The following is a 57,671-nucleotide window of genomic DNA, read 5'->3' on the forward strand; positions in this document are numbered from 1 at the left end:
CACCGATCCTGCCGGTCCGCGACGTGCGGGCGGCGCTCGACCATTACCGAAGCCTCGGCTTCGCGGTGACCGCCTACGATGAGGCCGCCGCGGACCCGGTCTATGGATTTTTGGATTGGAATGGGGTGGGCCTGCATCTGACGCGGGTTCCGGACCTCGATCCCGAACGCTCGGTCGTCGCCTGCTATCTCTATGTCAGCGACGCCGACGCGCTGCATGCGGCTTGGCTGGCGGCGCAGGTCGGCGGTCGGCTGACGGCGGTGTCCGACACGCCCTATGGCCTGCGCGAGTTTGCCCACATCGACCCGGACGGCAACCTGTTGCGCGTCGGGGCGGAGGCACGGAGGGATGGCGATGGCTGAGGATATGGTCCTTCTGTTCTCCTACGGCACCCTGCAGCAGGAGAACGTGCAGATGGCGTCCTTCGGCCGGCTGCTGGCCGGGCGGCCGGACGCCATGCCGGGATACCGCCGCGACATGCTGGAGATCACCGATCCGGAGGTGATCCGCACCAGCGGCAAGCGCTTCCACCCCGTGGTGAGCGAAAGCGGCGATCCGGCCGACGAGGTCGCCGGAACCCTGTTCGAGATTACCCCGGAAGAACTGGCTGCCGCCGATTCGTACGAGGTCGCGGATTACAGGCGAGTCATGGTCCGGCTGAAGTCCGGGGCGGAGGCGTGGGTCTATGTGAAGGCGTGAGGACGGCGGCCGTCACCGCTTGGCCGGCCGCTATCGCATCACCTTTTCGAAGCGGAACATCTCGCCGCCGCCGGGCAGGCCGGACGGGCCGGGCCAATGCGGGTCCGGGTGACGGGCGCCGAAGAACTCGACGATCTTGAAGCCGCACTTGTTCACGTAGAAGTGGATGTTCCGTTTCTCGAAATAGGGTGTGTGGGTTTCCCAGACCAGCGTTCCGGGATAGCGCCGCTCGATCGCCATCCAGGCTTTGAAGCCCAATCCCCGGCCATGCTGCGCCGGCGACAGGAAGAGGAGGTCCAGCGAGTTGCGCTGGGTCGCCTCGTCGATCACCACGACGGCGCCGCCGACCCTTTGGCCATCGCACAGGATGTGCAGAAGCTCGGTGCCCGGCGCGTTCATCGACTCGTCGAGTTCGCTGCCGCGTGGGATCGAATCCTCGGGAAGGCACCCGAGTTCCTCGATGACGGCGACCGCAAAGGACGCCTCCATATCGCTCTTGAAGGCCGGCAGATCGCCGGGCCCGACGGTGGCGAGGGAAACCTCGCCGTCCTGACTGGTCCTGGTCATAACGCTGTCGCGGCGGTCGGGTTTCCCCTTACGCCTCCGTCTCCATCTTCTGGTCTACCGCGGCGGCCTTGATCGCCTTCTGCAGCTTTTCGAAGGCCCGGACCTCGATCTGGCGGACGCGCTCGCGGCTGATGCCGTATTTCTGCGACAGGTCCTCCAGCGTCGTCGGCGCCTCGCGCAGGCGGCGTTCGGTCAGGATGTCGCGTTCGCGGTCGTTCAGCGCGGTCATGGCGTTCGCCAGCAGCTTGCGGCGCTTGCCCAGCTCCTCGCGGTCGGCCAGCGTGATTTCCTGGCTGGCGGTCTCGTCGACCAGGAAATCCTGCCATTCGCCCTCGCTCTCCGCCCGCAGGGGCGCGTTCAGCGAATGGTCGGGGCTGGCGAGGCGCCGGTTCATGTTGACGACGTCCTGTTCGGGAACGTCCAGCTTGGTGGCGATGGCCTGGACCTGCTCGGGCGACAGGTCGCCTTCCTCGATCGCCTGCATCTGGCCCTTCAGCCGGCGCAGGTTGAAGAACAGCTTCTTCTGGGCGGCCGTCGTGCCCATCTTCACCAGCGACCAGCTGTGCAGGATGTATTCCTGGATCGCTGCGCGAATCCACCACATGGCGTAGGTCGCCAGCCGGAAGCCGCGGTCGGGATCGAAGCGCTTCACCGCCTGCATCATGCCGACATTGCCTTCGGAGATCAGCTCCGACAAGGGCAGGCCGTAGCCGCGGTAACCCATGGCGATCTTGGCCACCAGACGCAGGTGGCTGGTGACCAGCTGATGGGCGGCGCCGGAATCCTCATGCTGCTGCCAGCTCTTGGCGAGCATGTATTCCCGCTCCGGCTCCAGCATCGGGAACTTGCGGATCTCCTGGAGATAGCGGGACAGATTGCTCTCGGACCCGATGGCCGGAAGATTGGATGCCGTCGCCATGACCAAACCCCTCTCCTGACGGCCGGTATACCCATGAGAAGGAATTCATGGGCATGCGGCCATTCTTCAGCGCGGGTTCCAAAGGCCCCTCGCAATGAGCGGGCGGCGGAACCTCGCCATTGACCGGGAGTCTATCCAAGAAAGATTTCCCGGTGTACCGTTTTAAAGCGACTCCAAGGTGACAATTAGTTCATGAATATCCGCCGGAATTGGGGAGCGGAAAGCCACGATTTCGCCACTGACCGGATGACGGAAGGTCAGCGCCGCGGCGTGCAGCGCCTGTCGCGGAAAGCCAACAAGGCTGCCCCGAACCGGTTCCGGCAGAAGCGAGGCGAATTTGCCCCCCGGCCGCCCCGACCGGCCGCGGCCATAGAGCGGGTCGCCGACCAGCGGATGGCCGATGTGGGTCAGGTGGACGCGGATCTGGTGGGTGCGCCCGGTCTCCAGCACGCATTCGACCAGCGAGGCGGCCATGCCGAAGCTCTTCACCACGCGGTACTTGGTGCCGGCCGGTTTGCCGCCGCCGGTGACCACCGCCATCTTCTTGCGGTCGGCGCTGCTGCGGCCGATGTTGCCCTCGATCCGGCCCTGCGTCGGGTTGGGCACGCCCCAGACCAGCGCCAGATAGGTGCGGCTGAGCGTGCGGTCGGAGAACTGGTCCGACAGGCCGTGATGGGCGCGGTCGTTCTTGGCGACCACCATCAGGCCGCTGGTGTCCTTGTCCAGCCGGTGGACGATGCCCGGCCGCCGCACCCCGCCGATGCCGGACAGGCTGTCGCCGCAATGGGCCAGCAGGGCGTTGACCAGCGTGCCGTCCGGATTGCCGGCGGCGGGGTGCACCACCATGCCGGCCGGCTTGTCGATCACCAGAACGTCGGCATCCTCGTACACCACGTCGAGCGGGATGTCCTGCGCCACCGGTTCGGCGGCCTCCGCCCCCGGCACATCGACCTCGAAGCGCTGGCCGGGTTTGACCCTCAGTGACGCGTCCGTTATCGTCCGGCCGTCGCCGCGCACGCAGCCCTGGTCAAGCAGGGCCTGGACGCGCGACCGCGACAGGTCCGGCAGGCCCGCCGCCAACGCCTTGTCCAGCCGCTGGCCCGCCGCCTCGTCGGGGATCGTGTAGGCGAGGGAGCGGGCAGTGGCATAGGCAGGCGAGCCGGCGTCGTCGTCCGCATCGAGGAAATCGTCGGACAGGTCTTCGGAGTTGTCGTCCGGTGTGTTGGCGGCCATCGGCTTTTTCGTATCGCGTCCTGTTTCAATCGTCCGGGAGTGGACCCCAAACCGTGCAGATCCTCAAGGCACTCGTCGTCATCATGGGCGTTCTGATCATCGCCGGCTTCACTTATCTTGGGGTGGAGCTGTACAAGCGGATGTCGGACCCCAATCGCGCCTCCCTGACCGGGCCCTCCACCACGACCACGGTGATCGACCGGCCGGCCGAGGTGACGCTGGACGTCCCGGCCGGCGCCCGCATCGGCGAGATGCTGGTGGCGGGCAACCGCGTGCTGTTCAAGGTGACCCTGCCGCAGGGTCCGGACCGCCTCTATCTGATCGACCCGCGCACCGGCGCCGTCACCGCGACGGTCACCGCCGGCAAAGCGGCCCCTTAACAGACAGGTCTTGCGATCATGCATGATTTCCGCAGCGACAACGTCGCCGGTGCCGCGCCGCAGGTGATGACGGCGCTGGCGGCGGCGTCGGCCGGCACCGCCTCCCCCTACGGCAACGATCCCTGGACCGCGCGGGTGACCGAGCGGCTGTGCGCGATCTTCGAGACGGAGGTCGCGGTCTTCCCGGTCGCCACCGGCACGGCGGCCAATTCGCTGGCGCTGTCGGCGCTGGTGCCGCCCTATGGCGCGGTGCTGTGCCATGAGGACGCGCACATCGGCACCGACGAATGCGGCGCGCCGGAATTCTTCACCGGCGGCGCCAAGCTGGTGCCGCTGGCCGGGGACCATGGCAAGCTGACGCCGGACATGGTGTCGCGCCACATCGCCAAGGCCGGCGTCGGCGTCGTCCACCGGGTGCAGCCCGCAGCCCTCAGCCTGACCCAGGCGACGGAGGCCGGCACCGTCTATACCCCGGCGGAGGTCGAGGCGCTGGTCGAGACCGCCCATTCCAACGGCATGGCCGTGCATATGGACGGCGCCCGCTTCGCCAACGCCATCGCCCGGCTGGGCTGCGCCCCGGCCGACGTGACGTGGCGCGCCGGGGTCGACGTGCTGACGCTGGGCGGCACCAAGGGCGGCTGCCTCGCCGCCGAGGCGGTGGTGTTCTTCAACCCGGCGATGGCCGAGGATTTCGGCTTCGGCCGCAAGCGCGGCGGCCATCTGGTGTCGAAGATGCGCTTCCTGTCGGCGCAGCTGGACGCCTGGCTGGAGGATGGGCTGTGGCTGCGGCTGGCCGCCCACGCCAACGCCATGGCCGACCGTCTGGCCGCCGGTCTGACCGCGCTGCCCGGCGTCGAGCTGGCCCACCCGGTGGAGGCGAACGAGCTGTTCGTCCGCCTGCCGGATGCCTATGCCGAGGCGCTGGAGGGGGCCGGTTACGGCTTCTACCGCTGGGACGACGGCACGGCGCGCTTCGTGACGGCCTTCGACACGCCGGCGGCGGCGGTGGACGGTTTGCTGGATATTTTGCGCAGACTGCAAGAAAAGGCTTGATCGGCGGGGCAGGCTTGGTTAGAAACCCGCCCACGCCGATGACGTCCCCTTCGTCTAGAGGCCTAGGACACCGCCCTCTCACGGCGGTAACAGGGGTTCGACTCCCCTAGGGGACGCCAACCTTCCAAGGTTGGGTCGCGCGGCCGGTGGCAGCCTCCACCGCCGCGAGTTGCACATCGGGACCAGACGTCCCCTTCGTCTAGAGGCCTAGGACACCGCCCTCTCACGGCGGTAACAGGGGTTCGACTCCCCTAGGGGACGCCATCCACGCGCTGGATGCGTTATTGAGCGCGAATTGAGGTTACAACGTCCCCGTCGTCTAGAGGCCTAGGACACCGCCCTTTCACGGCGGCGACACGGGTTCGACTCCCGTCGGGGACGCCACTTTCTTAAAATCTCAGCAAAGTCTTGAACATTCCTGCGCGCGAAGGCGCGAGAAAGCCTTCGCCCAAACATCATTTTTGATGTACCCCTTTCGGCAAGCCCCGCTTCTGAACCGGTCTGCCGAAACAGGATTCCCATGGATCGCAGCGAATTCGAGCGTCTTCGGGACATGCGCGGAAAGCGGATCGTCGGGGATATTCGCCTGGAGCAACGCAGCGAGATTTCCGTTTCCTGGGAGGCGCGGGACATCCTGATCACCAATGCCGAGGGTGTGGACGCGCGTTTGAACGTGCAGTTGGTCGCCGAAACGGGGGCCAAAACGTTGAATGTGAAGATTCCAGGGATCGGGCCGATCTGCAGGCTGGAGGTCGATAGCCGCCCCCACAAACCGGCAGGCAGAAGCCACAAGCACTCCCTGCATTATCCGGATTGTCCAAGACAGAACCTGAAGCATGAGGTTGTGGATCGCAGCGACCTTGATGGTCGGTCTCTCAAAGAGGTGTTTGACGCCTTTTGCCGAATGGCCCACATAGTTCATGATGGCTCGTTGATCCTGCCACCCGACTTGGCTGGAATGTGAGGAGGGTCGGGAACATGCTGGAGTTGATCGAAGTAAAAGACCATTTCCAGAACTGCCCGCTTGTCGAAGAAATCGACTTGCTTCCAAAGGGGCATGTTCGGATTTCGACAGCCTTCCGCTATCCGGACGGGTCGTCGGTGGATGTTTTCGTCGCGAATCGGCAGGACATGCTGTCCAAAGAAATGCCGATGACGCTGACTGACTTCGGCAACACTTTCCTATGGCTCGATCAGGTGGATATTCGGCCCCTGCGTTCAGCTCGGCGCAGGCGCTTGACGTTTGATATTCTGGAAACCTACGGCATAGAGCATTCGAAGGGAGTGCTTTCCTGCAACGTCACACCGCAGGAGTTGGCGATGGGCGTGATCCGGTTGGGTCAAGCCTGCATTCGCGTGGCTGATCTGATCTTTACCCATAGAGTTGCGGTTCAGGGAAGCTTCCAGGAGGAAGTGGAGAGCATAATTGAAGATATTTCTTTGGATTATGAGCAGAATGCAAAAATAACCGGTCGTGGAAACACGCTTGTCCCTGTTGATTTTCTTGTTCGCTCTTCGGGTGTGGAGACGGCGATCTTTACCCTTCCGGCGGAAAGCAGCCATGCGAGCGTCGCCAAGGCGCGTGCCGAGAATGTGTTTGCCCGCTGTTATGATCTGAGGGATTGGCAGGGGCAACGCGTGGCGGCGCTCGATGACCGGCGACTGCTTTACCGTGACGAAGATATCGGGCGCATTCGCGAAGTCGCCACGATCGTTCCGATTTCCCAACCGGAAGCGATGCGTGATCTGCTGCTGGCCGCTTGAACGATCAACAAGGCGGGTTGCGCCACCGAGGCGCGTTTAGGGAAAATCTACTCCCCCAACACCCCCGTCTGATACAGCGTCACCCGGATCCCCCCGTTCGACACCGACACGCCGCCCTCCTCGAACGGCAGCTCCGTCGCCTTCGCCAGCGCCGCCTCGTTGGTGATGATGCCCACGCGCCAGCCTGCAAACCGCGCTTTCAGCGTCTGGCCCATGGCGTGGTAGAGCGGGATCAGGGACTTGCCCTCGCCGATGCGGGCGCCGTAGGGCGGGTTGACGATGACGAGGCCGGGGGGACCCTCGGGCGGGGTCAGGTCGCTGATGGCGTGGTGGGTGAACTCGGTCCAGGCGGTAACGCCGGCACGCTCGGCGTTGGCGCGGCTCATGGCTATGGCGCCGGCGTCGCGGTCGCTGCCGTGGAAGCGAATGGCGGGCGCGGTGGACGTGCCGCCGGCGCGCAGGCTCTGCCATAGGGCGGGGTCGAAATTGGCGAGCTGTTCGAAGGCGAAATGGCGGGAACGGCCGGGCTTCAGGCCGGCGGCGATCTCGGCGGCCTCGATGACGAAGGTGCCGGAGCCGCACATCGGGTCCACCACGGGCTCGCGGCCGTCATAACCGCACTGGCGCAGGAACAGCGCGGCCAGCGTCTCGCGCATCGGCGCCTTGTTGACCGCCTCCTTGTGGCCGCGCTTGTGCAGCGACTCGCCGGAGCTGTCGACGCTGATGGTGCAGAGGTCGTCGTCGATGCGCGCCTTGATCTGGATGGCGATCTGGACGGCGCCGGTGTCCTCCGCCTCCGCCTCCATATCCTTGGCGGGCTTCTTGCCGGTCGGCTTGGGGGCGGCCTTGACGATGGGGGCGCCGAGTTCCTCGGCGATGGCGCGCTCGATGCGCTGGGCGGCGGCGCCGGCATGGTAGATGCGCGAGGCCTTGCAGGACGCCTCGACCCGCACCGGAACGTCGGCGCGCAGGATCTCGGCCCAGGGAACGCGGCGGGCGCGTTTGTCCAACTGCGCCAGATGCAGGGCGCGGAAGCTGGCGATGCGCGCCAGCACGCGGGTGGCGCCGCGCAGCTCCAGATTGGCGCGCCAGACCTCCGGCCAGCCGCCGGTGACCGTCACCCCGCCCTTCACGGCGGTGGGGTTGGCGAAGCCGCGGTCGCGCGCCTCGGCGCACAGCACGGATTCCAGGCCGGGCGCGGCCACCAGGAAAATCTCGAAGGGCTGCGCGGCGGCGGTCTTGTCTTGGTCGGTGTTCATCCCGCCTACATAGCCCGAAGGCTGGCCGTCTACGACAGGATTCTCGCAAATCCTTCGGGGCGCGGCCGACCCGGCAATTGACGGCGGGCCGCCGCCCCCTATGATCGGATTGGAACACGAACAATCAAGCCGGCTTTCGATTCCGAACACGGAATGGGCCAGTGAGCAGGGAGACCGAGCGTCATGACCGCAACCGACACCACCGCCACCATCGGCAACTGGCCCGCCGATCTGCTGGCGCAGGAGTTCCGGGACAAGCGGGTGCTGGTCACCGGCAGCAGCCGCGGCATCGGCGCCGCGGTGGCGGCGGCCTTCGCCCAGCTCGGCGCCCGCGTCGCCATCCATGGCCGCGACCGGGCGGCGGTGGAGACTGTTGCGGCCTCAATGGGCTCGGGCATGGGCAACGGCGTGGTCGGGCTGGCCGGTGATTTCGCCGACAAGGGGCAGGCCCGCGCGGTGGTGGAGCAGGCGGTGGATCGGCTTGGCGGGCTGGACGTGCTGATCAACAATGCCGGCACCATGCTGGGCCGGGTGGCGCTGGCCGACATCGACGACGACTTCCTGCAACAGCAGTTCGACCTGAACGCCGCCTCGGCGGTCGTCGCCAGCCGCGCCGCCCTGCCGGCGCTGATCGAGTCGAAGGGGGCCATCGTCAACACCGGCTCCATTTCCGGCCGCACCGGCGGCAGCGCCGGCTCGTCGCTCTACAGCGCCGCCAAGGCGTTCCAGGCCAGCCTCGCCCGCTCGCTGGCGACGGAGCTGGCGCCGCACGGCATCCGCGTCAACGCGGTGTCGCCCGGCACCATCGACACCGATTTCCACCAGCGCTACTCAAGCCCGGACAAGCTGGCGCAGACCGCGGCGCGCATCCCGCTGAAACGGCTGGGCACGGCGGAGGATTGCGTCGGCGCCTACCTGTTCCTCGCCTCCAACCGGCTGGCCGGCTACATCACCGGCCAGACGATCGAGGTGAATGGCGGTCAGTTCTATAACTAAAGGATAGTTTTTCGCAATTGCGAAGGTCAAGCTTTGGCAAAATGCAAAGCGATCTCAGTGGTCTTGGCAAATTGCGAAGGGGTAAAGGGCGCGGTCTATTGGAAAGAGGGCGATTTCGCAGGGCAGAAAAACACCGCGGACGTTAATCGTCCTTTGGCATTGTTCTTGTAGGGTACCTCGTTGACAACCGATCACACGAAAGATCGGAACCTTGCCAGTAGCGGGTCAGAGACGAGGTCCCCAGCCATGAACGCCACCCACTCAAGCCAGCAGACCGCCGCCCAGCCGACCAAAGCCGGTCCCTTCGCCAATCTGCGCACGGCGACCAAGATCTATACCGGTTTCGGCGTGACGCTCGCGCTGCTGGTCGGGCTGGGGGCGGTGTCCTGGACGGGCTTGAGATCCAGCGATGACGCGCTCCGCCGCTATGCCGGGCAATCGCACGTCGCCATGGCGGTGGCGGAGGCCGACACCCACATGGCCGACGCCCTGGGGGCGGCGGAGGAGTTCGTGTCCAGCGGCTCCACCGCGGTGGTCGATCGCTTCCGTGCCGACGTCGACAAGTTCGCGAAGAAGCTGGACGCCGCCACCGCCCGCATGACCAGCGCCACCGACCGACAGGCGGCGCAGGAGATCGCCACCCTGCAGAAGACGCTGACCGGCGGCTTCGACCAGCTGGTCGCCGCGCGGACGGAGCGTGACTCGATCGTCACGTCGGTGGTGAACAAGCTGGGCGCCGACATCCGCCGCACGCTGAGCGAGACGGTCAAGGCGGAGAAGGATCTGGGCGATCTCGACCGCACGGTGAAGGCCGCCGACGTCAGCGAGCAGTATCTGCTGGTCCGCGTGCTGGTCGCCCGCTTCGTGGCGGAGACGCAGGCCGAGGATCTGGCGCGCATCCGCAAGGATCTGGCCGATGTGATCAAGAAGGCCACGGCGCTGCGCGACGGCATGGCCGACGGGCCGGTGAAGGCCAAGCTGGCCGACGCGGTCGCCAAGCTTCCGGCCTATGGCGCCGGCATCGACCGCATCGCCACGCTGAGCGACCAGTTGAAATCGCTGAACAGCGAGACTCTGGGCAAGGCCGGCAAGGAGATCGGCGACAAGATCGGCCTGATCCGCACCCATTCCGCCGACTTCCTGTCGCAGCTGGAGACCACCGCCGCCGCCGAGGTGGCCGCGGCCGAGGGGCGCGGAACGGCGGTGACGGCGGCGGCCGTGCTGATTGGCCTGCTGCTGGCCTGGGCGATTTCGCGGGCGATCACCAAGCCGCTCGGCAACATCACGCGGGCGATGGGCCGTCTGGCCGAAGGTGACCTGGGCGTCGCCGTCACCGACGACGCGCGCCGGGACGAGATCGGCGCGCTGGCCCGCGCGCTCCAGGTCTTCAAGACCAACGCCTATGAGATGGAGCGGATGCGCAAGGTGCAGGAGGAGAGCGAGCGGCAGGCCGCCGCCCAGCGCCGCCAGACCATGATGCAGATGGCCGATACCTTCGAGAGCACGGTGAAGGGCATCGTCGACACCGTCGCCCACGCCGCCACCGGCATGCGCGACGCCGCGACCGAACTGACCGCCACCGCGCAGGAGGCGAGCGAGCGCTCGCTGCTGGTCGCGTCGGCCTCCGAACAGGCTTCGGCCAACGTGCAGACCGTCGCCACCGCGACGGAGGAGCTCTCGGCCTCCATCTCCGAGATCGGCCAGCAGGTGGAAAACTCCACCCGCATCGCCACCCAGGCGGTGGCCGACGCCGACGGCGCCGACCGCACCATGCGCGATCTGGTCTCCGCCGCCGAGCAGATCGGCGCGGTGGTGGAACTGATCAGCGGCATCGCCGCGCAGACCAACCTGCTGGCGCTGAACGCCACCATCGAGGCGGCGCGGGCCGGAGAGGCCGGCAAGGGCTTTGCCGTGGTCGCCAGCGAGGTGAAGGCGCTGGCCAGCCAGACCGCCAAGGCCACCGACGAGATCCAGTCCAAGGTGCAGGAGATTCAGCAGACCACCGGCGGCGCCCAGAAGGCGATCGGCAGCATCGGCAAGACCATCGGCCACATGAGCGAGATCACCACCGCCATCGCCGCCGCCATCGAGGAACAGGCCGCCGCCACCCGCGAGATCGCCTCCAGCGTCACCCAGGCGGCGCAGGGCACCGAGGAGGTGTCGAGCAACATCGCCGGCGTCAGCACCGCCGTCCACGAGACCGGCGACGCCGCCGGCCGCGTCCACGGCACCTCGCAGGAACTGGCGGTCGAGGCCGAACGCCTGCGCCGGGAGGTGGGGACCTTCATCGCGACGGTGCGGGCGGCGTAGGGGACTCATAACAGCCCTCTCCCGGGGCGGGAGAGGGAGGATAGGGCGCCGCGTTCAGCTACTGCTCCTCATGGTCTCCCGCACCCACGCCACCAGGGCCGGGAGCGGCATCGCGCCGGCGGTGCGGGCGATCTCCCGGCCGTGGTGGACCAGGACCAGGGACGGGATGCTGCGGATGCCGAAGCGGGCGGCGAGGTCGGGAGAGGCCTCGGTGTCGATCTTGGCGAGGCGGACCTGGGGCTCCAGCTGGGCCGCGGCCTGGGCGAAGACGGGGGCCATCATGCGGCAGGGGCCGCACCACTCGGCCCAGAAGTCGATCAGCAGCGGCAGGTCGCTCTTCTCGGCATGGGCGGCGAAACGGCGGGCGTCGAGCGCCACCGGCTTTCCGTCGAACAGGGCGTGGCCGCAACGGCCGCACTTGCCGCCGCCCAGACGGGCCGGAGGCACGCGGTTCAGCGTGTCGCAATGCGGGCAGGCGATGTGCAGGCTGTCGGCGGCCGTGGAAGAACCGGGGCCTGTGGAAGACTGACCTGAAGCTTGGGCGGTGGGCGGCATGGCGGGGCTCCTTCCCCTGGCAGCTTGTCCACCGTCGATGTATGGGGGCGGAGCCGCCCGCTCAAGATGGGCGGGCCTACTCCTGACGGCCCATCAGGCCTTCCAGCTTTGCGAAATCCACATATTGCGCCGGCCGGTCCTTCAACAGGTCCGGGGTCGCCTGGGCATTCTCCCGCGCGCATTCGGCGACGTAGCGGGCCAAGAGGTCGCGCATGACCTCGGCCAGAGGCGTCTGCCTTTGGCGGGCGTAATTCTTGGCGACATCTTTGATTCGGCGATCAACGCGCAAAGAGATCGTCGCCTTCTTTGGATGAAACGGATCTCCGATCATGACGATCCCCCACCAATCTTGCTGATCCACGTTATTTGGATATGCCGGATCGGTGGTGGATACAAGGATCCATGGGAAGGCGGGCGATAAAACTTGGGGATGATAACTTGTGAATTTGTGTGGATAAAATTTCCGCTGGTTTTCTTCTCCACAGAATCTGTGGATAGATGTGTGCGCAATCTCCGAACAGAATCATCCGCACCCTTCCCGCCGGCCCATCCCGCCTGTGGATGAGTGGGTTTGCCTATTTTTTGGGCGCCTTGGGCTCTCTCTCCGGTCCCGGCCCGCCGACCAGCCGCAGCCGGCCGGCCGGTGACAGGCCGGGCAGGATGGACAGCACGGTTTCCTCGGTCAGTTCGCCGATCTGGCGGCGCTTGGCGCGGGCGGCGGAGGTCGCGGCGCGCAGGGAGTCGAAATCCACAGGCTCGGCCTGGAGCAGGGCGCGCACCCGCTGCCCGGCCTCGCGATACTCCTGCGACAGCGCGTCGTAGCGCGGGCGCAGCGGCTCGAAGGCGGCACGCAGGACGGCGGCGTCGGCGTCGGACAGGTCGGCGGCCACATGCTCGACGAAGCGGTCGGGCATCGGCCGGTAGGGCGGGGGCGGTGGGTTGCGGATCGTCGCCACCAGCATGGCGCCGAGGAACAGGTTCAGCGCCAGCGATGCCAGCGCCAGCGTGCGCAGGCTGATCCGCTGGCGGAGCCGGGACAGGACGGATGGCTGGGGGGCGGCGAAACCGCTCATCGGGAGTCTCCGTCGAACAGGGTGACGACCTCGTCGCTCAGCAGGGCCAGTTCCTGGCTGCGTGGCGCGGTGGGGACGGGGGCGGCGAGCTGGCTGGCAAGCTGGCCGGTCAGCCAGCCGAGCATGAGAAGGGCGACGCAGAAGCCAGCCACCGTCCGCGGCGGCATCCGGCCGAGCAGCAGCACCGCGATGCTGTCCTGCGGCATGCCGCGCGCCGCCTTGCCGACGGCGGCCAGCAGGCGCTCGACGCGGGCGTCCGCCACCGGCGGGGCGGGGATGGCGAGCAGGCGGTCGAAGGACTGCGCGTCCTCCAATGCGGCGCGGAGAGCGGGCGAGCGGGCGAGCGCGGCGTCGGCCGCGGCGCGCAGCTCCGGCGGCCAGCGCTCCGGCGAGGCGCCGTAATCGTCCAGATGGCGGAGGAAGTCTTCGTCGGTCATGGTGTCCTCCCTCCTCATCGGGCGTCGGCGGCGGTGAGCGCGGCCTTCAGCGCGGCGCGGGCGCGGGCCAGCAGCGAGGCGAAGGCGCTTTCGCTCATGGTCAGGATTTCGGCGGCCTGACGCAGGCTGAGCCCCTCCTGGTGGAACAGCACGACGGCGGCGCGCTGGCGGTCGGGCAATGCTGCCAGCGCCCGGTTGACCCGCTCGGCGGTCTGGCGCTCGGCGATTTGGGCCAGCGCGTCGGGAGACTCGTCGGGCGGATCGCCGGCCTCCTCCAGCGGCGACCAGCCGGGGCGGCGGCCACGGTCGATGGCGAGGTTCATGACGATGCGGTAGAGCCAAGTGGTGAAGGCGGCCCGCGCCCCGTCCCAGCGGCCGGCATGCTGCCAGACCCGCAGGAACGCCTCCTGGGCGATTTCGTCGGCGTCGGACGGGTTGCCGGTCATCCGCTGGGCCAGCGCCACGGCGCGGCGCATGTGGCGGGCGGCCAGCCGGTCGAAGGCGGCGTCGTCGCCGCCGGCCACGCGCTCCATCAACCCGTCGTCCGTGTCGCTGGCCTCGATCACCGGGGCTCCGCTCATGCCGTGGGCGGGAACTATGCCCAAGAGGGGGAAGGGGCGCCAGGGGGATGGGGATTTCTCCCACCCCGGCGGGATCCCCTTCTCCCCCCTGGGGAGAAGGTCGGGATGAGGGGGTTCGGCGCAGCCGAAGAGATCCATGAAGCGGTTCCCCCTCACCCTGACCCTCTCCCCGGGGGGGAGAGGGGATCTCGCGGGGGTGATGGTAATCCTGAGGACTGTAGAAAGCGCACCCATCCGCCGCCCCCCTATTCCGCCGGGGCGGCGATGGCGGCGCGCCTGCTGTGCCGCAGGGCCAGCCGCTCCAACGTCAGATAGACCACCGGCGTGGTGTAGAGCGTCAGCATCTGGCTGACCAGAAGCCCGCCGATGATGGCGATGCCGAGCGGGCGGCGGATCTCGCCGCCGGTGCCGTAATCGAAGGCGAGCGGAACGGCGCCCAGCAGCGCCGCCATCGTCGTCATCATGATCGGGCGGAAGCGGACCAGTCCGGCCTCGCGGATCGCCTCCAGGGGCGACAGGCCGCGTTCCCGCTCCGCCTCCAGGGCGAAGTCGATCAACATGATGGCGTTCTTCTTGACGATGCCGATCAGCAGGATGATGCCGATCAAGGCCACGATCGACAGGTCGTAGCCGGTCAGGATCAGTGCGATCAGCGCCCCCAGACCCGCCGACGGCAGGGTCGACAGGATGGTCAGCGGGTGGATCAGGCTTTCGTACAGAACGCCCAGCACGATGTAGATGGTGATGAGCGCCGCCAGGATCAGCAAGGGCTGGCTGGACGAGGATTGCTGGAAGGCGCGGGCGTCGCCCTGGAAACCGGCGCGGATGCTGGCGGGCATGCCGATGTCCTCGGCGGCGCGCTGGATCACCTCGGTCGCCTGGGACAGCGAGACGCCGGGGGCGAGGTCGAAGGTCAGGTTGGCGACCGGGAAGCCGCTCTGGTGCTGGATGCTGGACGCCTGGTTGCCGATGACGACGCGCGACACCGCCGACAGCGGCACCATGCCGTCGCGGCCGGTCACATAAATGCGCTTCAGGTCGTCGGGGCCGAGCGCCTCGGACGGATCGACTTCCAGCACCACCTTGTGCTGGTTCTGCGCCAGATACATGGTCGAGACCTGCCGCTGGCCGAAGGCGTCGTAGAGCGTCGCCTCCAGGCTGCTGAGCGACACGCCGAGGCGGGCGGCGGCGTCGCGGTCCACGATGACGTTGGCCTGGATGCCGCCGTTCTGGCGGTCGTTGGCGACGTCGACCAACTCCGGCAGGGTGCGCATCTTCTCCACCAGCCTGGGCGCCCATTCGTTCAGCGCGCCGATGTCGGAATCCTGCAGGCTGTAGCGGTACTGGCTGCGGCCCTGGAAACCGCCGACGCGGATGTCCTGCACCGGCATCAGGTAGAGCTGCACCCCCGGCACCTTGCCGGCGCGCTGGCGCAGCCGCTGGGTGACGGTGGCGAGATCCTCGCGCTCCGCCTTCGGTTTCAGGGCGATGTAGATCTGGCCGGAATAGCTGCCGCCGGGACCGCCGCCGCCGATGGTGCCGCCGACGCTGGCCACCGCCGGGTCGCCGGAAACGGCGTCCTGCAAGGCGCGCTGGCGCGTCACCATCGCCTTGAAGGAGATGTCGGGCGGCGGGTCGCTGAAGCCCATCAGCAGGCCGGTGTCCTGCTGCGGCACGAAGCCCTTCGGCACCTGCCCGTAGAGCCAGACGCTGACGCCGATGATGGCGACCGTCGCCGCCAGCATGGTGCGGCGGTGGGCCAGCACCCAGTCCAGCCCGCCGGCATAGAGGCCGAACAGGCGGTCGCCGATCCAGCCGAGCGCACGGGCGAGGCGTCCCGGTGGCTTGCGCTCCGCCTCCGGGGTCAGCAGGTGGGCGCACATCATCGGGGTCAGGGTCAGCGACACCACCGCCGAGACGGCGATGGCGACCGACAGCACCACGGCGAACTCGCGGAACAGCCGGCCCTGGATGCCGCCCATGAACAGGATCGGGATGAAGACGGCGACCAGCGACAGGCTGATGGAAACCACGGTGAAGGCGACCTGCCGGGCGCCCTTCACCGCCGCTTCGAACGGCTTGGCGCCCTTTTCGATGTGGCGGACGATGTTCTCGATGACGACGATGGCGTCGTCCACCACGAAACCGACCGAGATGGTCAGCGCCATCAGCGAGAAATTGTCCAGGCTGTAGCCGACGATCCACATGACGCCGAAGGTGCCGGCCAGCGACAGCGGCACCGAGGCCGCCGGGATGACGGTCGCCCACAGCCGGCGCAGGAACAGCGCCATCACCATCACCACCAGCGCCACGGTGACCGCCAGCGTCTTCTGCACGTCGTCGATGGAGGCGCGGATGGTCGGCGTGCGGTCGGTGCGCACCGACAGGCTCACCGCCGGCGGCATCCAGCCGCGCAGGGTCGGCAGCTCCGCCCGGATGCGGTCCACCGTCTCCACCACGTTGGAGCCCGGCTGTTTCTGGATGTTGATGAGGACGGCGCGCTGGCCGTCCTGCCAGGCGGCGGTGCGGCTGTTCTCCGGCGCCTCGATCACCTCGGCGACGTCGCCGAGCCGGATGGTGGCGCCGTTCTTCTCGGTCACGATCAGCCGGCGGTAGGCATCGGCGCCGAACAGCTGGTCGCTGGCGCCGATCGACCAGGATTCATGGGTGCCGTCGAAGCTGCCCTTCGGGCCATTGGCATTCGCCTGGGAGATGACGCTGCGGATCGCTTCCAGGCTGACGCCCATGTTGGCGGCTGCGGCGGCATTGACGCGGACGCGCACAGCCGTCTTCTCGGCGCCATTGATGGAGACCTGGGCCACCCCCTCGATCTGGCTCAGGCGCTGGCCGATGATGCTGTCGGCGAGATTGTAGAGGTCGGCCGGGGCGAGCGTGGTGGAGGTCATGGCCAGCGTCATCACCGGCGCGTCGGCCGGGTTGATGCGCCGCATCTTGGGCGGGCTGGGCAGGTCGGCCGGCAGGTCGCCGCCGGCGGCATTGATGGCGGCCTGCACGTCGCGCGAGGCCGATTCCACGTCGCGGTTCAGCTCGAACTGCACGACGACGGTGGTGCTGCCGAGCTTGCTGTTGGAGGTCATCTCCGACACCCCGGCGATGCGGGCGAGGCGGCGTTCCAAGGGGGTGGCGACGGAGGCCGCCATGGTCTCCGGGCTGGCGCCGGGCAGGGAGGCGGTGACGATGATGGTGGGGAACTCCACCTGCGGCAGCGGCGCCACCGGCAGGAAGCGGTAGGCCACCATGCCGAGGATCATCAGCCCGACCATCAGCAGCGACGTGCCGACCGGCCGCCGGATGAAGGGAGCGGAGAGCGAGGCGCCGGAGGGGAGGAGATTTGCGGGAAGCATGGCCGGCTACTCCGCCGCCGCCCGGCCGGCGGAGCGGTCGTTGCCGGGTTCTGCAACGTCCTTGCGGCGCCATGGCCGCAGCCAGCGGCCCAGCCGGTCGCCGAGACGGTCCATGTAGAGATAGACCACCGGCGTGGTGTAGAGCGTCAGCACCTGACTGACCAGCAGCCCGCCGACGATGGCGATGCCCATCGGTTTGCGCAGTTCCGATCCGGTGCCGTTCTCCAGCGCCAGCGGCAGGGCGCCCAGCAGCGCCGCCATGGTGGTCATCATGATCGGGCGGAAGCGCAGGAGCGACGCCTCGTAGATCGAGCGTTCCGGCGCCATGCCCTGGTGACGTTCGGCCTCCAGCGCGAAGTCGATCATCATGATGGCGTTCTTCTTGACGATGCCGATCAGCAGGACGATGCCGACCAGCGCGATCAGCGACAAATCGTGGCCGGTCGCCATCAGCGCCAGCAGCGCGCCGATGCCGGCGGACGGCAGGGTCGACAGGATGGTGATCGGGTGGATCGTGCTCTCGTACAGCACGCCCAGCACGATATAGACCGCGACCACCGCCGCCAGGATCAGCCAGGGCTGGGTGTCGAGCGAGGACCGGAACTCGGCCGCCGTGCCGGCGAAGCGGGCGGTGGCGGTGTCGGGCATGCCGATGCCGGCGCGCGCCTCCTGGATCGCCGCCACCGCCGCCCCCAGCGAGACGCCGGGAGCGACGTTGAAGGACAGGGTGACGGATGGGAACTGGCCCTGGTGGGTGATGACCAGCGGGGCGGTCCTGCGCTCCACCGACACGATGGCGCCCAAGGGCACGACGGTGCCGCCGCTGGCCTTCACATAGATCTTGGACAGGGACGCCGGGTCCATCTGGAAGGACGGCTCCACCTCCAGGATCACGCGGTACTGGTTGGTCTGGGTGTAGATGGTCGAGACCTGCCGCTGGCCGAAGGCGTCGTAGAGCGTGTCGTCGATGGCCTGGGGCAGCACATGAAGGCGGCTGGCGGCGTCGCGGTCGATGGTGAGATAGACCTGCAGGCCGTCGGGCTGCTGGTCGCTCGCCACGTCGGTCAGTTCGGGCCGGGCGCGGAGCGCGTCCAGCAGGCGCGGAGTCCAGTTCTCAAGCTCGCGCGGGTCGGCGTCCTGCAGGACATACTTATACTGGGTGCGGCTGACGCGGCTGTCGATCTGCACGTCCTGCACCGCCTGCATGAACAGCGAGACGCCCTTCAGGTCGGAAGTCGCGGCGCGCAGGCGGGCGATGATCTCCTCCGCCGAGGAACCGCGCTGGTCGCGCGGCTTCAGCGCGATGGTCAGGTTGCCGGTGTTGGTGGTGGCGTTGACCGTGCCGGTGCCGACGAAGCTCGCCACCCCGGCCACGTCGGGATCGCGGCGCACGATGTCGGCGACCTCGCGCTGGCGCTCCGCCATCGCCTTGACCGAGATGGAGGGCGCGGCGTCGGTCACGCCGATGATGACGCCGGTGTCCTGCTGCGGCAGGAAGCCCTTCGGCACCGCGTCGTAGAGGTAGAGCGTCGCGGCCAGCGTCGCGATGGTGAACAGCAGCGTCGCCGGCTGGTGGCGCAGCACGACGCGCAGCGAGGCGGCGTAGCCGTTCAGCAGGGCGTCGAAGCCGCGTTCGGTCCAGCGGAACAGCCGGTTGGGCTTGCTCTCCGCCTCCGCTTTCAACAGGCGGGCGCACATCATCGGTGTCAGCGTCAGCGAGATCACCGCCGACACCAGCACGGCGATGGACAGCGTGATGGCGAATTCGCGGAACAGCCGGCCGACCACCCCGCCCATGAACAGGAGCGGGATGAACACCGCGATCAGCGACAGGGTCAGCGAGACCACGGTGAAGCCGATCTGGCGGGCGCCCTTCAGCGCGGCCTGCATCGGCTTTTCGCCCTTCTCGATGTGGCGGACGATGTTCTCGATCATCACGATGGCGTCGTCGACGACGAAGCCGGACGCGATGGTCAGCGCCATCAGCGACAGGTTGTCCAGGCTGAAGCCGCACAGCGCCATGATGCCGAAGGTGCCGATCAGCGACAGCGGCAATGCGGCGGCCGGGATCACCGTCGCCCACGCCTTGCGCAGGAACAGGAAGATCACCATCACCACCAGCCCGGCGGTCAGCACCAGCGTCTTCTGCACGTCCACCACCGAGGCGCGGATGGTCTCCGTCCGGTCGGTCAGCACCGCCATGTGGATCTGCGGCGGCAGGCTGGCCTGGAGCGCGGGCAGCAGTTTGCGGATGCGGTCCACCGTGTCGATGATGTTGGCGCCGGGCTGGCGCAGCACGTTCAGCAGGACCGCCGGCTTGCCGTCATGCCACGCCGCCAGCCGGGTGTTCTCCACCGAATCGACCACGGTGCCGATGTCGGACAGCCGCACCGGGCCGCCGTTCTTGTAGGCGACGATGATCGGGCGGTAGGCGGCGGCGTTCCCGATCTGGTCGTTGACGCCGATCGACCAGGATTGGCGCGGGCCGTCGAAGCTGCCCTTGGGCGCATTGACGTTGGCCTGGGTGATGGTGGTCCGCACATCCTCCAGCGTCAGGCCGAGACCGGCGACGGCGGCGGGGTTGACCTGAACGCGGACGGCGGGACGCAGGCCCCCCTCGATGCCGACATAGCCGACGCCGTCGACCTGGGACAGCTTCTGCGCCAGCAGGGTGTCGGCGGCGTCGCTGACGGTTTCCAGCCGCAAGGACTCGGAACTCAGCGCCAGCACCATGATCGGCGTGTCGGCGGGATTGACCTTGTCGTAGACCGGCGGGTTGGGAAGCCCCTTGGGCAGCGTGCCCGACGCGGCGCTGATCGCCGACTGCACGTCCTGCGAGGCGGCGTCGATGTCGCGGGTCAGGTCGAATTGCAGGGTGATGACCGACAGCCCGAAGGAACTGGTCGACACCATGGAGGAGATGCCGGCGATCTGGCCGAGCTGGCGTTCCAGCGGGGCGGTGACCGACGACGCCATCACCTCCGGCGCCGCGCCCGGCAGCTGGGTGGTGACGCGCACCGTCGGGAAATCGACCGTCGGCAGCGAGGAGATCGGCAGCGTGCTGTAGCCCAGCAGGCCCAGCAGCACCACCGCCAGCATCAGCAGGCCGGTGGCGACCGGCCGCAGGATGAAGGGGGCGGAGATGTTCATGAGGGCTGGCGTCCCTCACGCTGCTGCCGGTTATGCCGCCGTTCCTCCTGCGGCGCCGGGGTGGTGGCCGATGCGGGTGTCTGTGGCGCCGCTGTCTGTGGAGTTGACGAGGCGATGGGTTCGACGATGCGCACCTTGGAGCCGGGTTGCAGGCGGTATTGGCCATCGACCACCACCCGCTCGCCGGGAGTAAGGCCCTCGTCGATGATCGCCTTGTTCTCCTCCTGGCGGGCGACCTTGATCGGGCGCTGTTCCACCGTCAGGTCGTCCTTGATGACATAGGCGTAGGTGCCCTGGGGGCCGCGCTGCACCACGGTCGCCGGCACGGTGGTGGCGCCGCGGCGGACGGTGGAGAGCAGGCGGACATTGACGAACTGGCCCGGCCATAGCTTCTGCGGGTCGTTGGGCATCTGCGCCTTCAGGCGGATGGTGCCGGTGCCGGTGTCGATCAGGTTGTCCACCACCGCCAGGGACCCGGTGTCGAGCACGCGCCGGCCCTCGCGGTCCTGCGCCTCGACCGTCACCGGCCCTTGCGCCTGGGCGGCGAGAACCGCCTGCAACTGCTTTTCCGGCAGGGTGAAGATGACGGCGATGGGCTGGATTTGCGTGATGGTGGCGATGCCGTTCTGGTCGCTGGCCCGTACGACGTTGCCCTGGTCGACGTTGCGCAGGCCGATGCGGCCGCTGATCGGCGCGGTGATAGTGGTGTAGTTCAGCTGGACCTGCACCGCCTCGATCGCCGCCTCGTCGGCGCGGATCTGCGCCTCGTACTGGGCGACCAGCGCGCGCTGGGTGTCCACCGTCTGGCGCGAGGCGAATTCCTTCAGGTTCATGTTGCGGTCGAGATCGCGGCGGGCGTTGGCGAGCTGCGCCTCGTCCTGCGCCTTCTTCGCCTGGGCTTGCGCGAGCTGGGCCTGGAGCGGGCGGGAATCGATGGTCGCCAGCAGGTCGCCGGCCTTGACCAGCTGGCCTTCCTGAAGCGAGACGCGCTGAAGCTCGCCATCGACGCGGGCGCGCACGGTGACGGTGTTGAAGGCCTGGACCGTGCCGATGCCGTCGAACCAGATCGGCACGTCCTCCTTCGCCACGGTGCCGGCCTGCACCGCGACCACGCTGTTGCGCGCGCCGCCAGGGCCGGGGCGGGGGCCGCCGGGCTGCGCCGTCGCCGCCGGGGGTGCCAGCTTTTGCTGAACCGCATAGCCGACGCCGCCAACCAGACCGGCGAGAACCACACCGGTGACCACCGGCTTCCAACGAATCGTCATGACCTGTTCCGACGCTTGCCCCGACGCTTGACCGGACGGCGCATTCGCCCGCTCCGGTCTTGCTGTTCCTTCCTGATACGCAGCGGCGGGAGGGATTCGTCGGGGGGCGGCGAAGATTTTTTATGGAGTGGCGTCGCTCATCGGGTCATCGCGGTCGTTTGCCAGGATCTCCGCCGCAAGGGCTTCCTCGTAGCGATCCAGATGCCGGGAGATCGCGGCCTTGAGGGACTCGAGGTCCGTGGGACCGGCATCGACCAGAGCCGTCAGGCCCGGGTCGGTGCGGGGCAGGCGCGCCGGCAGCAGATGGGTCCGGAGTTTCTCGTAGGAGAGGTATGGATTCTCCTGTGTCGCGGCGGCGAGGATTTCGCCGATGGTCCTGCCGCGTTCGAGGAAGGACCACAGATCGAACAGGTCGCGCGACGTTGTCCGGCGCAGGATGAGCTGTGACTTGAGGACGAAAATGCCGTCCGGCGGCATCACCGTGACGCAATTCAGGCGCGCCGGCTCCAACGCGTAGGGCTGCCGCCGCTTCGGCGAATGGTCGGCAAAGAAGGTCAGCTTGACGCCGGTGGCTGACCCACCATGCCGGCAGAGCCAGTCCTGTTGGGTGTCGGCAAGGTCGTCGCCGTCATTCTCGGCATAGATGCGCGCCATCTCGTCGGAAATGTCGGAGATCAGCCAGCCCTGGACATCGAGGCGGTCGAGAATGGTCCGGCAGGCGTCGCGCGGCAGGTTGGTCCCCGTGATGGCGAAATCGAGATCCTCGCTGCGGCGGTGTCCCCACGTCAGCGCCAGAGCCGTGCCGCCGATCAGCGTGAACCGGCCGATTTCCGGAATGGACGCGATCGCCTCAAGCAGCCGCTTGGTTTCGTCCGGCAGACAGTCGACGCGCAGCATCCCGGAACCCCTTTTCGATGTTGTCCAGGCGATGCCGCCACTCCGACGCCAGGACGGGCGGGACGTCCTTCTCCGCTTCGAGGTCGTTCAGGACGCGGCGCACCCGGCCGACGCCGTAGGCTTTGCAAAGCCGGGCGACGTCCCTGAAGGTCGGCCGGGCAAGCGTCATGGCGATCAGGTGGTCGGGGTCGAACCTGCCGCCCGGATTGCTCCAGGCCCGGTTGAAGGCAAGACGCGGCTCCCCTTCCGGCAGGACGCGGTAGAGGCCACGCTGGATGGGTTCGAGCTTCTCCGCGGCGACGAGTTTCCTCAGCGCGCGGCTGACCGTCGATGCGGAGCCGTAGCGCCCGACCAGAGTACCCGACGCGACCGTCGCCACGCCGCTGCGGTGCAGGTCGTGGAGAATCCGCATCGGCAAGGTTCCGTTCATCGGCGCTGCCACGATTTGACATCCAACGAAAATATCCGGTGAAAATCAATATGATGGCTTGAGCAGTCCGAGTCAATGGACCGGCTGCCTGCGCCCGGCCGGTGTGCGCCGTCACGGCGCCGGTGGCGGCCCCCCGGTGATGAGACTGCCAGCGGGATGAGATTGTCGCTGCACATACGCGAATAGGTATTGAACTTGATAATCATTTGCATTATGAGGGCTTCTTACTGCGAATGATTCTTATTCGTGCTGGGGGCAAGCAAGTGCAGAAACGGGTTGAGGGCGGCCGGGTGTCGCGTGGGGCGGCGTTCGGCGCCATTGTGCTGGGCGGTCTGATGGTGCCGGCGGTGGCGGGGGCGCAAAGCGTCGGGGGCCAGAGTGCCGGGGGGCAGGGCTCCGATGGTGCCGCGCTGCAGATACCGGCGGTGACGGTGACCGGGCAGGGGGAAACGGCGCTGTCGCCGGTGACCGGCTATGTCGCCAACCAGCAGGCGACCGGCACCAAGACCGACACGCCGCTGATCGAGACTCCGCAGTCGATCTCGGTCATTCCGGCCGACCAGATCCGCGACCAGAACGCCCAGACGCTGAATCAGGTGGTGCGCTATACCGCCGGCGTGACGGCGGAGACGCGCGGCGCGGTGGCGACCCGCTATGACCAGCTGAAGGTCCGCGGCTTCGACGCCGACACCTATCTTAACGGGCTGAAGCTGCAGTCGCTCTATTACGCGGCGTCGCAGGTCGACCCCTATCTGCTGGAACGGGCGGAGGTGCTGAAGGGCCCGACCTCCGTGCTGTACGGGCAGTCGCCGGCGGGCGGCCTGATCAATCAGGTCTCCAAGCGCCCGACCGCCACCGCGCTGAACGAGGTCGGGGTCGAGTACGGCACCGACAACCACTGGCGCGGCACCGCCGACTTCTCCGGTCCCATCGACAAGGACGGCAAGTTCCTCTATCGCCTGACCGCCGTCGGCCTGAGCGAGGACGGCCAGATCCGGATGACGGAGAACGAGCGCATCGCCGTCGCCCCGTCCTTCACCTGGAGGCCGGATGCCGAGACCAGCCTGACCCTGCTGGGCTTCTACCAGCACGACCCGAAGGGCAACTCCTATGGCGGCATCCCGCCGCAGGGCACGGTGCTGTCGAACCCGCTGGGCAAAATCCCGGTCGATTTCTATGACGGCGATCCGAATTACGAGAAGTTCGACCGCCGTCAGGCGTCGGTCGGCTATGCCTTCGACAAGAAGCTGAGCGACGTCTGGACGGTGCGGCTGAACGGGCGCTGGCTGAACGCCAAGGTCTCCTACGACAGCCTGTACGCCAACGGCCTCGCGCCCGACTACCGCACCCTCTACCGCGGCATCGCCACCTCGCGGGAGGAGATGAACAGCTACACCTTCGACAACCAGATCGAAGGGCGCTTCTCCACCGGGCCGGTCGGCCACACGTTGCTGGCGGGCGTCGATTACCAGCGGCTCGACGGGCATTATGCCGCCGGCTTCGGGCTGGCGCCGTCGATCGACGTGTTCAACCCGGTCTACGGCATCGCCGTCACCCCGCCGGCAACCAACCGCACCGACATCGACGGGCGGCAGACCGGCGTCTATCTGCAGGACCAGATGCGGCTCGGCGGCTTCATCCTGACGGTGGCCGGGCGGCGCGACTGGGCGAAGACCACCTCAAGCTCCGCCTTCGGCAGCAGCACCCGGTCGGATCAGGCCTGGACCGGCCGCGCCGGCCTGACCTATGTCTTCGAGAACGGCATCGCGCCCTATGTCAGCTATGCCGAATCCTTCACGCCCAGCAGCGGCGTCGATTTCGCCGGCACGCCCTTCAAGCCGGAGGAAGGCACCCAGTACGAGGTCGGCGTGAAGTACCAGCCGCCGGGCATGAACAGCCTGTTCACCGCGGCCGTGTTCGACCTGACCCGCAGCAACCTGACGACCAGCGATCCCGCCCACCCCGGCTTCTCCGTCCAGAGCGGCGAGGCGCGGTCGCGCGGCATCGAGCTGGAGGCCAAGGTCGGCGTGACCAAGGATCTGGAGCTGATCGGCACCTACACCTACCTCGACACCAAATACACCAAGGACAATGACGGGCTGGAGGGCAAGCGTCTGCCGGCGGTGCCGCGTCATCAGGCGTCGGCCTGGGCGATGTACCACATGCCGGAAGGCACCGCGCTGACCGGGCTCGGCGTCGGCGCCGGCGTGCGCTTCACCGGCAGCACTATGAACACGGCCAACACCTTCAAGGTGCCGTCCTTCACCCTGGTTGACGCCACCGTGTCCTACGATCTGGGCGCCCTGTCGCCGAAGCTGCAGGGGGCCGAGGTCACCGTCAACGGCAAGAACCTGTTCAACAAGGAGTATGTCGCCTCCTGCTATTACGGCGAGTGGTGCGCCTACGGCTATCAACGGACGGTGACCGCCGGCCTGCGCTACCGCTGGTAAAGCGCTCGTGCCGTCCCTCCGTCCCCATTGGCAAAGGAAGCCGTCATGACGCCTGCGAGCCTGCGGGGCTGGCGCCTCGTCCACCGCTGGACCAGCCTGATCTGTTCGGCGAACCTGCTGATCCTCTGCGTGACCGGGCTGATCCTGGTGTTCCACCACGAGATCCAGCATCTGATGGGGGAGGAGCTGGACAGCAGCTACACGGAGGGGCAGGCCCGCCTGCCGCTCCAGTCGCTGGTCGACATCGCGCAAAAGGCCGATCCCAAGCTGGAGCCCAAGCTCTTGTCCTTCGACGCGGAGGACAAGGCGGTCAGCTACATCTATCTGGGCAAGCCGGAGGAGAGCGGGTTCGATCTGGGGCGCTGGGTGGTGCTGAACGGCTTCACCGGGGCCAACCAGATGCTGAAGCAGCCGACGGAGACGCTGGTCGGCTTCCTCCTGAAGCTGCATGTCGACCTGTTCACCGGCTTCGCCGGGCAGATGTTCGTCGGGGTGATGGGGCTGCTGTTCGTGGTCAGCACGGTCAGCGGGCTGGTGGTCTACGGCCCCTTCATGAAGAAGCTGGCCTTCGGCATCCTGCGCTTCGGCCGGGGGACGCGCATCGGCAACATCGACCTGCACAACCTGTTCGGCGTGGCGACACTGGTCTGGGCCTTCGTCGTCGGGCTGACGGGAGCGATCCTGTCCTTCTCGCCGCTGATCACCGGCTATTGGCAGAAGACCGAACTGGCGGCGATGACCGCCCGCCATCCCGAGCCGATGACCGGAAGCCCGGTGTCGATCGACCGGGTGGCCGAGGCCGGGCTGGCGGCCTTTCCCGGCAAGGATCTGGCCTTCATCGCCTATCCCGGCAACGAATATGCCGGCAGCCGCCATTTCAGCGTGATGGTGCGCGGCCACACCGAACTGACCCAGCGGCTGCTCAGCGTCGCGCTGGTCGATGCCGAGACCGGCGTGGTGGCGGAGACCGCCGGCACGCCCTGGTACATGACGGTGCTGATGCTGTCGGGGCCGTTCCATTTCGGCGATTACGGCGGGCTGCCGCTGCAGATCGTCTGGGCGCTGTTCACCATCGTCACCGGCGTGGTGACGGTGACCGGATTCATCGTCTGGCTGAAACGGCCGCGGGCGCGGACAGCGTCGGCAGGACGCGGGGCGTCCGAGGCCAAGCTGGGGAGCAAGGCATGATGGGCGTCTGGCGCATTCCGGCCGCGCTGGCCGTGCTGTCCGTCATCGGGCTGGCCGCCGCCATCCTGGGCGACGGGGTGTGGGACTGGCTGTGCTGGGCGACCCTGTCGGTGCCGCTGGTGGTCTGCGCCACCAAGCTGTGGCGGCAGTGGCCGTCCTGATTTGCGAACGGGTTCAGCCGATGCCGTTGCGGCCCGGCGACAGCACGCCGGCCGGGTCGCCAATCGCCCGCAGTTCGGTCAGCAGGGTCGCGGCCGGTGATCGGCGCAGCGCTTCGGGAATCGGCAGGCCGTTCGCCAGCCGGTAGGGCGCGAAGCCCTTTTCCAGCGCGGTTCCGATCAGATCCCGGTAGGCGGCGAGGGCGGCTTCGTCCGCACCCGGCATCATCCGGTCGAAACCCAGGGTGAAATAGGTCAGCAGACAGCGGAAGCCGTTGGACTCGATCCCGACATTGAGGTCGATGCCGGCCAGTTCCAGCCGGTCGCGCGCCCAGGTCAGGTAATCGGCCAGCGCCTGGAACTCGAAGGGGAAGGCGAGGCAGAGCCAGATCAGGCCGCAGCCGTCGCGGTCGGGATCGGCCGCCGCGAGGTCGGGATGCCGGTCCTTGCGCCAATAGACCGTTCGCAGGTTGCGCCCGTCCGGCACGCCCAGCCAATCCTCGAACCCCTCGATCCAGGCGCCGTCGCGCCGGGCGATGTCCAGTTCCACCGTCTGGGACACCGCGGCGAAGCGCCGGGACAGGCGGCCGGCGCGGGCCTCCAGCACCTCCGGCGATTCCGCGCGGATCAGGGCGGAGGCATGCCACTCGTTGAGGGCCGCCGGGGCGAGCCGGTCGGTCGGGATGCCGGCGCGGACATCGTCCAGCGCCAGCCATTTGATGCCGTTCCACAGGGTCAGCGAGCGGTCGGGCAGGGATTGCTCGCGCTGGCAGTCGCGCCACAGATCCAGGAAAGCGGGCAGGGCGTCGAGGCCGCCGATGTCGACCGACAGGATGGCGAGGTCGCTGGGCATCGCCTCCAGCCGGATGACGGCGCTTGTCACCACGCCGAGGTTCGACTGGCTGAACAGCCCGTCGATCAGCGGCCCGGCCGGCGCCGGGTCGAGCCCGACCGTGCGGTCGGCCCCCAGCGGTCCGCAGCCGGTCCGCAGCCGCCGTCCGTCCGGCAGCGCGACCTCCAGCTCGCACAGCGAGGTCCAGCGCTCGCCCATGCTGCCGTCGCCGCGGTCCAGCGCGTTGGCGAGCGCGCTGGCCTCCGCCGGGCCGCCGATGACGGGGACGAAGAAGCGGTCGGTTCGCTCCGCCAGGAAGTCGGCCAGCGCCCGGAAGGTCACCCCGGCCTCGACCCGCACCAGCCCGCGCTCGCCATCGAAGCCGGAGATGCCGTCGAGCCGCCGGAGATCGAGCACCACCGCCCCGTCCCGCGTCGGCGCCCGCGACCCCAGCCCCCAGTTGGCGCCGCGGCTGACCGGATGGACCGGCAGACGGTGCCGGGTGGCGACGGCGAGGCAGGCGGCCGTCTGCTCGGCATCGGCCGGACTGACGATGGCCGACACCCGGACATCGGGCGCGAAGGTGCGCCGCCCCCAGTCCTGGCGCTCCGCCTCCGCGGTCCGGACATGCTTTGGCCCGACGATGCGGCGCCAATCCTCCAGCGCGTCGGCGGGCGGTTCGCTGGCGGCGGGCGAAGCGGCAAGGAGGGTGGACGGCGTGGGCATTTTGGGGCGGTCCCGATGCGGTCGTCGTGGCGGCGGTATGGTGCATGGTGACAGACTGCATACCGGGGAAGGCATCCCGTTTTCATGGTATGGCGATTTGCCACTGCGCCCCGCTATGATGAATTCCGAATCGAAGATTCGATCCGACAGTCCGCATGGGGTCGCCACAGTGGATCAGGCACGATCGGCCGCCGGGACCGGCGGCGTCATCTCCGTGGTCCTGGTGGAGGACGACGCGCCGACCCGCGACTTCCTGGCCGCATCGCTGGCCGCGGGCGAGGGGATCCGCCTGCAGGCGTCGGTCGGATCGCTGGCGGAGGCGCGCGCGGCGCTGGAGACCGGCCGTCCGGGCGTGCTGGTGACCGACCTGAAGCTGCCCGACGGCCATGGCAGCGACCTGATCCGCGAAGTGCGGCAACGCATGCCGGAGACCGAGATCATGGTGATCTCCGTCCTGGGCGACGAGCCGTCGGTGATGCAGGCGGTGCGGGCCGGCGCCTCCGGCTACATCCTGAAGGACGCGCGGCCGATCGACCTGATCGCGGCGATTCACGACCTGACCAACGGCCGGTCGCCGATTTCCGCCTCCATCGCCCGCCACATCATCCGGCAGACCCAGACAACTCCGCCCGCCTTGGCGGAGGAGGCGCCGCCCGCCCTGACCCCGCGCGAGATGGACATCCTGTGGGGCATCGCCAAGGGCTTCACCTACAACGACATCGCCGCGCGGCTGGGCATCAGCCGGCAGACGGTTCCCAGCCACATCAAGAACATCTACCGCAAGCTTGAGGTTAATTCCCGGAGCGAAGCGGTCTACACTGCGGTGGAGCGGAGAATCATCAAGCTGTCGGACTGACGCCTTGAGGCGAATTTGAGCCAGCATATCGCCGGGTTGCCGGCGTCAGGCCCGTCCCTGCCGGGGCGCCTGCGGGCATGGCTGAGAGGCCGCGGCCCGCTGCTGCTTCTGTATTACGGGTTGGCCGCGATTCTCGGCCTCGTGCTGGTGACGGCGACCCCGGAGATGCCGGAGGGCGGATTGGCCGTCGCCGAGGCGACCTTCGCCCCGGTGGCGATGGAGACGGACATGGACAGTCCGCCGCCCGGGACGATGCCGCCGGGGGCCGCCGCCGTCCCGCTGCCCTACCGCTGCAAGGCGGTTGGCGATCCTGTCGGCTGTTCCGGCCTGTTCCGCCTGACTTTCAATTACGATCCCGGCCATTACGAACCCGGCAGCGAGGGCCGCGACGGGGAGCGCTGGTCGATCTATGTGCCGATCCTGTCCGGGCGCGCGACGCTGTGGCTGAATGGGGCGCTGCTGGTCGACAGCGGGACCATCCAGTCCGACGTGGTCGTCAACCAGTCGCTGCCGCTGATCCAGCCGATTCCGAAGCCGCTGTTGCGGGACGGCGAGAACAGGATCGACGTCCGCATGGCGGCCTGGAGCCAGTCCGGCGGCTTTCTCGACACGGTGGTGGTCGGCCCCGACCGTCTGCTTCGCCCCGCCTTCAGCCAGCGCGAATGGATGATGGTCACGCTGCCGCGCCTGCTGGTGGCGTGGCAGGCGGCCCTGTGCCTGTCGCTGCTGATCGTGTGGGCCGGCCATCGCGACGAGCCGATCCATCTGGTGATGGGCCTGATCCTGGGGCTGGGCGTGCTCCAGGGCCTGCCGATGTTCGGCACCGAGCCGAGCGGCCTGGAGCGGCTGTTCCGCGTCCTCAACTTCGCAGGCCAGTGGCAGGGGGCGCTGCTGCCCTTCGTGATGTCCCGTCTGGTCGGGCGTGAACTGGCGGTTCCGCTGCGCTGGCTGCTGGTGATCCCGGCGGTGGTCGCCGGCGCGTTCCTGCTCGCGGCAGTCGATCCGCCGACGCTGCAGCCGTGGTTCGCGTGGCTGTGGCTCGTCCTCGTGATCCCCTGGGCGGTGGCGATGCTGGGCTGGTCGGGCTGGATCGTGCTGTCGGCGGCGATCCGGCGCAACCATGCCGCCGCCCAGCTCGTGCTCGGCGGCCTGATCGTCATCGCGCTGATGGCCGGCCACGACATCCTGGCGGTGACCGGCGTTCTCGACCTGCGGGTGCCGTCGATGACCCGCTACATGGCGCCGCTGCTGATGACGGTGATCAGCGCGACGCTGATGTGGCGGTTCGCCAAGGCGCTGGGCGAGGTCAGCCGCTTCAACGACGTCCTGCGGCGCGAGGTGGCGACGGCGGAGGCCGAGCTGCGGGCCAGCTTCGCCCGCGAACAGGCGCAGACCCGCGCCGTCGCGCTGGAAAGCGAACGGCTGCGCCTGACCCGCGACCTGCATGACGGGCTGGCCGGGCAGCTGGTGTCGATCGTCGCCCAGTGCGAGCTGCCGCAGCATGATTACCGCCGCATCGGCGCGGCGGCCCGGCAGGCGCTGGACGACCTGCGGCTGGTCGTGGCGTCGCTGGACGACGTCGGCAACGATCTGGGCATGATGCTGGCGCAGTTCCACGAGCGCATCGGTCCCCAGCTGCAGGCGCAGGGGATGGAACTCGACTGGCAGATGGCGCCGCTGCCCGACATCGAGGGGCTGAGGTCGGAACATGCCCTGACCCTGTTCCGCATCCTGCAGGAGGCGGTGACCAACGCGGTGCGCCATTCCGGCTGCCGCCGGGTGAGCATCGTCATGGCGCCGGCACCGGACGGTTCCCCCGAGAGCAACGGCCGGTTCGCGGTCCGCATCGTCGTCGGGGACGAAGGCTGCGGCATTCCGGACGGAAGCGCCGCAAGGCCCGGCAAGGGGCTGAACAACATGCGCCAGCGCGCGGCGTCGCTGGGCGCCGAGCTGACCCTGGTCACCGGCCCGATTGGTACCCGCGTCGTCATCGATCTGCCATTCCGCCTGCCGGACTTTTAAAGCATCCGATAGAACAGGCATCGACCGGGCGCCACCATACCTTGCGAAAATCCCGGTTTCGTCAGATCTCCCATAAACATGGGATTACCTCGAACGGTTAGCACCCATACAAAGGATTTGGCGCAAACTTTGCGCGGATCCCGGCGGCGACCAATGCTGGGGCGAATGACTTCCGATCATCCAATAACCAGGGATTGCAGGCATGAGCAAGACGCAGGCGGCGATGGTCGAAATTTCCGATGACGAGCTTCTGGTGGTGGTGGGCGGAACCGGCTCGACCAACGCCCAGTCCGGCCATGCGCAGGAGGATGAGAACGGCGTCAGCGTCAGCGTCGGGGTCGAGGTCGCCAGCGCGTCGGGCAGCGTCGGCGTTTCCACCTCCTCCACTCACGACATCGGCGGCGCCACCGTGACCACCGAGGTCGGGGCCGGCGCCAGCGGGTCGGCCGGCGTCACCGTCGGGTCGGGCGGCGTCACCGCGACGGCGGACGGCTTCGCCGGCAGCCAGGGCAGCGTGACGGTCACCAACGGGCCGGTCACCCAGACGATCAGCTATGAGGCCGGCGTCAGCGGCAGCGCCAGCGTGTCGGTGTCCTATACCGGGGTGGAAGGCTCGGCATCCGGCTCGGTCGGCGTTTCGGTGACGACGGAGACCACGGCCGGCGGCAATGTCGGCCATGGCGTCACGGTGGAAGGCACGGTCACCCAGACCATCGCGGTCGGTGCCGGCGCAGAAGTTTCCGGTTCCATCGGGGCGGGTGGCGTCCATGGCAACCTCGACACCTATGCCGGCAATTATGTGGAGGTGACGGCCTCGGTCACCGCCGGCAACAACGACGTCAGCAGCACCACCACGGTCGGCGTCATCGATTCCGGCTCGGTCGGTGCCGGCACCGAGGTGACGGCGGCCTATTCCGACGGGCATGTCACGATCGGGCTCGGCGCCACGGCGGCCATCGGCATCGGCGGTGTCACGGTGGGCCAGGAGGTGACGGTCAACACCGCTCCGCTGGAACATGCCGGCGCCCAGGCGGTGACCGCGGCCACGCCGGCCGTCACCGACGCCGCCCACACGGTCGCCAACACCGCGCAGTCGGTCGCGACCACCGCGGCCCCGGCGGTGACCGATGCGGCGCACACGGTGTCCAACACGGCGCAGAATACCGCCAACACGGTCAGCAACACCGCGCAGAGCACCGTTCACGACGTGTCCAGCACGGCGCAGAGCACCGTCAGCAGCGTGTCGAACACGGCGAAGAGCGTCACCAACTCCATCAAGAAGAAGATGAAGAAGTGGTGATGTCGGACGGCATCGCGGCATGAGCGACAGCGCGACGGCGGAACGGCAGGCGGAACGGCCGGCAGCGGCGACTTCGCCGGCCGGCGGCGGCGGGCCGGCCGCTTCCGGCGGCAGTACCGGCAAGGACGGCGGCAAGGCGAGCTTCCGCGCCGAGGCCGCGGAGGCCGCCACCTCCGTGTCGCAGGTGGACGATGCGCTGGAGGTGGTGCGTCCGCCGGTGCTGGCCTTCTGCGTCACGCTGGCCCTGCTGGTCGTCGGCGTCGTGGTCTGGGCGTCCTTCACCGACGTGCCGATCAAGGTCACCGGGCAGGGCATCCTGGTCAGTCCGGGCGGCGTCATCGACGTGGTGTCGGAATCCAGCGGCCGGATCAACGACATCCGCTTCAAGCCGGGCGACGTGGTCCACCCCGGCGACGTGGTGGCGCTGGTCGACCAGAGCGAGCAGAAGCTGCGGCTGGCGGAGGCCGAGGGCGAGTTGCAGGATGCCATCGCCGCCCGCGACGACATGCAGCGCTTCCAGGAGCGCGACCTGCACGCCGACGAGGTCTGGCGGCGGGCGCGCGAGCAGGCGGTCAACGGCAACATCGCGTCGCTGCAGGAACGCCAGCGCATGATGACCGAGCGCGAGGAGCTGGTCCGCCAGCTTGCCGAGCGCGGACTGATCACCCGCGACCGCGCCATCTCCGCCAAGATCGAGCTGTTCACCATCCGCTCGGACCTGGAGGCGCAGCGCAACGAGCTGCAGACGATGACGCTCGACGCCGCCCGCCGCCAGACCCAGCGCGAGAAGGACATGCTGGCCGCCGAGCAGCGGGTGGCGACTGCTTCGCGCGCGGTGGAATCCGCCCGCGACCGGCTGAAGCGCTATGCCGCGGTGCTGTCGCCCTATGGCGGCCGGGTGGTGGAGGCGAAGGCCAACATCGGGCAGGTGGTGTCGAGCGGGGCGCCGATCGTCAGCATCGAGCGTGACGGCGCGCTGGCCGGGCAAGGTGGCGATCTCGTCGCCCTGGTCTATGTCGGGGCGCAGGACGGCAAGAAGCTGCGCCACGGCATGGAGGCCGACGTGTCGCCGGCATCCGTCCGCAAGGAGGAGCACGGCCACCTGATCGGGCGGGTCGACCGCGTGGCCGATACCCCCGCCAGCAGCGTCGGCATGCTGCGCACCCTGCAGAACGACGCGCTGGTCGGCGAATTCCAGAAGACGCTGCGCACCCCGTTCGAGATCATGATCCGGCTGGACCGCGACCCGGCCGGCGCATTGCGCTGGTCGACCGGCAATCCGCCGAAATTCTCGATGGATGGCGGGACGCTGGTGTCGGTGGAGATCACCGTGCAGAAGGTCCGGCTGATCGCGCTGGCCCTGCCGATCCTTCAGCAATGGCTGCGGCTGGATCTGACCGACGTGGCGCCGCAGGCGGATGCGGGCAAGATGCCCGCAGGGGCGCCGGCGGCGTCCGGGGCCTGACGATGCGCACCCCGTCGATCCTGCAGATCGAGGCGGCGGAATGCGGCGCCGCGGCGCTTGGCATCATTGCCGCCCATTACGGCCGCTGGTTGACGCTGGAGGATCTGCGCGAGCGCTGCGGCATCTCGCGCGACGGCAGCCGCGCCGCCAATCTGGTCCAGGCCGCGCGCGAACTGGGTCTGCAGGCCCGCGGCGTCCGCACCGAACCGGAGGGGCTGCACGGACAGGCCGGGCCGATGATCCTCCATTGGGGAATGGACCATTTCCTGGTGCTGGAGGGGCGGCGCGGGCGCTGGTGGTATCTGAACGATCCGGCGCGCGGCCGCCGCCGCGTCGACGATGCCGAGTTCCGCCGCCAGTTCACCGGCATCGCCCTGCTGATGGCGCCGGGTCCGGAGTTCCGCAAGGGCGGTTCCGCCCCCAGCGCGCTGCGCGGCCTCGCCCGGCGGCTGCGCAAATCCTGGGGGGCGGTGTGGTTCGCCGCCGCGCTCAGCCTGCTGCTGGCGATCCCCGGCATGCTGTTCCCCGCCTTCCGCCAGATCTTCATGGACAGCGTGCTGGTCGGCGGGCTGGCCGACTGGATGACGCCGCTGATCGGCGCGATGCTGATGGTCGGCGCGGTCACGCTGACCTTCACCTGGCTGCAGAAGAGCGTGCTGCACCGGCTGGAGACCCGTCTGGCCCTGCTGGGCGGCATCGGCTTCATGGAGCGGGTGCTGCGGCTGCCGATGGGGTTCTTCGGCCAGCGCGGGCCGGCGGCGGTCGCCGACCGCATCATGCAGAGCGACCGGCTGGCCGAACTGCTGGCCGGCGAGATCGGCGGCTGCCTGTTCGCCATCCTGACCGCGCTGACCTATCTGGCGGCGATGGCCTTCTACCAGCCGGCGCTGGCGCTGGTCGCCGTGGTCGCCGCCGCCAGCCTCGCGCTGGCGCTGGCGTTGCTGTCGCGGCAATTGGAGGAGGGACAGCAGCGCCTGCTGAACGAGACGGCGCAGGAGGGCGCCGACGCCAAGCAGGGGCTGCGCATGATCGAGACCTACCGCGCGGCGGGGGCGGAGCGGCTGCTGTTCGAGCGGCTGGTCGCCCGCCATGCCCGCGTGCTGAACATCCGCCAGTCGCTGATGCTGCGCCGCGCCGTGCTGCGGCTGCTGCCGGCCTTCGTCGGCGGGGTGGCGTCGGCCGCCGTGGTCACCGTCGGCGGCGGCATCGTCGCGGAAGGCGGCATGACCATCGGCGCCATGATGGGATTCATGGTGCTGATGTCGGCCTTCCTGGCGCCGGTGTCGCGCCTCGTCCAGCTCGGCGCCCGCATCCAGGAGGCGCGCTCCTATCTGCGCCTGCTCGACGACACCATGCAGCATCCCATCGCCGAGGAGTTCCGGCAGGCGCAGCCGCAGCAGGCCCCCGCCGTGCTGCGCCGGCTGACCGGGCGGATCGAACTGCGCGACGTCACCTTCGGCCATTCCCGCCGGGCGCCGCCGCTGATCCGTGGCCTGTCGCTGACCATCGAGCCGGGCGAGCGGGTCGGGGTGGTCGGCGGTTCCGGCTCCGGCAAATCGACGCTGGCTCTGCTGACCGCCGGGCTTTACGAACCCTGGTCGGGCGAGGTGCTGCTCGACGGCAAGCCGCTGCGCGAGGTCCCGCGCCGGGTGCTGCGCCAGAGCGTGCAGGTGGTCGACCAGAACGTGACGCTGTTCGAAGGCAGCGTGCGCGACAACATCGCCCTGTGGGATCCGACGGTGTCGGACGAACGGCTGTTCGCCGCCGCCCGCGACGCGGTGATCCACGACATCATCATCGACCGCCGCGACGGCTATGCCTCCCCGGTCAGCGAGGGCGGGGCCAACCTGTCCGGCGGCCAGCGCGCCCGCATCGAGATGGCGCGCGCCCTGGTGCAGAACCCGCGCATCCTGGTGATGGACGAGGCGACCGCCGCGCTGGACGACCACACCCAGGCGCTGCTGCTGTCCAACCTGCGCCGCCGGGGATCCACCATGCTGGTGATCGCCCACCGGCTGACGGCGATCCGCGACTGCGACCGGGTTCTGGTGATGCAGAGCGGCGAGATCGTCGAGTCCGGCCCGCCGGCCGAGCTGGCGCGCCGCGCCGGCGCCTTTTCCTCGCTGATGCTGAGCATGGCCTGACCGGATGAGCCGCCGATGACGACCGCAGCCGAAGCCGCCCTGCCGGAACCCGACATCCAGGAGGTGTCCGGCGCTCCCGTCATCGCCTTCCAGCAGCCGGCCGTGGCGCTGGAACCGGCAGGATCGGTCTGGTTCCTGGAGGAGGGCGAGGCCGACATCTTCGCCGTCGCCGCCATGGGCGCCAACGCCGGCTCGCGCCTGTTCCTCGGCCGCCTGCCGGCGGGCAGCCTGCTGGTCGGCATCGACGCCTTCATGCAGGAACTGATCGCCGTCCCGGCGGCCGGGTCGCGGCTGGAGGCCGTCGCCGAGCCGCTGGAGGAGATCGAGCCGGATGCCCTGCTGGCGGGGATGGAGGCGTGGTCGTCCACCCTGATCTCCGGCATCGCCGCCATCCTCTGGCATCCCGAGCGCATCGACCGGCAGGCCCGTTGCGGCGTGGCGGCCGAACTGGCGGACTCCCAATTGGTGATGGTGCAGGAGGCCGGATTGTGGTGCGCCGTGCCCGCCCCCGGCGCCCTGCTGCTGGAGCAGGAGATCGTTCAGGGCATCATGCCGCTGCCGCCGCGCGCGTGGCTGAAGGCGGCGGGGCCGATGCGCATCGTCTTCGGCCGCCGCCCGCTGCCGCGCGACCTGCCCGCCGCGCTGACCGGCATCCATGCGCTGACCGCGGCTTGCGGCGAGATGCTGATGGGCGCCCGCGGTCTGGCCGAGGCCGACGAGGCCGGGCGACTGTCGCTGCGCGGCGCGCGCGAGGCGGAGGAGGGCGAGCGTTTCGTCCATCTGGCCGGGCGCCTGCTCGACCATGCCCGCAAGCCGCCGGCACCGGCCGACGGCGGCCATCACGATCCGCTGTTCACGGCGATGAGCGCGGTCGCCGCCCGCACCAACCCCCGCCTGAGGCTGCGCCGTCCGACGCTGCTGCGCGAACGCGACCTCGACGTGCAGCCGACGATGGAGGAGATCGCCCGCGCCTCCGGCCAGCACATGCGGCCGGTGACGCTGACGGAGGGCTGGTGGCGCCGACCGCTGGGTCCGCTGGTCGGCGCGACGCTGGACGGCCGGCCGGTGGCGCTGCTGCCGAAGGGGCGCGGATACGAGTTGCTGGCCGGCGAGGACGCCAAGCCGGTCCGCATCACCGCGCCGGTTGCCGCCGGACTGTCGCCGTCGGCCTGGACGATGGTGGAGCCGCTGCCCGACCGGCCGCAGACCGTCGGGTCGCTGATGCGCTTCGTCCGCACCCCGCCGGCCTTCTGGCTGCTGACCCTGGCGGTGGCGGCGCTGGGCGCGCTGCTCGGCCTCGCCAGCCCGTTCGGGATGAAGTTCGCCTTCTCGTCACTGGTGCCGGCGCGCGACCATGGCGGCCTGCTGGAGCTTGGCATCCTGCTGGGCTGCGTCGCCGCCGTCACGCTGGTGATCCAGCTCGTCGGCGAGGTGACGCGGCAGAGCATGCAGACCATGCGCGAGGCCGGACTGCATGCCGGCCTGTGGGACCGGGTGCTGCGGTTGCCGATGCCGGTGCTGCGCCAGCATTCGGCCGGTGACATGGCGGCGCGGGTGGGAATGGCGATGGCCCTGCCGCTGGCCGCCCAGGGCTTCACGGTCGCCGGCATCGGCACCGGCGCGGTGCTGGTCGCCAGCATCTTCGCCATGGCATCCTTCCATGGCGGCGGCGCGGTGGTGGCGGTGCTGGCGCTGGCGGTGCAGCTGGGGCTGGCGGTGCTGTCGGCGGTGCTGCGGGCGCGGGTCTACAAGGTGGGCGAGGCGCTGAGCGGGCAGGCCGATTCCCTGGCGATGCAGTTCCTGACCGGCATCGCCAAGCTGCGTCTGGCCGCCGCCGAGCATTGGGCGCTGACCCATTGGTCGGAGCGCTTCATCGGCATGCGCGAGAAGCGCATGGAGGTGCAGGAGATCGAGGGCCGGATGGCGGCGGTCAACTCCGCCCTGCCGGTGCTGGCGATGGCGGCGCTGTTCCTGGTCTTCCATTCCGCCGGGACCGACAGCGCCAGCATCGTCGCGATGATGACCGCCTATATGATCGCCAACGGGGCGGCGGCGGCGCTGGGCGACGGGTTCGGCGCCTTCTACCAGATCTACGCCGCCCGCGCCTTCGCCGATCCGGTTCTGCAATGCGCGCCGGAGCCGGCGCTGGGACGGATCGACCCCGGCCGGCTGTCCGGCCAGATCGCGGTCAGCGGGCTGTATTTCAACTACGCCCAGGCCGAGACGCCGGTCTTCGCCAACCTGAACCTGAGCATCGCCGCCGGCGAGTATGTGGCGATCCTCGGCCGGTCGGGCTGCGGCAAGTCCACGCTCGTCCGCCTGCTGCTGGGGCTGGAGCGGCCACGGGTGGGCAGCATCACCTATGACGGCAACGACCTGTCCTCGCTCGATCTGGGACTGCTGCGGCGGCGGGTCGGCACCGTGCTGCAGGGGGCGCAGCTGCCGCCGGGCGCGCTGATCGACGTGGTGCGCGGCCTGAGCGAGGCGACCGAGGCGGAAATCTGGGACGCTCTGGCGGCGTCGGCCATCGCCGACGAGATCCGGGCGATGCCGCTGGGCGTGCGCACGCCCATTGCCGACGCGTCGCGCACGCTGTCGGGCGGGCAGGTGCAGCGGCTGCTGCTGGCCCGCGCACTGGTGACCAAGCCCGACGTGCTGATCCTCGACGAGGCGACCAGCGCGCTGGACAACGCCACCCAGGCGGCGACCATCCGCACCCTGACGTCGCTGGACTGCACCCGGATCGTCATCGCCCACCGGCTGGAAACCATCCGCGGCGCCGACCGCATCCTGATTTTGGACGGCGGCCGTGTCGCCCATGCCGGCCGTTTCGCCGACCTGCAGGCCCGCGGACTGCTTGGCGCGTAGCGCGTTCGGGCCGAACGGTACACCAATCTTCCTCGACGCCGACTCTTCTCCAACGGCGGCTGCCGGGCGCAGCCGCCGATGCCGTGCGTGTGGCCGGTAAGAAATCCATTTGTTCAGGAACGGATCTTTCGCTATCATAATGCGCGTAAAGCAATCGCATATCAATTAAAAATTTCGGGAATGGCTGCCCGCCGACTGGCTTGGGCGGAACTCTCCCGCTCGGCCCACCCGAGTCTTTCGGAAAGAGACATCCCATGGCCCTGCACCGCTGGTTTTCCGACCGGAAACTGGTTCATAAGCTGCTGATCCCGGCGGTCCTGCTGCTCGCCGTCATGGGCAGCGTGGTCTGGACCGCGCGGTCGGCGCTGGTCGACCTGACCGCCTCCACCAGCCGGGTGACCGAGGTGGTGGCCGGCCGGCTGTCGGCGGCGCTGGCCATCCAGTCGGCCATGGGCGACGCGATGGATGCGGAATCCAACGCGCTGGTCGGCGGCACGCGCGAGCGCATCGACGCCGCCTTCGGCACCTACAAATCCAACATCGGCACGGCGCTGGCCGCCATCGACCGGCTGGCCGCCGCCTATGACGCCCCGGCCGACCGCGAGGCGATCGCCGGCATCAAGTCCATCGTCGGCGAGTATGAGCGGGTGTCCGAGAAGGCGGTCGAGCTGGCGCGCGCCTACGACACCGACAGCGCCATCCGCGTGTCGATCGACGTCGGCCGCCCGGTGCGGCAGAAGCTGACCGCGGCGCTGACCGAACGGGTGGAACACAGCCTGGAGGAGACCGGGCGCGCCCAGGAGCGGGCCCAGGCATTGTCCTCCAGCGTCATGACCCGGCTGTACGGGGTCGCGGGCGTCGGCCTGCTGGTCGCCTTCGGCCTGTTCGGCGCCATCATCGTGGCCTTCGTCGTCCGGCCGCTGCACCGGCTGGTCGCCGACATGACGGCCATCGCCGACGGCCACCTCGCGGTCGACATCCAGGGCGCCGGGCGCGGCGACGAGGTCGGACTGCTAGCCCGTGCGCTGCAGGTGTTCAAGAGCAACGGCCTTGCCATGCGCAGCCTGCAGGAGGAGCGCGAGGCGCAGAAGCTGCAGGCCGAGCGCGACCGGCAGGCCGGCATGCGGGCGCTGGCCGACCGCTTCGACGCCGACGTGCAGGACGTGGTGCAGGCGGTGGCGTCGGCCGCGCGCCATCTGCGCGGCAATGCCGAGACGATGACCGCCATCGCCTCGCGCACGACGGAGCAGGCGTCGTCCGTCGCCGCCACCACGGCGCAATCCTCCGCCAACGTCGCCACGGTCGCCGCGGCGTCGGAGCAGCTCGGCAGCTCCATCGGCGAGATCGGCCGGCAGGTCAACGCCGCCGCCGCCATCGCCCGCAACGCGGTGGAGGAGGGCGAGCGCACCAACGCGCTGGTCACCCGGCTGGTCGAGGCCGCCCAGCGGATCGGCGACGTGGTCAGCCTGATCCAGAACATCGCCAGCCAGACCAACCTGCTGGCATTGAACGCCACCATCGAGGCGGCGCGGGCAGGGGAGGCCGGCAAGGGCTTCGCCGTCGTGGCGCAGGAGGTGAAGGCGCTGGCCACCCAGACCGCGCAGGCGACCGAGGAGATCGGCAGCCAGATCGCCGAGATCCAGACGGTGACGGACGGCACGGTGACCGCGATCCAGACCATCGGCCGCACCATCAACGACGTCGACGCCATCGCCGGGGCCATCGCCGCAGCGGTGGAGCAGCAGACCGCCGCCACCCAGGAAATCGGCCGCAACATCCAGCAGGCGGCCCAGGGAACCCAGCTGGTGACCGGCAACATCGCCGAGGTCAGCGGCTCCGCCGGTCAGGTCGGACAGGCCGCCGGGGAAGTGCTGGGCGCCGCCGACAGCCTATCCCGTGATTCCGAGCGGCTGCGGGAGCGGATCCAGGCCTTCATCGGTGAGGTCCGCGCGGCCTGACGCGGGCGCGATAGGGAAGGCGTCAGCCGCGCTTTCCCGGCTGGGACGCCGTCACCATGGCGAAGAACTGCGCCTCGTCGATGATGTCGGGCTTGCCGTATCTGGCGCGGCGGGCGGCGGCGGTGTCCAACTTGGTGGCGCCGGGGGCGTGGCCGACGACGAGATAGTCGGTGTCCTTGCGGACGCTGTGATGCCAGCGTCCGCCCAGCGCCAGGATGCGGGCCATCACGGCTTCGCGCGGCAGGCCGGTCAGCTCGCCGGTGACGGCGAAGGCATGACCGGCGACGCCGTGCGTGATGGGTGTGGCCGGAGGCCGGACCAAAGGCGGCGGGTCGATCTGGTTGGTCGGCGCCAGATGGGGAACCGCCAGCATCTCGGCGCTGCCGAGGATCATCTTCTGGAACAGGCGGCTGGTGATCTCGGCATCGACGAAGGCGCCGTGGAAGCGCGCCCGGATGCCGACATCGATGCCGAACAGCGTCGCCACCGCGTCGAGCGACGCGCGTCCGGCAACCTGCCCTCGGGCATGGTGCCCCTTTGCATATCGCATCGTGCAGACCGACTGGCCCGGCGCCCAGGGAAGGCCGCAGAGTTGGAACTCGTGCCGCAGGAAGTCGATGTCGAAGCCGACATTGTGGCCGACCAGCACCGCGCCATGGAGGAAGTCGCGAAGGTCCTGGGCGACGCTGTGGAACGGATCCTGGTGGCGCAGCAGGTGATCCGGCAACCCATGCACCTTCAGCGCATGCGGGTTCGACTTGCGCCCCGGATTGAAGATGAGGCTGAGACAGCGGCCGGTCGGCGTCGCCTCCGCCAGTTCGATGGCGGCGAAGCTGACCATGCGGTCGCCGCCGGCCGGCGACAGCCCGGTGGTCTCGCAGTCGATGACGACGAAGCGGCGGGCGGAGGTCTGCGCCCGGACGGGCTTCGCCGCCGCCGACGGACGGGCAAGCACTGCATCGATCAAACGGCTCATGAATTCTCGCCCCGGGGGCAGGACGGTCCTGCCGCGTCAAACACGCGCCGACTATAGGCGGGCCCGCCACCGCAGGTCGAGAGTCCGTGCCGTCGCAGCGCCGGCGTCCCGGATGGCTCGCCCGCATGGCGCCCAATTCGGTCGGCCGACCAAAAATTCGGTCTCTATGCAAAATGTGGATTGTTGGCGTGCCAATCACAGGCTATCATATTTCAGTTGTTGTAATCGTATAGAGATTACAAACGCAGACACCATGCAGATCAAGGAGATCGCGTGTGGACGTGATCGCTGAGCTGTCGGACCTGATCGGCGCCGACGCCGTTCTGACATCCAAATCCGACCTGGAGGGCGCGACGGAGGACTGGCGCGGGCGTTACCGCGGGCCGGCCCTCTGCCTCGTCCGGCCGGCGACTGCCGAGCAGGTGGCCGCGGTGGTGCGCTGCTGTGCCCGGCACGGGATTCCGCTGCTGCCGCAGGGCGGCAACACCAGCCTGTGCGGCGGCGCCACCCCGTCGGAGACGGGCCCGGCGCCGGTCATCCTCAATCTGGCGCGCATGCGTGCGATCCGCGGCATCGACCCGGTCAACAGCACGATGGAGGTCGAGGCCGGCTGCGTGCTCGCCACCGTGCAGGAAGCGGCGGCGGCGGCGGGACGGCTCTATCCGGTCAGCCTGGGCGCGGAGGGCTCCTGCCAGATCGGCGGGACCATCGCGACCAACGCCGGCGGCACCTCGGTCCTGCGCTACGGCAACACGCGCGACAATGTGCTGGGGCTGGAGGTGGTGCTGGCCGACGGCACGATCTGGTCCGGCCTGTACGGCCTGCGCAAGAACAACACCGGCTATGACCTGAAGCACCTGTTCATCGGGTCGGAAGGCACGCTCGGCATCATCACGGCGGCGACGCTGAAGCTGCACCCGCTGCCGACGCGCCATGCCGTCGCCTGGGTCGGGATCGCCGAGCCGGCCGACGCGCTGACCCTGCTGACCCGCGTGCAGGAACGCTGCGGCGCCCGGCTGTCGGCCTTCGAGATGATCAACCGCCTCCAGCTCGATCTGGTGGTGGAGCAGGTTCCGGGCCGCCGCAGCCCGATCGAGACTTCGGCCGACTGGCATGTGCTGATCGAGCTGTCCGACAACAGCGACGGCGACGCGCTCGACGCCGAGCTTCAGGCGATCCTGGAGGACGCCTTCGCCGACGGGCTGCTGACCGACGCCGCACTCGCCGCCAGCGACGCCCAGCGCCATGCCCTGTGGGAGGTGCGCCACAGCGTTTCGGAGGCGAACAAGAAGGCCGGCGTCGGCCTGACCACCGACTGCGCCGTGCCGCTGTCGGCGGTGCCCGCCTTCATCGACGCCGCGACCGCCGCCGTGCGGGCGCTGGTGCCGGACCTGCCGGTGATCGTCGTCGCCCATCTCGGCGACGGCAACGTCCACTTCATTCCCTTCTTCACCTTCGACGCCTGGAATGCGATTGCCGAGCGCGAGGCGCTGGGCGCCGCCATCCGCCATGCGGTGAACGACGAAGCCGCCCGGCTGCACGGCACCTTCAGCGCCGAACATGGCGTCGGCCGCGTCCAGCTGGGCGAGATGGCGCGCTACAAGCCCGCCGCCGAACTGGCGCTGATGCGCGCGGTGAAGCGGGCGCTGGACCCGCAGAACCTTTTCAACCCCGGCCGCCTGCTGCCGCCGGGCTGAGTCCGCTTTTACGTCCTTTCTTCCGCCGTTCCTTCGCCGTTCCGGCCCACCAAGAGGAGTTCCGACATGAGCATCCGCCAATCCGGTTGGTCCCGCCGTTCCCTGCTGAAAGCCGGCGCCGTCGGCGCATCCGCCCTTGCCATGCCGGCGATCTGGAGCCCGGCGCGCGCGCAGAACAAGCGGATCGTGGTGCGTGACGACGGCGGCATCTACACCAAGGCCTATGGCGAGGTGTTCTACAAGCCCTTCACCGCCGCGACCGGCATCGAGGTGATCGGCGTCCAGGCGAATGCGGAGCCGACGGCGCAGATCCGCTCGATGGTGGAGGCGAAGTCCTACACCTGGGACATGGCGAAGATCAGCCAGCCGGCCATCCTGATGCTGACCGGCGGCGACAAGCCGCTGCTGGAGAAGCACGGGCTGGAGGCCGACCCGGCCGTCGCCTCGATCCCCAAGCAGTACATGTCGGAGTACGGCGTCGGCACCAACGTCTACACCACGGTGCTGGCCTACCGCACCGACGCCTTCAAGGGCCGCAAGGCGCCGGCCTCGTGGAAGGATTTCTACGACGTCGCCAACTTCCCCGGCCGCCGCGCCCTGCGCAAGCACCCGTTCGACACCATCGAGCAGGCGCTGATGGCCGACGGCGTGCCGACCGATCAGGTCTATCCCTGCGACCTCGACCGCGCCTTCAAGGCGCTGGACCGCATCAAGAAGGACATCGCGGTGTTCTGGACCAGCGGCGCGCAGGTCGAGCAGATGCTGCTGTCGGGCGAGGTCGACATGGTCCCGACCTGGGTGTCGCGTCCGCAGGCCGCCATCGCCGCCGGCGCGCCGGTCGGCATCGTCTGGGACCAGAACATCTGGGGCCTCGACAGCTGGGCGATCCTGGCCGGCACGCCCAACGCCGACGCCTGCCGCCAGTTCATCAAGTTCGCCTCCGACCCCAAGCGGCAGGCGGAGCTGGTGAAGTTCTTCCCGGCCGGCGTGACCCAGCCGGACGCCTTCAAGCACATCGACGCCAAGATCGCCGCCGACTGCCCGACCTTCCCGGCCAACATCGAGAAGGGCCTGCACATCGACGCCGAATACTGGCTGAAGAACCAGCAGAAGGGTCTGGAGCGCTACAACGCCTGGCTGCTGAGCTGAGGTGCGGCGGGAGGGGGTGCGCCGTCGCGGCGCGCCCTCACCGCCCTTTCCGCCCCCATTCCCCTTCGGCCCACCCCCCTTCGCGAGGAGGCGCGCATGTCTTCTTCCAGCCTTTCCGTCCAGGGCCTTGCCAAGCGCTACGGCGACTTCGTGGCGCTCGCCCCGACGGATCTCGTCGTCGCCGACGGCGAATTCCTGACGCTGCTCGGCCCGTCGGGCTCCGGCAAGACGACGCTGCTCAGCCTGCTGGCCGGGCTGGTGCCGCCCGATGGGGGAAGCGTGCGCATCGGGTCGCAGGACGTCACCTATGCTCCGCCCTATGAGCGCGACATCGGCGTGGTGTTCCAGAACTACGCGCTGTTCCCGCACATGACGGTCGAGGAGAACATCGCCTTCCCGTTGAAGATGCGGAAGGTGGCGGCGGCCGAGGCCAGGCGGCGGGCGCGCGAGGCGCTGGAGATGGTGCATCTGCCGCACATCGCCGGCCGCTACCCGCGCGAGCTGTCGGGCGGCCAGCAGCAGCGCGTCGCACTGGCCCGCTGCATGGTCTACAAGCCGTCGATCATCCTGATGGACGAGCCGCTGGGCGCGCTCGACAAGAAGCTGCGCGAGCACATGCAGCTGGAGATCAAGCGCCTGCATCGGGAGATGGGAACGACGGTCGTCTACGTCACCCACGACCAGGAAGAGGCGATGACGATGTCCGACCGCATCTGCCTGATGAATGCCGGGCGGATCGAACAGCTGGGCACGCCGGCCGATTTGTATTTCCGCCCGCGCTCGCTGTTCGTCGCCGACTTCCTGGGAGAATCCAACATCCTGCCCGCCGCGCTCCGCAGCCGCAGCGGCGACGAGGTGGAGATCGGCGTGGGCAGCGGCGGCATCTCCGGCCGGGCGCTGGCCAACGGCAACGACCTGCCGCCGGGCACCGAGGTGCGGGTGATGGTGCGTCCGCAGAACCTGACCGTCGCCCGCCGGGGGGCGGTCGGGGGCGCGGCCGGGAATGCGGGCCTGCAGGGCCGCGTGTCGGAGGTGATGGTCACCGGCAGCCTGACCAAGGTCTACATGGAGCCGCTGGACGGCAAGCTGCCGCCGCTGGTCGCCGCCTTCCCGACCCGCAACGAAGACGACGCGGTGCGTATCGACGACGTGCTGACGCTGTCCTGGAGCGGGCGCGACGCCGTGGTGATCGCCGACCGCACTGCCGATGCGGCCCGAGCGGCCGGGACGGCGTGAGATGAGCGGACAGTCCATGGCCATGACCCACGCCGCCGGCGCCAAACGCCATTCGCCCCCGCCCGCCTGGCGCAAGCCGGTGCTGATGGGCGCCCCGCTCGTCCTGCTGCTCGTCGCCTTCCTGGTCTTCCCGGTCGGGCAGCTGCTGGCGCTCAGCGTCTACAACGGGCAGGGCTTCACGCTGGCGCCCTACGCGCAGCTGTTCGCCTCCAGCCTCTACATCACCGTCCTGTGGATCACGCTGAAGATCTCGCTGGCGACGACGGTGGTCGCGGTGGTCGCGGCCTATCCGGTCGCCTACCTGATCTCCATCGCCAAGGGGCCGGCGAAGAGCCGGCTGATCTTCTGGGTCCTGCTGTCCTTCTGGACCAGCTTCCTGGTGCGCGCCTTCGCCTGGGTCGTCATCCTCGGCCGCAACGGCGTCGTCAACAGCACGCTGATGTCGCTGGGCATCATCGACAGCCCGGCCGACCTGCTCTACGGCTTCGGCGCGGTGCTGGTCGGCATGGTCCATGCCATGCTGCCGCTGGCGGTGATGACCATGCTGGCGGTGATGGAGAACATCGACCGCACCCTGCCGCGCGCCGCCGGCACGCTGGGAGCAAAGCCCGGCACCGCCTTCTGGACGGTCTATTTCCCGCTGTCGCTGCCGGGCGTCGCCGCGTCGGCGATCATGGTCTTCGTGTCGGCCATCGGCTTCTTCATCGTGCCCGCCCTGCTGGGCGGCCGGAAGGAGACGATGATCACCCAGCTGATCATCGATCAGGTGCAGCAGACGCTGAACTGGGGTCTGGCCGGCGCCATCTCCGTGCTGCTGCTGACCGTGGTGCTGGTGGTGTTCGTGCTGTACGACCGCGTCTTCGGCTTCGCCTCGCTGACCGGGGAGAGCGCGGTGGTGCGCAACCGCGACACCGCCATGCGGCGGCTGGGCGGGCGCGTGCTGGCGGCGCTGGGATCGGCCAGCGATGCGCTGATCGGCCTGCTGCCGCGCCGCCACCCCCTCCGCGGCCGGTCCGAGCGTCCGGTGGCGCTGAGCGTCTTCGTCTGGCTGCTGCTGGTGCTGATCAGCCTGCCGGCCTTCCTGATGATCCCGCTGTCCTTCGGCAAGGGCGGGCTGGCCTGGCCGCCGTCGGGCTTCACGTTGCAATGGTATCAACAGCTGCTCGACTCGCCGATCTGGATGCAGGCGCTGTGGCGTTCCATCGTGGTCGCCTTCGGCACCGGCCTCCTGTCGATGGCGATCGGCGTTCCCGCCGCCTTCCTGATGGTGCGCGGCCGGATGCGGGGCAAGGGCGCCATGCTGGCCTTCATCCTGTCGCCGATCGTCGTCCCGCGCATGATCATCGCCGTCGGCATGTTCTATGTCTTCGCCCAGATGGGGCTGGTCGGCACGATCCTGGGGCTGGTCATCGGCCATACGGTCGTCGCCGTGCCCTATGTGGTGATGACGATGATGGCGGTGCTTCGCAACTACGACACCCGGCTCGACCTCGCGGCGCAGAGCCTGGGCGCCCGGCCGCTGGCGGCGCTGCGGCACGTCACCTTCCCGATCCTGGGGGCGGGGATGCTGTCCTCCTTCCTGTTCGCCTTCGCCACCTCCTTCGACGAGCTGACCATCTCGCTGTTCTCCTCGGGCGGGCTGAGCGCCACGCTGCCCAAGCAGTTCTGGGACGAGGTGACGCTGCAGGTCTCCCCCGTCATCGCGGCGGTGTCGACCGGGCTGCTGCTGTTCGTCGCCACCCTGATCTTCGTCGCGGATCGGCTGCGCCGGCGCAGTCTCGCCGGCTGAGGCCGGCTCCCCAACCGCTTATCGCCACCCGCTTCTTCCAAGGACAAGACATGCTTGACGCCACGAAGCTTCGCGGCATTCTGCCCGCCACCCCGACGCCGGTGACAGCCGACGGCACCATCGACGTGGCGGCCTCCAAGGCGCTGTTCTCCTGGCTGTTCCGCCAGGGCATCGACGGGCTGGTCCCGCTCGGCGGCACCGGCGAGTATGGCGCGCTGGCGAAGGACCAGCGCATCCGCTTCGCCGAACTGTCGGTCGAGGCGATGGCCGAGGTTGGCGAGAAGCGCGGCCCGGTGATCGCCGGCGTGCTCGACACCGGCTATTACGACGCGCTGGCCGCCGGCCGCGATTTCGCGGCGGCGGGCGTGGACGGGCTGCTGGTGCTGACCCCCTACTACACCAACCCGACGCAGGCCGGCATCCGCGACTATTTCCTGCGCTATGCCGACGAATCGCCGGTGCCGATCCTGATCTACGAGATCCCCTACCGCACCCGCATCGCCATCGATCCGGAGATCCTGCACGAGCTGTCGCGGCACGAGCGGATCATCGGCATGAAGGCCTGCAACACCGACATGTACCATTTCCTGCGCACGGTGGCGGGGGTGGACCCGTCCTTCACGGTGCTGAGCGGCGAGGACACGCTGTTCCCGCTGCAGGTGGCGGCCGGGGCCAAGGGCGGCATCGTGGTGACGGCCAACCTGCTGCCGCGGGCATGGCGCCTGATCCACGACCTCGCCTCGACGGGCAAGCTGGACAAGGCGCTGGAGATCCACCGCTCGCTGATCCCGATGATGAACCTCGCCTTCGCCGAGACCAACCCCGGCCCGATGAAGTCGGTGATGGATCTGGTCGGCGTGGAGGCCCCGGCGATGCTGATGCCGCTGCGCGAGCCGGGCGAGCCGCTGAAGCAGGCACTGCGGCGCGAGCTGTCGCGCCTGCTGGTTACCTATGAGGGCATGCCGGCCGCCCAGCCGGCCTGACGGGCGGCAACCGCGCGGCGCGTGGCAATCGGTTCGCCGGATGCTATGCGTTAGCGCGGGAGGCGCCGGGCAATGGCGCGAAGGCGCCGGCCCGGCCGGATGAAGAAGTCTTGGGGGATTGCCGATGACGCGGACAGCAGGACGGATGCCGAAGGCGCAAGAGTCCGTGACGGAAACAGGCCCGGCTGGCGTGGCGGCGGAGCCGGACACGAAGAAGGCCGACCCGCGCGAGTCCTCGCTGTTCGTCGGCTCGACCGAGAAGACCTTCCAGATCCTGCACGCCTTCGACGGGCCGCACCGGCAGATGCCGCTGTCGGAGATCGCCAAGGCCGCCAACCTGGACCGCAGCGCCGCCCAGCGGCTGGTCTACACGCTGGAGGTGCTGGGTTACCTGCGCCGCGTCCACGGCACGCGCAACTATGCGCTGACGCCCAAGCTGCTGCAGTTCTCCTACAACTATTTGCGCGCCAACGAGCTGATCGAGAAGGCCTTCCCCTATCTTCTCGACATCAGCCGCAGCGTCGGCGAGACCACCAACCTGCAGGAGCTGGACGGCGCCGAGATCGTCTTCGTCGCCCGCTTTCCCGGCAAGCATCTGGTCAACATCGAGTTCATGGTCGGCAGCCGCCTGCCCGCCTATTACACGGCGTCCGGCACCGCCATCCTGTCGCGTCTGTCGGAGGAGGAGCGGGAGGACATCCTGGCCCGCACCGACCTGCGCCCGCTGACCCCCTTCACCGTCTGCGATCCCGACCGGCTGCGCGCCCGCGTGCGCGAGGCGGGGGAGAAGGGTTATGCGCTGCTGATCAACGAGACGGTGATGGGCGACATCTCCGTCGGCGCCGCCATCACCGACGAGCATGGCCGTGCCGTGGCCGGCCTCAGCATCTCCGTCCCGGCCACGCGCTGGACGCCGGAGCAGGTCGAGCAGGAACTCGCCCGCCATGTGCAGGTGGCCGCCGCCTCGATCTCCGTTCACAAGTTCGGCGGCTATTCCCGATAACGCGTCCTTTCCCGCGGGAGGCGGTGATCCGATGGCGGCCCATCAGGCATGCCTGAACATCGACGAGCTGCGATTGCAGGCCCGCCGCTTCCTGCCGCGCGGCCTGTTCGAGTATATCGACCGCGGCACCGAGGACGAGACGGCCCTGCGCCGGTTGCGCGAGAGCTTCGAGCGTGCCGAGCTGACGCCGCGGGTGCTGGTCGATTGCGGCGACCGCCATACCGGCGTGACGCTGTTCGGGCGCGAGCGCCCGCTGCCCTTCGTCATCGCGCCCACCGCCGCCGCCGGGCTGGTCCGCTATGACGGGGAGGTGCTGCTGGCGCGGGCGGCACGTGCGGCCGGCATTCCCTTCTGCGTCTCGACCCAGTCGATCACCAGCATCGAGGCCATCGCCGAGGCCGGGGCCGAGCTGTGGTTCCAGCTCTATGTCTGGCGCGACCGCAGCCTGACCCATGACCTGCTCGACCGCGTCGCCGCCTGCGGCGTCGATACGCTGATCCTGACGGTGGACACCGCCGTTTCGCCGAACCGCGAGTACAACCGGCACAACGGCTTCACCGTGCCGGTCACGCCGTCGCTGCGCGGCGCCCTGGACGTGGCGCGCCATCCGGCCTGGGCCGGCGGGGTGCTGCTGCGCCTGCTGGCCGACGGCGGCTGGCCGGGATACGCCCACTATCCGCCGCAGTTCCGCACCCGCATCACCGACGCCACGGCCCACGACCCGATCCGGCTGTGCGACCGGGTGAGTTGGGACGACGTGGCGGAACTGCGCCGCCGCTGGCGGGGCCGGATCATCCTCAAGGGCCTGCTGGCGCCGGAGGATGCGCTGCGCGCGGCCGGGTCAGGGGTCGATGCCGTGGTGGTGTCCAACCATGGCGGGCGCAACCTGGACTGCGCGCCGTCGCCGCTCGGCGTGCTGCCGCGGATCATGGACGCGGTCGGCGACCGGATGACGGTGCTGGCCGACAGCGGCGTGCGGCGCGGCAGCGACGCCGCGAAGCTGCTGGCCGCCGGCGCGGCGGCGGTTCTGCTCGGCCGGGCGCCGCTGTTCGGACTGGCGGCCGGCGGACAGGCGGGGGCGGAACACGCGCTGGCGATCCTGCGGGACGAACTGGACCGGACCATGGCCCTGCTCGGCTGCCGGACGGTCGCCGATCTGCGGCTTTGAGGGAAGCGAAGCAAGTCACGGAATTGACAGGCGATGCGGGGGAGGGGGCGGCGCCGCATCGACGCACGGCTGCCGCAAGAGGAACGCAGGGCTGATTGTCAGCCTGCGGAATTAGCATGCACCGCAACCAGAGGAGAGGAAGCGGTCGTGGCGGAGGACGCGGTGGATGGCGGGCGGCGGGGAACTGGCCGCCGGACGGCCTCCCAAACGGCATCGGGCGGGCCGGGCCTGACGGTCTATGCGCAGCTTGCCGGGATCGTCCTGTTCTGGGGCGCCAACTGGCCGCTGATGAAGCTGGCGCTGGTCGACATCGGGCCGCTCGCCTTCTGCGCCGTGCGGCTGTTCGGGACCGCGTTGAGCGTCGCGGCGATGGCGCCGATCCTGCGCTTTCCCCTGCTGCCCCAGCGCGGCGAGCGGCTGATGCTCGCGGTCGTCGGCCTGCTGCAGGTCGCCGGCATGATGGGGCTGAGCAACCTCGGTCTGCAGTTCGTCTCGCCGGGGCGGGCGTCGGTGCTCGCCTACACCATGCAGATGTGGGCCTTGCCGCTCGGCCTGCTGCTGCTGGGCGAGCGGATCACCGGGCGGCGCGCCGCGGCGGCGGGGCTGACCTTCGCCGGGGTGGTCGTCTTCTTCAACCCGGCGCTGGTGGATTGGAGCGACGCCAAGGCGCTGATCGGCAACGGCCTGCTGATCGGCTGCGCGCTCAGCTGGGCGCTGGGGGCGACGCTGTACCGGCGGCGGGTGTGGCGCACGCCCTTCTGGACCCAGACCTTCTGGCAGATCGCCGCCAGCGCGCTGGTGATGGTGCCGCTGGCGCTGTCCACCGAATCCGGGCACCCGGTCCACTGGTCGGGCTCCCTGCTGGCGGTCGTCGCCTATAACTGCCTGATCGCCACCGGGCTCTGCTATTGGTGGTGGGGCAAGGCGCTGTCGGTGATGCCGGCCAGCCAAGCCGGGCAGATCGTCTGCCTGGTGCCGATCACGGCGCTGGTTCTGAGTGCGGTCTTCTACCACGAGCCGCTGAGTGCGGGCGTGCTGGCCAGCGTGGCGATGATCGCCGGCGGCATCGTCCTGTCGGCGCGGGCGCGCTGAACTGCTGTGGCCGTCAGTTGGAGGCGGGATAGAGCGGCAGGAGGTTCTGCTGGCGGCGCTGGTAACGGACCAGCTCCAGCGCGCTCAGCGGCCGGGCTCCCTGGGCGCGGCAGGCGGCGGCGACCTCGAACATCAGCGCCTGCTGGTGGAACAGGGTGGCGTAGGCATCGCCCAGTTTGAACTCCGGATCCCACATGTGGATGGCCTCCGCCCCGGCGCCGTTCACCTCGATGATGCGGAAATCCTCGCCCACCGCCAGCCGCTCCACCGAGGCGAAGCGCACGTCGAAGCGGCCGAAATGGAAACCCGGCATCTGGTCGGCGATCTCGTCGAAGCGGGCGGTCAGCGTCGCCGTGACATGGCCGCAGGCATCCTTGTAGAGGCCGCCGACCCGGCTGCTGCCGACCAGCGACAGCCGCACCGTGCGGCCTGCCTCCGGCACCTCGTCCAGCCGGTCGGCCAGTGCCTCGTGATGCAGATCCGCCTTCCAGGAGGCGCGCGGATCGGCGGCGATCAACTGGCGCAGGGTGGAGCGGCCGTCGCCGACCACATGCGGATAATAGCGGAAGGTCATGGAGAAGATGCGCCCGTGCCGCTCCCCCGGCTTGCGGACGTAGAAGATGCCGGCCTCACCGGCGTAGGGCACATGCTCCTGCAGGATCAGCCGGACGTCGGCCGGGAAGCCGCGGAGATAGGCGTGGAGGTCGGCGGCGTCGCGCACCAGCCGCACGCCGATGCCGCGCCAGCCGATGTCGGGCTTGGCGACCAGCGGGAAGGACAGGCCGGCGCCGGACGCCAGCGTGTCCAACGCAGCCGGGGTCAGCGAGGGGCGGTTGACCAGGGCGACCGACTTCGCGGCCCAGCGGCGTGCCGCCGGCCCGATCAGGTCCATGCAGGCGATCTTCGACTCGCCCAGCAGGCCGCCGGCCTCGATCGACGGGTTGGCGGCGGTCGGCAGGGTCAGGCTGCGGTGGCGGAGGCCCAGCGCAAACCACTGCGCCACCAGCGGAATGTAGAACAGCAGCGGCGGTATGCGCTCCGCCCAGCCGATGGTGGGGGCGCCGGCCGGCACCACCGGCAGGCCTGGCAGGGCGATGGCGCGCGGGGTCGGGCTGCCGTGCAGCGCATCGCGCAGGGCGGCGGGCAGATGCGGCTCCAGCGTCGCCCGGACGCGGGCGAACAGGGCGGTGGCGACGGCGTGGGCGCGCCGCGTGCGCAGGACCATCAGCAGCGCCGCGCAGGCGATGCCGATCACCTGAACCTGCACCGCGGCCGCCTCCAGCGACGAGGTCATCAGCGTCAGCAGCAGCCCGACATGCACGCCGGCCGTCGCCAGCGTGATGGCGACGAAGCGCAGGAACGGCACCCGCATCACGCCGCAGGCGAAATAGGTCGGGAACAAGACGCCGGGCACCAGACGGCAAGTCACCAATGTCGGCAGCAGGTTTCTTTGCAAAGCCCCGCGGCAGCGCTCAAGCATCGGTCCTTCGGTCCGGCGGCGAATCCAACTGATCCGCAGCGACAACAGCCCGAGGACATAAATGAACAAATCGCCGATAACGATCCCGCACAGTAGCGTGATGGCGGTTACGCCGATGCTGACGGTACCGACGCTGACCAGGCTCGCTCCAACCGCAATCGCAACGTCTTCGTGCAGAAGCGTCAGCAAAGCAAGGCCCAGCAACAGGGGAAAGCCGGCGAAAGCGGTTATTGGTTGCAATGCAGCAAACACGGGCGGGCTGTCCGTTGGAATAGGGGCGGCAAGGGTGCCGCCGGCAAAATTGCATAGGAAAAGGTAAGCTTCACGTTAAAACTTTTGTGGAACCGTGCGGCATAGCGACAGTTTCCTTTGGTCCATATCGAAACGGTATGGGCATGATAGAAAATATGTGTTTGCAGCTATGGCGCCGGCGCGGCACAGTGCGTCCCAATAAACGACCGGCCAATCGACCGCAGACGGCCGAACCGCCACCCGACCAGGAGACGCACCGTGCAGAGCATCCAGTGGGACGACGCCTTCCTCCTTGAAGCCCAGCTGACCGAGGATGAGAAGCTGGTGCGCGACAGCGCCCGCGCCTACTGCCAGGACCGGCTGCAGCCGCGCGTCATCTCCGCCTTCCGCGAGGAGCGGTTCGACCGCGAGATCATGACCGAGATGGGCGAGCTGGGCCTGCTGGGCCCGACCATCCCGGAGGAGTATGGCGGGCCGGGCGTCAGCCATGTCGCCTACGGGCTGGTCGCCCGCGAGGTGGAGCGGGTGGACAGCGGCTATCGCTCCGCCATGTCGGTGCAGTCGTCGCTGGTCATGCACCCGATCTACGCGTATGGCAGCGAAGAGCAGAAGAAGAAGTGGCTGCCGCGTCTGGCCACCGGCGAGCTGGTCGGCTGCTTCGGCCTGACCGAGCCGGACCACGGCTCCGATCCCGGCGGCATGAAGACCCGCGCCACCAAGGTCGACGGCGGTTATCTGCTGTCGGGCTCCAAGATGTGGATCACCAACTCCCCCATCGCCGACCTCGCCGTCGTCTGGGCGAAGTCGGAGGCCCATGACAACAAGATCAAGGGCTTTGTGGTGGAGCGCGGGACCAAGGGCTTCTCCACCCCGAAGATCGAGGGCAAGCTGTCGCTGCGCTCGTCGGTCACCGGCGAGATCGTGCTGGACGAGGCCTTCGTGCCGGAAGAGAACCTGCTGCCCAACGCGTCGGGTCTCGGCGGCCCGTTCGGCTGCCTGAACAAGGCGCGCTACGGCATCGCCTGGGGCGTGCTGGGCGCGGCGGAGTTCTGCTGGCACGCCGCCCGCCAGTACACGATGGACCGCAAGCAGTTCGGCCGCCCGCTGGCCCAGACCCAGCTGGTCCAGAAGAAGCTGGCCGACATGATGACGGAGATCACGCTGGGGCTTCAGGCCTGCCTGCGTGTCGGCCGCATGATGGACGACGGCAGCTGGTCGCCGGAGGCGATCTCGCTGATCAAGCGCAACAACTGCGGCAAGGCGCTGGACATCGCCCGCGTCGCCCGCGACATGCACGGCGGCAACGGCATCTCCGAGGAGTTCCAGGTCATCCGCCACATGGTGAACCTGGAGACGGTGAACACCTACGAAGGCACCCACGACGTCCACGCCCTGATCCTGGGCCGGGCGCAGACGGGCCTGCAGGCGTTCTTCTAAGTCGCTCCCGCAAGGTAGCGTTTTCCCTCTCCCGCCTTTCGCACAAACGAAGTTTGTGCTGACGGCGTCAGGCGGATCGAAGATCCGCTGAGAGCCCCGGGAGAGGGAGGGGCCCACCGTGAAGCGGTGGGAGGGTGAGGGGTGAACCGAGAATCGGTGTGGTTGCGGATTCTCGGACTACCCCTCACCCTCCCCACTCCGTGGGTCCCCTCCCTCTCCCGAGGCGGGAGAGGGCGTTTTCAGGTTCCGGTCGCCTGCTGGCGGACCTCCGTCAGGAAGCGCTCCACCTCCGCGGCCAGCGCGCGGGTCTGGCCGGACAGGCCGCGGGCGGCGTCCTGCACGCCCAAGGCCGTGCTGCCGGCGCTTTCCGCCGTCTGCGCCAGCGCGGCGATGGTCGCCGACACGTCCTGGGTGCCCAGCGCCGCCATCTCCACCGCCCGCGCGATTTCCTGGGTGGCGGCGTTCTGTTCCTGCACCGACTGGGTGATGGTGCCGGAAATGCCGTCGATCTCGGTGATGGTGCTGCCGATGGCGCCGATGGCCTCGGCGGCCTCGCGGGTCACCGACTGCATCGCGTTGACCTGGGCGGCGATCTCGTCGGTCGCCTTGGCGGTCTGGTCGGCCAGCCCCTTCACCTCGGTCGCCACCACTGCAAAGCCTTTTCCGGCCTCCCCGGCGCGGGCGGCCTCGATGGTGGCGTTCAGGGCCAGCAGGTTGGTCTGCTTGGCGATGGCGTGGATCAGCCCGACCACCTGGCCGATGCGCTCGGCATTGGCGATCAGCCCCTGGACGGTGGCATTGGTTCGGTCGGCGTGGGACACCGCCTCGCCGGCGATGCGGGCGGAATGGCCGACCTGATCGGTGATGCCGCCGATGGAACTGGCGAGTTCGGTCGCCGCCGCCGCCGCGGAGCGGACGTTGGACTGGATGTCGTCGGATTCGCGGGCGACGTTGCGGGTCTGGCTGGACGCCTCGCCCACCACCACCGCCATGCGGTCGGCGCTGTCGGCCATGCCGGCGGCCGACTCGGCGATGCCCTCGACCAGACGCTTCACCGTGCCCTGGAAGCGGTCGGCGAGGTCGAGCAGGGCGGCGCGCTTGGCCTCCTCCGCCTTGGCGTCGGCTTCGGCCTGGGCCGCGTGCATGCGCTCGATGGCGCGGGCGTTGTCGCGGAAGACGGTGACCGAGCCGGCCATGGCGCCGATCTCGTCGGAGCGGCCGTTGCCGGGCACCTCGACCGTGGTGTCGCCGTCGGCCAGCTTCGCCATCGCCGCCGACATGGCGCGCAAGGGGCGGATGACGATGCGGCCGAGCATGACGTTCAGCAGGACGATCTGCACCACCAGCGCGATCAGGCAGATGGCGATCTGGTTGCGCATCTGGGTGGCGATGGCGTCGATCTGCTGGTCCAGGCTCCAGGCGATCTGCAGGGCGCCGACCAGCCGGTTGCTCTTGCCGGTCACCACCGGCACCGTCACGATGATGTGGCCCTTGGCCGAGCGGGTCTGCGCCCCCTTGCCGGCGAGAACCGCCTCGACCAGATCCTGGTCGGCCTTCAGGTCGTACTTGGCGAAGCGCGGGTTGGAGAAGTCGGCCAGCGTGTCGGAGGAGGTCGCGGCGCGCAGCGAGGCGAGTTGAACCTCGTGGCTGTCGGCCAACGGCATGAACTCCGTCTCGATGGAGGCGCCGTCGCTGGCGATGAAGCTGGTCTTTGTGGCGTTCGCCAGCATGTCCGTCTTGACGCGGGCGTCGTGCGTGGCCAGCCGCACCGCGTCGTCATACTGCATCTTGGCCTGCAGCCCCATGATGATGATGAAGCCGCCGACGATGGCCGCGACGAAGGCCGCCGTCACCTTCCGCCCGACGCTCCAGAACCGACGCGGCCGGGATGCGGCCGCCTTGTCCACTGCCATGCTCTTGCCCTTCCCATGCCGCCTTCGCGCCGCATCGACCGTCAAGGCATGACGGATCAGCCGCCGGAAAGACTGGCGTTCGCTGTCGAAGCGTCAACGAATTGCAAAATTTAAATGGTATTGTAACGGAACGTCATGGTCTGCGCCATGATCTTCTTCTCTGACCTTCGGATGATTGCCAGTTGTCGCGGCAATCCCAAAGTCGCGGGCCGATGCGGCCAAAGTGAAGGCGCCGCCGTCTGAATGACAAGACGGCGCCTTTCTATGCCGGATACGTCGAAAATCCGACTTTTGCTTTTTGGGAGTGTTTTGTGTTGGGCGTCTCAGCCGCGGGCCGGCTTGCGCTCCCGCCAGCCGAAAGGCCCGGCAGTCTCATAGAGCCACGGATACTGGTTGACCATGCGCCTTGCGATGGCGATGCGGTGGGCGGTCAGCGTGATGAGGCCGAGCACGACCGTATGCACGATGAAGCCCCACAGCGACAGCAGTTCCTCGCCGAACAGGCCCCAGGCCAGGAAGCGGTCGCCCACCCCCAGCAGCAGCGAGTAGGCCAGCACGCTCGACACCGGCTTCCACCCCTCCGCCAGCGTCTGGCC

45 protein-coding genes, 3 tRNA genes and 2 pseudogenes (2 of these 50 cut by a window edge) are annotated in these 57,671 nt (G+C 68.9%); 31 read left to right on the forward strand and 19 right to left on the reverse strand.

Going from position 1 to position 57,671, the window contains the following annotated elements:
- Together PWS46_RS25655 and PWS46_RS25660 are read left to right on the forward strand one after the other, a co-directional pair.
- Nucleotides 1-362, forward strand: partial view of a bleomycin resistance protein gene (locus PWS46_RS25655; protein WP_434623742.1) — the 3' portion only. 25 nt of this gene lie to the left of the window's left edge; the window shows 362 of its 387 coding nt (coding positions 26-387); its start codon lies beyond the left edge, outside the window; its stop codon occupies nt 360-362.
- Nucleotides 355-699: a gamma-glutamylcyclotransferase family protein gene (locus PWS46_RS25660; protein WP_434623744.1), complete on the forward strand. Its 345-nt coding sequence runs from the start codon at nt 355-357 to the stop codon at nt 697-699. The genes PWS46_RS25655 and PWS46_RS25660 overlap by 8 nt, the downstream gene beginning before the upstream one ends.
- 30 nt (nt 700-729) lie before the next feature.
- Here PWS46_RS25660 and PWS46_RS25665 read toward each other — a convergent pair whose 3' ends face one another.
- The 3 genes from PWS46_RS25665 to PWS46_RS25675 form a co-directional block, all read right to left on the reverse strand.
- Nucleotides 730-1,266, reverse strand: coding sequence for a GNAT family N-acetyltransferase (locus PWS46_RS25665; RefSeq protein WP_434623745.1), 537 nt, complete (start codon nt 1,264-1,266; stop codon nt 730-732).
- Nucleotides 1,267-1,294: 28 nt separating this feature from the next.
- Nucleotides 1,295-2,185, reverse strand: coding sequence for an RNA polymerase sigma factor RpoH (rpoH, locus tag PWS46_RS25670; protein ID WP_295835467.1), 891 nt, complete (start codon nt 2,183-2,185; stop codon nt 1,295-1,297).
- A gap of 162 nt (nt 2,186-2,347) precedes the next feature.
- Complete coding sequence (locus tag PWS46_RS25675) at nt 2,348-3,418, reverse strand: RluA family pseudouridine synthase (RefSeq protein WP_434623748.1); 1,071 nt, start codon at nt 3,416-3,418, stop codon at nt 2,348-2,350.
- Between the two features lie 53 nt (nt 3,419-3,471).
- Between PWS46_RS25675 and PWS46_RS25680 the strand changes: the two genes are divergently transcribed.
- The 7 genes from PWS46_RS25680 (at nt 3,472) to PWS46_RS25710 (ending at nt 6,615) form a co-directional block, all read left to right on the forward strand.
- Nucleotides 3,472-3,798 carry a hypothetical protein gene (locus PWS46_RS25680; protein WP_109074432.1) on the forward strand — a complete coding sequence of 109 codons (327 nt, stop codon included), beginning with the start codon at nt 3,472-3,474 and terminating at the stop codon, nt 3,796-3,798.
- An 18-nt stretch (nt 3,799-3,816) separates the two neighbouring features.
- Complete coding sequence (locus tag PWS46_RS25685; RefSeq protein WP_434623750.1) at nt 3,817-4,851, forward strand: threonine aldolase family protein; 1,035 nt, start codon at nt 3,817-3,819, stop codon at nt 4,849-4,851.
- Between the two features lie 43 nt (nt 4,852-4,894).
- A tRNA-Glu gene (locus tag PWS46_RS25690) sits at nt 4,895-4,970 on the forward strand.
- 69 nt (nt 4,971-5,039) lie between these two features.
- Nucleotides 5,040-5,115 (forward strand) — tRNA-Glu (locus tag PWS46_RS25695).
- A 44-nt stretch (nt 5,116-5,159) separates the two neighbouring features.
- Nucleotides 5,160-5,235 (forward strand) — tRNA-Glu (locus PWS46_RS25700).
- A gap of 136 nt (nt 5,236-5,371) precedes the next feature.
- Nucleotides 5,372-5,815, forward strand: a complete 444-nt coding sequence (locus tag PWS46_RS25705) for a hypothetical protein (RefSeq protein ID WP_434623752.1) — start codon at nt 5,372-5,374, stop codon at nt 5,813-5,815.
- A gap of 14 nt (nt 5,816-5,829) precedes the next feature.
- Nucleotides 5,830-6,615, forward strand: coding sequence for a DUF1828 domain-containing protein (locus PWS46_RS25710; RefSeq protein ID WP_434623754.1), 786 nt, complete (start codon nt 5,830-5,832; stop codon nt 6,613-6,615).
- Between the two features lie 47 nt (nt 6,616-6,662).
- On the opposite strand, the gene PWS46_RS25715 is transcribed toward PWS46_RS25710, so the two are convergent.
- Complete coding sequence (locus PWS46_RS25715) at nt 6,663-7,874, reverse strand: THUMP domain-containing class I SAM-dependent RNA methyltransferase (protein WP_434623756.1); 1,212 nt, start codon at nt 7,872-7,874, stop codon at nt 6,663-6,665.
- Between the two features lie 183 nt (nt 7,875-8,057).
- On the opposite strand from PWS46_RS25715, the gene PWS46_RS25720 reads away from it, so the two are divergent.
- Together PWS46_RS25720 and PWS46_RS25725 are read left to right on the forward strand one after the other, a co-directional pair.
- A complete protein-coding gene (locus PWS46_RS25720; RefSeq protein WP_434623758.1) occupies nt 8,058-8,870 on the forward strand; it encodes an SDR family NAD(P)-dependent oxidoreductase in 813 nt (270 codons plus the stop codon).
- A 246-nt stretch (nt 8,871-9,116) separates the two neighbouring features.
- Nucleotides 9,117-11,180 (forward strand): methyl-accepting chemotaxis protein, encoded by a 2,064-nt coding sequence (locus PWS46_RS25725; RefSeq protein WP_434623759.1) that lies wholly within the window; start codon nt 9,117-9,119, stop codon nt 11,178-11,180.
- A gap of 54 nt (nt 11,181-11,234) precedes the next feature.
- Here PWS46_RS25725 and trxC read toward each other — a convergent pair whose 3' ends face one another.
- From trxC to PWS46_RS25775, 10 genes are all read right to left on the reverse strand, one after another.
- Entirely contained in the window at nt 11,235-11,735 is a 501-nt protein-coding gene (trxC, locus tag PWS46_RS25730; RefSeq protein ID WP_434623761.1) for a thioredoxin TrxC, read from the reverse strand.
- Between the two features lie 76 nt (nt 11,736-11,811).
- Nucleotides 11,812-12,066 carry a hypothetical protein gene (locus PWS46_RS25735; protein ID WP_246457282.1) on the reverse strand — a complete coding sequence of 85 codons (255 nt, stop codon included), beginning with the start codon at nt 12,064-12,066 and terminating at the stop codon, nt 11,812-11,814.
- A 244-nt stretch (nt 12,067-12,310) separates the two neighbouring features.
- Nucleotides 12,311-12,808: a periplasmic heavy metal sensor gene (locus tag PWS46_RS25740; RefSeq protein WP_434623763.1), complete on the reverse strand. Its 498-nt coding sequence runs from the start codon at nt 12,806-12,808 to the stop codon at nt 12,311-12,313.
- Entirely contained in the window at nt 12,805-13,245 is a 441-nt protein-coding gene (locus tag PWS46_RS25745; protein ID WP_434623765.1) for a hypothetical protein, read from the reverse strand. Before PWS46_RS25745 ends, PWS46_RS25740 begins: the two co-directional genes overlap by 4 nt.
- 14 nt (nt 13,246-13,259) lie before the next feature.
- A complete protein-coding gene (locus tag PWS46_RS25750; RefSeq protein ID WP_434623767.1) occupies nt 13,260-13,826 on the reverse strand; it encodes an RNA polymerase sigma factor in 567 nt (188 codons plus the stop codon).
- A 245-nt stretch (nt 13,827-14,071) separates the two neighbouring features.
- Nucleotides 14,072-17,191 (reverse strand): efflux RND transporter permease subunit, encoded by a 3,120-nt coding sequence (locus PWS46_RS25755; protein ID WP_434623769.1) that lies wholly within the window; start codon nt 17,189-17,191, stop codon nt 14,072-14,074.
- A gap of 6 nt (nt 17,192-17,197) precedes the next feature.
- The gene (locus PWS46_RS25760; RefSeq protein ID WP_434623771.1) at nt 17,198-20,341 is read right to left on the reverse strand and encodes a multidrug efflux RND transporter permease subunit; all 3,144 of its coding nucleotides are present in this window, start codon (nt 20,339-20,341) and stop codon (nt 17,198-17,200) included.
- On the reverse strand, nt 20,338-21,606 hold the full coding sequence (locus PWS46_RS25765) for an efflux RND transporter periplasmic adaptor subunit (RefSeq protein ID WP_434623773.1): 1,269 nt from the start codon (nt 21,604-21,606) through the stop codon (nt 20,338-20,340). The genes PWS46_RS25760 and PWS46_RS25765 overlap by 4 nt, the downstream gene beginning before the upstream one ends.
- Before the next feature lie 120 nt (nt 21,607-21,726).
- A complete protein-coding gene (locus PWS46_RS25770; protein WP_434623775.1) occupies nt 21,727-22,503 on the reverse strand; it encodes a nucleotidyl transferase AbiEii/AbiGii toxin family protein in 777 nt (258 codons plus the stop codon).
- On the reverse strand, nt 22,457-22,915 hold the full coding sequence (locus tag PWS46_RS25775; RefSeq protein WP_434623776.1) for a hypothetical protein: 459 nt from the start codon (nt 22,913-22,915) through the stop codon (nt 22,457-22,459). The genes PWS46_RS25770 and PWS46_RS25775 overlap by 47 nt, the downstream gene beginning before the upstream one ends.
- Before the next feature lie 281 nt (nt 22,916-23,196).
- Here PWS46_RS25775 and PWS46_RS25780 point away from each other — a divergent pair, with 281 nt between their 5' ends.
- The 3 genes from PWS46_RS25780 to PWS46_RS25790 are packed head-to-tail and all read left to right on the forward strand — an operon-like array spanning nt 23,197 to nt 26,732.
- Nucleotides 23,197-25,383, forward strand: a complete 2,187-nt coding sequence (locus PWS46_RS25780) for a TonB-dependent siderophore receptor (RefSeq protein WP_434623778.1) — start codon at nt 23,197-23,199, stop codon at nt 25,381-25,383.
- A gap of 45 nt (nt 25,384-25,428) precedes the next feature.
- Entirely contained in the window at nt 25,429-26,571 is a 1,143-nt protein-coding gene (locus PWS46_RS25785) for a PepSY-associated TM helix domain-containing protein (RefSeq protein WP_434623780.1), read from the forward strand.
- Nucleotides 26,568-26,732, forward strand: a complete 165-nt coding sequence (locus PWS46_RS25790) for a hypothetical protein (RefSeq protein WP_434623782.1) — start codon at nt 26,568-26,570, stop codon at nt 26,730-26,732. The genes PWS46_RS25785 and PWS46_RS25790 overlap by 4 nt, the downstream gene beginning before the upstream one ends.
- Nucleotides 26,733-26,745: 13 nt before the next feature.
- On the opposite strand, the gene PWS46_RS25795 is transcribed toward PWS46_RS25790, so the two are convergent.
- Nucleotides 26,746-28,287 carry an FAD-binding oxidoreductase gene (locus tag PWS46_RS25795; protein ID WP_434623784.1) on the reverse strand — a complete coding sequence of 514 codons (1,542 nt, stop codon included), beginning with the start codon at nt 28,285-28,287 and terminating at the stop codon, nt 26,746-26,748.
- Nucleotides 28,288-28,456: 169 nt separating this feature from the next.
- Here PWS46_RS25795 and PWS46_RS25800 point away from each other — a divergent pair, with 169 nt between their 5' ends.
- The 8 genes and pseudogenes from PWS46_RS25800 (at nt 28,457) to PWS46_RS25835 (ending at nt 40,900) form a co-directional block, all read left to right on the forward strand.
- Nucleotides 28,457-29,143, forward strand: a complete 687-nt coding sequence (locus PWS46_RS25800) for a response regulator (RefSeq protein WP_434623786.1) — start codon at nt 28,457-28,459, stop codon at nt 29,141-29,143.
- A gap of 15 nt (nt 29,144-29,158) precedes the next feature.
- Nucleotides 29,159-31,165, forward strand: coding sequence for an ATP-binding protein (locus PWS46_RS25805; RefSeq protein WP_434623788.1), 2,007 nt, complete (start codon nt 29,159-29,161; stop codon nt 31,163-31,165).
- A 202-nt stretch (nt 31,166-31,367) separates the two neighbouring features.
- Nucleotides 31,368-32,465, forward strand: a complete 1,098-nt coding sequence (locus PWS46_RS25810; protein WP_434623789.1) for a hypothetical protein — start codon at nt 31,368-31,370, stop codon at nt 32,463-32,465.
- Between the two features lie 19 nt (nt 32,466-32,484).
- A complete protein-coding gene (locus PWS46_RS25815; RefSeq protein ID WP_434623791.1) occupies nt 32,485-33,930 on the forward strand; it encodes an NHLP bacteriocin system secretion protein in 1,446 nt (481 codons plus the stop codon).
- 2 nt (nt 33,931-33,932) lie between these two features.
- Nucleotides 33,933-35,153 (forward strand): annotated as a pseudogene (locus tag PWS46_RS25820) (cysteine peptidase family C39 domain-containing protein); the annotation flags it as partial.
- Nucleotides 35,154-35,435: 282 nt separating this feature from the next.
- A pseudogene (locus PWS46_RS25825) lies at nt 35,436-36,074 on the forward strand (ATP-binding cassette domain-containing protein); the annotation flags it as partial.
- A 15-nt stretch (nt 36,075-36,089) separates the two neighbouring features.
- The gene (locus tag PWS46_RS25830; protein WP_434623793.1) at nt 36,090-38,942 is read left to right on the forward strand and encodes an ATP-binding cassette domain-containing protein; all 2,853 of its coding nucleotides are present in this window, start codon (nt 36,090-36,092) and stop codon (nt 38,940-38,942) included.
- Between the two features lie 254 nt (nt 38,943-39,196).
- Nucleotides 39,197-40,900, forward strand: a complete 1,704-nt coding sequence (locus tag PWS46_RS25835) for a methyl-accepting chemotaxis protein (protein WP_434623795.1) — start codon at nt 39,197-39,199, stop codon at nt 40,898-40,900.
- Nucleotides 40,901-40,922: 22 nt separating this feature from the next.
- Here PWS46_RS25835 and PWS46_RS25840 read toward each other — a convergent pair whose 3' ends face one another.
- Complete coding sequence (locus PWS46_RS25840; RefSeq protein WP_434623797.1) at nt 40,923-41,876, reverse strand: exonuclease domain-containing protein; 954 nt, start codon at nt 41,874-41,876, stop codon at nt 40,923-40,925.
- Nucleotides 41,877-42,151: 275 nt separating this feature from the next.
- On the opposite strand from PWS46_RS25840, the gene PWS46_RS25845 reads away from it, so the two are divergent.
- The 8 genes from PWS46_RS25845 to PWS46_RS25880 all read left to right on the forward strand — a co-directional run bounded on the left by PWS46_RS25845 (nt 42,152) and on the right by PWS46_RS25880 (nt 51,993).
- Nucleotides 42,152-43,573: an FAD-binding oxidoreductase gene (locus PWS46_RS25845; RefSeq protein WP_434623799.1), complete on the forward strand. Its 1,422-nt coding sequence runs from the start codon at nt 42,152-42,154 to the stop codon at nt 43,571-43,573.
- 66 nt (nt 43,574-43,639) lie between these two features.
- A complete protein-coding gene (locus PWS46_RS25850) occupies nt 43,640-44,722 on the forward strand; it encodes an ABC transporter substrate-binding protein (RefSeq protein ID WP_434623801.1) in 1,083 nt (360 codons plus the stop codon).
- A gap of 96 nt (nt 44,723-44,818) precedes the next feature.
- Nucleotides 44,819-45,958 carry an ABC transporter ATP-binding protein gene (locus tag PWS46_RS25855; protein ID WP_434623803.1) on the forward strand — a complete coding sequence of 380 codons (1,140 nt, stop codon included), beginning with the start codon at nt 44,819-44,821 and terminating at the stop codon, nt 45,956-45,958.
- Between the two features lies 1 nt (nt 45,959).
- Nucleotides 45,960-47,747: an ABC transporter permease subunit gene (locus tag PWS46_RS25860; protein WP_434623805.1), complete on the forward strand. Its 1,788-nt coding sequence runs from the start codon at nt 45,960-45,962 to the stop codon at nt 47,745-47,747.
- 50 nt (nt 47,748-47,797) lie between these two features.
- Entirely contained in the window at nt 47,798-48,730 is a 933-nt protein-coding gene (locus PWS46_RS25865) for a dihydrodipicolinate synthase family protein (RefSeq protein WP_434623807.1), read from the forward strand.
- A 166-nt stretch (nt 48,731-48,896) separates the two neighbouring features.
- Nucleotides 48,897-49,733 carry an IclR family transcriptional regulator gene (locus tag PWS46_RS25870; protein ID WP_434623809.1) on the forward strand — a complete coding sequence of 279 codons (837 nt, stop codon included), beginning with the start codon at nt 48,897-48,899 and terminating at the stop codon, nt 49,731-49,733.
- Between the two features lie 31 nt (nt 49,734-49,764).
- Nucleotides 49,765-50,901 (forward strand): alpha-hydroxy acid oxidase, encoded by a 1,137-nt coding sequence (locus PWS46_RS25875; RefSeq protein WP_434623811.1) that lies wholly within the window; start codon nt 49,765-49,767, stop codon nt 50,899-50,901.
- A gap of 147 nt (nt 50,902-51,048) precedes the next feature.
- The gene (locus tag PWS46_RS25880) at nt 51,049-51,993 is read left to right on the forward strand and encodes a DMT family transporter (protein WP_434623813.1); all 945 of its coding nucleotides are present in this window, start codon (nt 51,049-51,051) and stop codon (nt 51,991-51,993) included.
- Nucleotides 51,994-52,006: 13 nt separating this feature from the next.
- Here PWS46_RS25880 and PWS46_RS25885 read toward each other — a convergent pair whose 3' ends face one another.
- Nucleotides 52,007-53,725, reverse strand: coding sequence for a VTT domain-containing protein (locus PWS46_RS25885; protein WP_434623815.1), 1,719 nt, complete (start codon nt 53,723-53,725; stop codon nt 52,007-52,009).
- 258 nt (nt 53,726-53,983) lie between these two features.
- On the opposite strand from PWS46_RS25885, the gene PWS46_RS25890 reads away from it, so the two are divergent.
- A complete protein-coding gene (locus PWS46_RS25890) occupies nt 53,984-55,162 on the forward strand; it encodes an acyl-CoA dehydrogenase (protein WP_434623816.1) in 1,179 nt (392 codons plus the stop codon).
- A 239-nt stretch (nt 55,163-55,401) separates the two neighbouring features.
- On the opposite strand, the gene PWS46_RS25895 is transcribed toward PWS46_RS25890, so the two are convergent.
- Nucleotides 55,402-57,075 (reverse strand): methyl-accepting chemotaxis protein, encoded by a 1,674-nt coding sequence (locus PWS46_RS25895; protein WP_434623817.1) that lies wholly within the window; start codon nt 57,073-57,075, stop codon nt 55,402-55,404.
- A gap of 323 nt (nt 57,076-57,398) precedes the next feature.
- Nucleotides 57,399-57,671, reverse strand: the 3' portion of a protein-coding gene (locus PWS46_RS25900; protein WP_434623819.1) for a DUF6867 family protein. Its footprint extends 81 nt past the window's final position; 273 of the gene's 354 nt are visible here — the last part of the coding sequence; its start codon lies beyond the right edge, outside the window; the stop codon is at nt 57,399-57,401.

The organism is Azospirillum sp. B2RO_4 (assembly GCF_051124815.1).
In the GTDB taxonomy this organism is placed as follows: domain Bacteria; phylum Pseudomonadota; class Alphaproteobacteria; order Azospirillales; family Azospirillaceae; genus Azospirillum.

Coding starts and splice junctions, on each gene's coding strand:
- PWS46_RS25745 (WP_434623765.1), bottom strand. CDS start 13,245: ATGACCGACGAAGACTTCCTCCGCCATCTGGACGATTACGGCGCCTCG.
- PWS46_RS25665 (WP_434623745.1), bottom strand. CDS start 1,266: ATGACCAGGACCAGTCAGGACGGCGAGGTTTCCCTCGCCACCGTCGGG.
- PWS46_RS25815 (WP_434623791.1), top strand. CDS start 32,485: ATGAGCGACAGCGCGACGGCGGAACGGCAGGCGGAACGGCCGGCAGCG.
- PWS46_RS25895 (WP_434623817.1), bottom strand. CDS start 57,075: ATGGCAGTGGACAAGGCGGCCGCATCCCGGCCGCGTCGGTTCTGGAGC.
- PWS46_RS25740 (WP_434623763.1), bottom strand. CDS start 12,808: ATGAGCGGTTTCGCCGCCCCCCAGCCATCCGTCCTGTCCCGGCTCCGC.
- PWS46_RS25765 (WP_434623773.1), bottom strand. CDS start 21,606: ATGACGATTCGTTGGAAGCCGGTGGTCACCGGTGTGGTTCTCGCCGGT.
- PWS46_RS25790 (WP_434623782.1), top strand. CDS start 26,568: ATGATGGGCGTCTGGCGCATTCCGGCCGCGCTGGCCGTGCTGTCCGTC.
- PWS46_RS25685 (WP_434623750.1), top strand. CDS start 3,817: ATGCATGATTTCCGCAGCGACAACGTCGCCGGTGCCGCGCCGCAGGTG.
- PWS46_RS25775 (WP_434623776.1), bottom strand. CDS start 22,915: ATGCGGATTCTCCACGACCTGCACCGCAGCGGCGTGGCGACGGTCGCG.
- PWS46_RS25795 (WP_434623784.1), bottom strand. CDS start 28,287: ATGCCCACGCCGTCCACCCTCCTTGCCGCTTCGCCCGCCGCCAGCGAA.
- PWS46_RS25720 (WP_434623758.1), top strand. CDS start 8,058: ATGACCGCAACCGACACCACCGCCACCATCGGCAACTGGCCCGCCGAT.
- PWS46_RS25715 (WP_434623756.1), bottom strand. CDS start 7,874: ATGAACACCGACCAAGACAAGACCGCCGCCGCGCAGCCCTTCGAGATT.
- PWS46_RS25760 (WP_434623771.1), bottom strand. CDS start 20,341: ATGAACATCTCCGCCCCCTTCATCCTGCGGCCGGTCGCCACCGGCCTG.
- PWS46_RS25840 (WP_434623797.1), bottom strand. CDS start 41,876: ATGAGCCGTTTGATCGATGCAGTGCTTGCCCGTCCGTCGGCGGCGGCG.
- PWS46_RS25750 (WP_434623767.1), bottom strand. CDS start 13,826: ATGAGCGGAGCCCCGGTGATCGAGGCCAGCGACACGGACGACGGGTTG.
- PWS46_RS25735 (WP_246457282.1), bottom strand. CDS start 12,066: ATGATCGGAGATCCGTTTCATCCAAAGAAGGCGACGATCTCTTTGCGC.
- rpoH (WP_295835467.1), bottom strand. CDS start 2,185: ATGGCGACGGCATCCAATCTTCCGGCCATCGGGTCCGAGAGCAATCTG.
- PWS46_RS25875 (WP_434623811.1), top strand. CDS start 49,765: ATGGCGGCCCATCAGGCATGCCTGAACATCGACGAGCTGCGATTGCAG.
- PWS46_RS25725 (WP_434623759.1), top strand. CDS start 9,117: ATGAACGCCACCCACTCAAGCCAGCAGACCGCCGCCCAGCCGACCAAA.
- PWS46_RS25855 (WP_434623803.1), top strand. CDS start 44,819: ATGTCTTCTTCCAGCCTTTCCGTCCAGGGCCTTGCCAAGCGCTACGGC.
- PWS46_RS25850 (WP_434623801.1), top strand. CDS start 43,640: ATGAGCATCCGCCAATCCGGTTGGTCCCGCCGTTCCCTGCTGAAAGCC.
- PWS46_RS25830 (WP_434623793.1), top strand. CDS start 36,090: ATGACGACCGCAGCCGAAGCCGCCCTGCCGGAACCCGACATCCAGGAG.
- PWS46_RS25705 (WP_434623752.1), top strand. CDS start 5,372: ATGGATCGCAGCGAATTCGAGCGTCTTCGGGACATGCGCGGAAAGCGG.
- PWS46_RS25710 (WP_434623754.1), top strand. CDS start 5,830: ATGCTGGAGTTGATCGAAGTAAAAGACCATTTCCAGAACTGCCCGCTT.
- PWS46_RS25810 (WP_434623789.1), top strand. CDS start 31,368: ATGAGCAAGACGCAGGCGGCGATGGTCGAAATTTCCGATGACGAGCTT.
- trxC (WP_434623761.1), bottom strand. CDS start 11,735: ATGCCGCCCACCGCCCAAGCTTCAGGTCAGTCTTCCACAGGCCCCGGT.
- PWS46_RS25770 (WP_434623775.1), bottom strand. CDS start 22,503: ATGCTGCGCGTCGACTGTCTGCCGGACGAAACCAAGCGGCTGCTTGAG.
- PWS46_RS25785 (WP_434623780.1), top strand. CDS start 25,429: ATGACGCCTGCGAGCCTGCGGGGCTGGCGCCTCGTCCACCGCTGGACC.
- PWS46_RS25675 (WP_434623748.1), bottom strand. CDS start 3,418: ATGGCCGCCAACACACCGGACGACAACTCCGAAGACCTGTCCGACGAT.
- PWS46_RS25865 (WP_434623807.1), top strand. CDS start 47,798: ATGCTTGACGCCACGAAGCTTCGCGGCATTCTGCCCGCCACCCCGACG.
- PWS46_RS25835 (WP_434623795.1), top strand. CDS start 39,197: ATGGCCCTGCACCGCTGGTTTTCCGACCGGAAACTGGTTCATAAGCTG.
- PWS46_RS25755 (WP_434623769.1), bottom strand. CDS start 17,191: ATGCTTCCCGCAAATCTCCTCCCCTCCGGCGCCTCGCTCTCCGCTCCC.
- PWS46_RS25860 (WP_434623805.1), top strand. CDS start 45,960: ATGAGCGGACAGTCCATGGCCATGACCCACGCCGCCGGCGCCAAACGC.
- PWS46_RS25660 (WP_434623744.1), top strand. CDS start 355: ATGGCTGAGGATATGGTCCTTCTGTTCTCCTACGGCACCCTGCAGCAG.